At 37.2% G+C, this 44,806-nt stretch carries 40 protein-coding genes and 1 tRNA gene (1 of these 41 running past the window's edge); 26 read left to right on the forward strand and 15 right to left on the reverse strand.

Translation table 11 applies throughout. The features are described 5' to 3' along the window. From ruvA to ACTF48_RS02200, 7 genes are all read left to right on the forward strand, one after another. Positions 1 to 355, forward strand: partial view of a Holliday junction branch migration protein RuvA gene (gene ruvA, locus ACTF48_RS02170; protein WP_438961495.1) — the 3' portion only. Its footprint begins 227 nt before the window's first position; 355 of the gene's 582 nt are visible here — the last part of the coding sequence; the start codon falls outside the window, past its left edge; the stop codon is at positions 353 to 355. 63 nt (positions 356 to 418) lie between these two features. Beyond that, the gene (gene sprA / locus ACTF48_RS02175) at positions 419 to 7,579 is read left to right on the forward strand and encodes a cell surface protein SprA (protein ID WP_438961533.1); all 7,161 of its coding nucleotides are present in this window, start codon (positions 419 to 421) and stop codon (positions 7,577 to 7,579) included. 62 nt (positions 7,580 to 7,641) lie between these two features. Then, positions 7,642 to 8,022 (forward strand): glycine cleavage system protein GcvH, encoded by a 381-nt coding sequence (gene gcvH, locus ACTF48_RS02180; RefSeq protein ID WP_438961496.1) that lies wholly within the window; start codon positions 7,642 to 7,644, stop codon positions 8,020 to 8,022. Further along, a complete protein-coding gene (locus ACTF48_RS02185) occupies positions 8,015 to 8,431 on the forward strand; it encodes a VanZ family protein (RefSeq protein ID WP_438961497.1) in 417 nt (138 codons plus the stop codon). The genes gcvH and ACTF48_RS02185 overlap by 8 nt, the downstream gene beginning before the upstream one ends. Positions 8,432 to 8,491: 60 nt before the next feature. After that, on the forward strand, positions 8,492 to 9,220 hold the full coding sequence (locus ACTF48_RS02190; RefSeq protein WP_438961498.1) for an energy transducer TonB: 729 nt from the start codon (positions 8,492 to 8,494) through the stop codon (positions 9,218 to 9,220). 106 nt (positions 9,221 to 9,326) lie between these two features. After that, complete coding sequence (locus ACTF48_RS02195) at positions 9,327 to 10,151, forward strand: energy transducer TonB (protein ID WP_438961499.1); 825 nt, start codon at positions 9,327 to 9,329, stop codon at positions 10,149 to 10,151. A 102-nt stretch (positions 10,152 to 10,253) separates the two neighbouring features. Then, entirely contained in the window at positions 10,254 to 12,368 is a 2,115-nt protein-coding gene (locus tag ACTF48_RS02200; RefSeq protein WP_438961500.1) for a gliding motility protein RemB, read from the forward strand. Here the strand turns inward: ACTF48_RS02200 and ACTF48_RS02205 are convergent. Further along, the gene (locus ACTF48_RS02205) at positions 12,365 to 12,763 is read right to left on the reverse strand and encodes a group III truncated hemoglobin (protein ID WP_438961501.1); all 399 of its coding nucleotides are present in this window, start codon (positions 12,761 to 12,763) and stop codon (positions 12,365 to 12,367) included. The genes ACTF48_RS02200 and ACTF48_RS02205 overlap by 4 nt on opposite strands. A 129-nt stretch (positions 12,764 to 12,892) precedes the next feature. Here ACTF48_RS02205 and ACTF48_RS02210 point away from each other — a divergent pair, with 129 nt between their 5' ends. Beyond that, entirely contained in the window at positions 12,893 to 13,582 is a 690-nt protein-coding gene (locus tag ACTF48_RS02210) for a zinc metallopeptidase (RefSeq protein WP_438961534.1), read from the forward strand. A 165-nt stretch (positions 13,583 to 13,747) separates the two neighbouring features. On the opposite strand, the gene ACTF48_RS02215 is transcribed toward ACTF48_RS02210, so the two are convergent. Continuing rightward, on the reverse strand, positions 13,748 to 15,112 hold the full coding sequence (locus ACTF48_RS02215) for a saccharopine dehydrogenase family protein (protein WP_438961502.1): 1,365 nt from the start codon (positions 15,110 to 15,112) through the stop codon (positions 13,748 to 13,750). 53 nt (positions 15,113 to 15,165) lie between these two features. On the opposite strand from ACTF48_RS02215, the gene ACTF48_RS02220 reads away from it, so the two are divergent. Together ACTF48_RS02220 and pckA are read left to right on the forward strand one after the other, a co-directional pair. Beyond that, positions 15,166 to 15,561 (forward strand): DUF423 domain-containing protein, encoded by a 396-nt coding sequence (locus tag ACTF48_RS02220; protein ID WP_438961503.1) that lies wholly within the window; start codon positions 15,166 to 15,168, stop codon positions 15,559 to 15,561. 62 nt (positions 15,562 to 15,623) lie between these two features. Next, entirely contained in the window at positions 15,624 to 17,234 is a 1,611-nt protein-coding gene (gene pckA / locus ACTF48_RS02225) for a phosphoenolpyruvate carboxykinase (ATP) (RefSeq protein WP_438961504.1), read from the forward strand. Positions 17,235 to 17,375: 141 nt separating this feature from the next. Here pckA and ACTF48_RS02230 read toward each other — a convergent pair whose 3' ends face one another. Both ACTF48_RS02230 and ACTF48_RS02235 read right to left on the reverse strand, forming a co-directional pair. Beyond that, positions 17,376 to 18,116, reverse strand: a complete 741-nt coding sequence (locus ACTF48_RS02230) for a uroporphyrinogen-III synthase (RefSeq protein ID WP_438961505.1) — start codon at positions 18,114 to 18,116, stop codon at positions 17,376 to 17,378. A 17-nt stretch (positions 18,117 to 18,133) separates the two neighbouring features. Continuing rightward, positions 18,134 to 18,793: a DUF4271 domain-containing protein gene (locus ACTF48_RS02235; RefSeq protein ID WP_438961506.1), complete on the reverse strand. Its 660-nt coding sequence runs from the start codon at positions 18,791 to 18,793 to the stop codon at positions 18,134 to 18,136. A gap of 73 nt (positions 18,794 to 18,866) precedes the next feature. Here ACTF48_RS02235 and ACTF48_RS02240 point away from each other — a divergent pair, with 73 nt between their 5' ends. From ACTF48_RS02240 to ACTF48_RS02250, 3 genes are read left to right on the forward strand one after another with little or no spacing between them, the layout of a single operon-like run. Next, positions 18,867 to 19,595: a polyprenol monophosphomannose synthase gene (locus ACTF48_RS02240; RefSeq protein ID WP_438961507.1), complete on the forward strand. Its 729-nt coding sequence runs from the start codon at positions 18,867 to 18,869 to the stop codon at positions 19,593 to 19,595. Continuing rightward, entirely contained in the window at positions 19,592 to 20,932 is a 1,341-nt protein-coding gene (locus ACTF48_RS02245) for a dihydroorotase (RefSeq protein WP_438961508.1), read from the forward strand. The genes ACTF48_RS02240 and ACTF48_RS02245 overlap by 4 nt, the downstream gene beginning before the upstream one ends. Next, positions 20,929 to 21,381 carry a DUF4296 domain-containing protein gene (locus ACTF48_RS02250; RefSeq protein WP_438961509.1) on the forward strand — a complete coding sequence of 151 codons (453 nt, stop codon included), beginning with the start codon at positions 20,929 to 20,931 and terminating at the stop codon, positions 21,379 to 21,381. The genes ACTF48_RS02245 and ACTF48_RS02250 overlap by 4 nt, the downstream gene beginning before the upstream one ends. On the opposite strand, the gene ACTF48_RS02255 is transcribed toward ACTF48_RS02250, so the two are convergent. Then, positions 21,360 to 22,361 (reverse strand): NAD-dependent epimerase/dehydratase family protein, encoded by a 1,002-nt coding sequence (locus ACTF48_RS02255; RefSeq protein WP_438961510.1) that lies wholly within the window; start codon positions 22,359 to 22,361, stop codon positions 21,360 to 21,362. The two genes, ACTF48_RS02250 and ACTF48_RS02255, sit on opposite strands and share 22 nt — an antisense overlap. Positions 22,362 to 22,443: 82 nt before the next feature. Between ACTF48_RS02255 and tyrS the strand changes: the two genes are divergently transcribed. Then, the gene (gene tyrS / locus ACTF48_RS02260) at positions 22,444 to 23,742 is read left to right on the forward strand and encodes a tyrosine--tRNA ligase (protein WP_438961511.1); all 1,299 of its coding nucleotides are present in this window, start codon (positions 22,444 to 22,446) and stop codon (positions 23,740 to 23,742) included. Position 23,743: 1 nt separating this feature from the next. Here tyrS and ACTF48_RS02265 read toward each other — a convergent pair whose 3' ends face one another. From ACTF48_RS02265 to ACTF48_RS02275, 3 genes are all read right to left on the reverse strand, one after another. After that, positions 23,744 to 24,715, reverse strand: coding sequence for a LuxE/PaaK family acyltransferase (locus ACTF48_RS02265; RefSeq protein WP_438961512.1), 972 nt, complete (start codon positions 24,713 to 24,715; stop codon positions 23,744 to 23,746). Positions 24,716 to 24,796: 81 nt separating this feature from the next. Beyond that, positions 24,797 to 26,713, reverse strand: a complete 1,917-nt coding sequence (locus ACTF48_RS02270; RefSeq protein WP_438961513.1) for a lamin tail domain-containing protein — start codon at positions 26,711 to 26,713, stop codon at positions 24,797 to 24,799. A gap of 124 nt (positions 26,714 to 26,837) precedes the next feature. Beyond that, positions 26,838 to 29,459, reverse strand: a complete 2,622-nt coding sequence (locus ACTF48_RS02275; protein WP_438961514.1) for a T9SS-dependent M36 family metallopeptidase — start codon at positions 29,457 to 29,459, stop codon at positions 26,838 to 26,840. Positions 29,460 to 29,656: 197 nt separating this feature from the next. Between ACTF48_RS02275 and ACTF48_RS02280 the strand changes: the two genes are divergently transcribed. Further along, a complete protein-coding gene (locus tag ACTF48_RS02280; protein WP_438961515.1) occupies positions 29,657 to 30,343 on the forward strand; it encodes a response regulator transcription factor in 687 nt (228 codons plus the stop codon). Further along, positions 30,333 to 31,427, forward strand: coding sequence for a sensor histidine kinase (locus ACTF48_RS02285; RefSeq protein WP_438961516.1), 1,095 nt, complete (start codon positions 30,333 to 30,335; stop codon positions 31,425 to 31,427). The genes ACTF48_RS02280 and ACTF48_RS02285 overlap by 11 nt, the downstream gene beginning before the upstream one ends. On the opposite strand, the gene ACTF48_RS02290 is transcribed toward ACTF48_RS02285, so the two are convergent. Beyond that, the gene (locus ACTF48_RS02290) at positions 31,328 to 32,494 is read right to left on the reverse strand and encodes a glycosyltransferase (protein ID WP_438961517.1); all 1,167 of its coding nucleotides are present in this window, start codon (positions 32,492 to 32,494) and stop codon (positions 31,328 to 31,330) included. The two genes, ACTF48_RS02285 and ACTF48_RS02290, sit on opposite strands and share 100 nt — an antisense overlap. Before the next feature lie 16 nt (positions 32,495 to 32,510). On the opposite strand from ACTF48_RS02290, the gene trmB reads away from it, so the two are divergent. The 5 genes from trmB (at position 32,511) to ACTF48_RS02315 (ending at position 35,691) form a co-directional block, all read left to right on the forward strand. Continuing rightward, positions 32,511 to 33,179 (forward strand): tRNA (guanosine(46)-N7)-methyltransferase TrmB, encoded by a 669-nt coding sequence (gene trmB / locus ACTF48_RS02295; protein ID WP_438961518.1) that lies wholly within the window; start codon positions 32,511 to 32,513, stop codon positions 33,177 to 33,179. After that, positions 33,180 to 33,809, forward strand: coding sequence for a LysE family translocator (locus ACTF48_RS02300; RefSeq protein WP_438961519.1), 630 nt, complete (start codon positions 33,180 to 33,182; stop codon positions 33,807 to 33,809). Continuing rightward, on the forward strand, positions 33,796 to 34,140 hold the full coding sequence (locus ACTF48_RS02305) for an MGMT family protein (RefSeq protein ID WP_438961520.1): 345 nt from the start codon (positions 33,796 to 33,798) through the stop codon (positions 34,138 to 34,140). Before ACTF48_RS02300 ends, ACTF48_RS02305 begins: the two co-directional genes overlap by 14 nt. 124 nt (positions 34,141 to 34,264) lie before the next feature. After that, a complete protein-coding gene (locus ACTF48_RS02310; protein WP_438961521.1) occupies positions 34,265 to 35,410 on the forward strand; it encodes an Mrp/NBP35 family ATP-binding protein in 1,146 nt (381 codons plus the stop codon). Continuing rightward, positions 35,410 to 35,691, forward strand: coding sequence for a NifU family protein (locus tag ACTF48_RS02315; protein ID WP_438961522.1), 282 nt, complete (start codon positions 35,410 to 35,412; stop codon positions 35,689 to 35,691). The genes ACTF48_RS02310 and ACTF48_RS02315 overlap by 1 nt, the downstream gene beginning before the upstream one ends. 48 nt (positions 35,692 to 35,739) lie before the next feature. Here ACTF48_RS02315 and ACTF48_RS02320 read toward each other — a convergent pair whose 3' ends face one another. The 5 genes from ACTF48_RS02320 to ACTF48_RS02340 form a co-directional block, all read right to left on the reverse strand. After that, on the reverse strand, positions 35,740 to 36,525 hold the full coding sequence (locus ACTF48_RS02320) for a DUF3050 domain-containing protein (RefSeq protein WP_438961523.1): 786 nt from the start codon (positions 36,523 to 36,525) through the stop codon (positions 35,740 to 35,742). A 191-nt stretch (positions 36,526 to 36,716) separates the two neighbouring features. Beyond that, the gene (locus ACTF48_RS02325; protein ID WP_438961524.1) at positions 36,717 to 37,895 is read right to left on the reverse strand and encodes an acyl-CoA dehydrogenase family protein; all 1,179 of its coding nucleotides are present in this window, start codon (positions 37,893 to 37,895) and stop codon (positions 36,717 to 36,719) included. A 56-nt stretch (positions 37,896 to 37,951) separates the two neighbouring features. Next, on the reverse strand, positions 37,952 to 38,674 hold the full coding sequence (locus tag ACTF48_RS02330) for a tRNA1(Val) (adenine(37)-N6)-methyltransferase (protein WP_438961525.1): 723 nt from the start codon (positions 38,672 to 38,674) through the stop codon (positions 37,952 to 37,954). A 160-nt stretch (positions 38,675 to 38,834) separates the two neighbouring features. Further along, a complete protein-coding gene (gene rimM / locus ACTF48_RS02335) occupies positions 38,835 to 39,365 on the reverse strand; it encodes a ribosome maturation factor RimM (RefSeq protein WP_438961526.1) in 531 nt (176 codons plus the stop codon). 10 nt (positions 39,366 to 39,375) lie between these two features. Further along, positions 39,376 to 39,888, reverse strand: coding sequence for a 30S ribosomal protein S16 (locus ACTF48_RS02340; RefSeq protein ID WP_438961527.1), 513 nt, complete (start codon positions 39,886 to 39,888; stop codon positions 39,376 to 39,378). Positions 39,889 to 40,012: 124 nt separating this feature from the next. Between ACTF48_RS02340 and ACTF48_RS02345 the strand changes: the two genes are divergently transcribed. Beyond that, the gene (locus ACTF48_RS02345) at positions 40,013 to 40,840 is read left to right on the forward strand and encodes a DUF6252 family protein (RefSeq protein ID WP_438961528.1); all 828 of its coding nucleotides are present in this window, start codon (positions 40,013 to 40,015) and stop codon (positions 40,838 to 40,840) included. A 52-nt stretch (positions 40,841 to 40,892) separates the two neighbouring features. On the opposite strand, the gene ACTF48_RS02350 is transcribed toward ACTF48_RS02345, so the two are convergent. Beyond that, on the reverse strand, positions 40,893 to 41,426 hold the full coding sequence (locus ACTF48_RS02350; protein WP_438961529.1) for a retropepsin-like aspartic protease: 534 nt from the start codon (positions 41,424 to 41,426) through the stop codon (positions 40,893 to 40,895). Here ACTF48_RS02350 and ACTF48_RS02355 point away from each other — a divergent pair. The 4 genes from ACTF48_RS02355 to ACTF48_RS02370 all read left to right on the forward strand — a co-directional run bounded on the left by ACTF48_RS02355 (position 41,406) and on the right by ACTF48_RS02370 (position 44,538). Next, the gene (locus ACTF48_RS02355; RefSeq protein WP_438961530.1) at positions 41,406 to 42,173 is read left to right on the forward strand and encodes a TatD family hydrolase; all 768 of its coding nucleotides are present in this window, start codon (positions 41,406 to 41,408) and stop codon (positions 42,171 to 42,173) included. The two genes, ACTF48_RS02350 and ACTF48_RS02355, sit on opposite strands and share 21 nt — an antisense overlap. 46 nt (positions 42,174 to 42,219) lie before the next feature. Then, a complete protein-coding gene (locus tag ACTF48_RS02360) occupies positions 42,220 to 43,350 on the forward strand; it encodes a 1-acyl-sn-glycerol-3-phosphate acyltransferase (protein WP_438961531.1) in 1,131 nt (376 codons plus the stop codon). After that, the gene (locus ACTF48_RS02365; protein WP_438961532.1) at positions 43,340 to 44,407 is read left to right on the forward strand and encodes an asparaginase; all 1,068 of its coding nucleotides are present in this window, start codon (positions 43,340 to 43,342) and stop codon (positions 44,405 to 44,407) included. Before ACTF48_RS02360 ends, ACTF48_RS02365 begins: the two co-directional genes overlap by 11 nt. Positions 44,408 to 44,453: 46 nt before the next feature. After that, positions 44,454 to 44,538 (forward strand) — tRNA-Ser (locus ACTF48_RS02370). The last annotated feature ends 268 nt before the right edge of the window (positions 44,539 to 44,806 follow it).

Below are 44,806 nucleotides of genomic sequence, written 5' to 3' on the forward strand. Positions count from 1 at the left end.
AGTTTCTGGGATAGGAGCAAGCACAGCACGGACTATGTTATCGAGTTTAGAACCACGTCAGATCGCACAGGCTATCGCCTCTGGTGATGTACGTACTATACAGAGCGTTAAAGGAATAGGTGCAAAAGGTGCGCAGCGCGTGATCCTAGATTTAAAAGATAAAATACTGCAAGTGCTAGATGAACAAGATATTTCTGTTCATTCAAGCAATACGGGAAGAGATGAAGCGTTATCTGCACTAGAAACGCTAGGTTATTTACGTAAGCAGGCGCAAAAAGTGGTGGATAAAATTTTGGCAAGCGAGCCAGACGCTACTGTAGAAACATTAATAAAAGGCGCTTTAAAACAGCTGTAAGATTTGAAATATAGTTCTCATAAATTTATACATAGGTTCATAGCATTTTTGGGATGTTTTTTTATGTTCGCTTTCGCGAAAGCGCAACAAGAACCACCTACTACTCCACAAGACAGCACTAAGACTGGTGTTATTATAGGAGAATTAAAATTACCAGATCCACCAAGTGTTGTTTCTGTGTATGAGTATGATCCAGACCTAGATCGATACATTTATAAAAGTACCTTTAATGGTTTCCAGATAGGATACCCATTTATGCTTACTCGTGAGGAATACCTAGATCGCTTAGTAAAAGAGCGCATGAAGGATTATTTTAAACAAAAAGCAGCCGCAATTGCCGGGAAGACTGATGCCGATAAGGATAAACAAAAAAACCTACTGCCTAATTTCTATGTAAACTCTGATCTCTTTGAAAGTATCTTCGGTGGTACTGAGATTTCTATCGTTCCTCAAGGATCTGTAGAAGTAGATCTAGGAATGCTTTTTAATAAATCTGATAATCCATCATTTTCTCCACGTAATAGATCTAACGCTACCTTTGATTTTAATCAACGCATCAACCTGAGTCTAGTAGGTAAAGTAGGGACGCGATTAAATGTAAACGCAAACTATGATACGCAAAGCACGTTTAATTTCCAGAATCAAATAAAACTAGATTATACACCTACTGAAGATGATATTCTACAAAGTATAGAGGTAGGTAATATAAGTATGCCTTTGAATTCTACGTTGATCCGTGGAGCTCAAAGTCTCTTCGGTGTAAAGGCTGATTTACAATTTGGTAAAACTAGAATTACTGGAGTTTTTTCTGAGCAACAATCTGAGTCTAGAACCGTGCAGGCTGAAGGTGGCGCGTCTATTAATGATTTTGACTTTTTCTCGCTGGATTATGATGAAAACAGGCACTTTTTCTTATCTCATTATTTCCGTGATACTTATGATAAGGCACTAGCAAATTATCCTTTTATAAATTCAAATATTCAAATTACTCGTGCCGAAGTTTGGATCACAAACCGTGGTAACAGAACCCAAGATGTAAGAAACCTTGTGGCTATACAGGATATAGGAGAGTCAGATGGAGAGAATATAGGGTTAGACGTCACTCCTAGTGGTTTTATAAATGTTCCAGCGGGTAGTTTCCCGGCAAATGAGAATAACGATTTTAATCCTCGTGGGATCAATGGTGGTGCTCCATCTATGCTTACCGGAGCGATAAGAGATATAGGAACGGTTCAACAAGGTTTTGGTGGTGCGCAGGTTAATGAAGGTTTTGACTATGTGACACTAGAAAACGCTAGAAAACTTACTGAAAATGAATATACTTTAAATACGCAATTGGGTTATATATCCTTGCGCCAGCGATTAAATAATGATGAAGTCCTTGCCGTAGCATTTCAGTACACTGCAGGAGGAAAAGTATTTCAAGTAGGGGAATTTGCAAATGATGGTGTAATTGCAACTGACGTGATTACTAATCCTAACCCATCACAGCCACCAGTAAATAACCAAAGTTTAGTAGTGAAGTTACTGAAAAGTAACTTAACAAACGTTAGTGAACCTATCTGGGATTTAATGATGAAGAACATCTACAACCTAGGTGGTTCTCAATTATCTCAAGAAGATTTTAGGTTGAATATTTTCTATCAGTTTCCACCAGAGCTTAATTACATCACCGCTGCCGAAGGGACCATGACTAATCCAGCGATCCCTTTACCAGAAGATGTAGATCAAACTACTTTAATAAAGGTATTCAACCTCGATAGATTGAACCAGCAAGGCGATCCACAACCTGATGGTGATGGATTTTTTGACTTTATACCAGGTCTCACCATTGATCAACAAAATGGGCGGATCATATTTACTACGGTTGAACCCTTTGGTAGTCACTTGTTTAATAAATTAGAAAATACAGGAACTGAAGATTATACTCAGCCTACCACTTATAATGCTAACCAAGCTAAGTATGTTTATCGTGACATGTATGTGACCACTAAGGCACAAGCATTACAAGCGGCCGATAAGAATAAGTATCTTATAAAAGGACAGTATAAAGCAACGGGTAGGGAAGGAATTCCTATAGGTGCTTTTAACGTGCCTCGTGGTTCTGTAACCGTTACTGCTGGTGGTAGAACATTGCAAGAAGGAATAGACTATTCTGTAGATTATCTAGCAGGTCGCGTGATTATTCTAGATCAAGCGCTGCTTAATTCTAATACGCCTATTCAGGTTTCTACAGAGAATAACTCTGTTTTTAACCAGCAAACTAAGCGCTTTACCGGGATTAACGTAGAGCATACGTTTAATGAAGATTTTATTTTAGGAGGAACCTTCTTAAACTTGAAAGAACGTCCTATTACTCAAAAATCTACTTATGGCTTTGAGCCTATTAATAATACGATCATAGGGGCTAATTTTATTTATAATACAGAGGTGCCTTTCTTAACTAGAATGGTAAATAAATTACCTAATATAGATACTGACGTTGCCTCTAATATTTCTTTACGTGGTGAAGTGGCTTACTTATTTCCTGGATCTCCTCAAGGAGATAACTTCGGTGGTGAAGCCGCTGCTTATGTAGATGATTTTGAAGGTTCCCAGACTTCTATAGACATTTTATCACCATTTGCGTGGTCGCTTGCCAGTGTACCTAATGGTTTTGGAGCTCCTAATAATGATCCAGGACTTATCAACGGGTTTAAAAGAGCACAATTATCTTGGTATTCTATAGATCCTATCTTTTATGGGAATCAACGTCCAGCAGGTATTACAGATAATGATGTGTCTGACCCTAGAACCAGACGTGTTTTTATAGATGAACTTTTCCCTAATGTAGATTTACAGCAAGGCCAGCAACAAGTGGTGAATACACTAGATTTGAATTACCGTCCTAATGAACGTGGACCTTATAATTATAATCCTCTGGCAGCGGGAAGTAATATATTACCTAATCCAGAAGATAATTGGGGTGGAATCATGCGTCAGTTTTCAAGTACTGATTTTGAACAAACTAATGTAGAATATATCCAGTTCTGGGTGATGGATCCTTTTCAATACGATCCTACAAATGCAGGAGGAACGATCTCTATAAACCTGGGAAGTATTAGTGAAGATATCTTAAAGGATAATCGCAAGCAATTTGAAAATGGGTTGCCTGATGACGGTAGCTCTGGAATAGGTGTTACCACAATTGCGACAGATTATGGAAAAGTACCTACTAATCAATCATTAGTTTATGCCTTTGATACAAATGGTGCGCAACGCAATAATCAAGATATAGGTCTGGATGGACTTAATGATATCGAGGAAAATGGACAGTTCCCAGCCTTTGGTCCAGATGATCCAGCGCGTGATAACTATGAATATTTTCTAGCGACTGGCGGTGATATAGTTACTCGTTATAGGAGATATAATAATACCCAAGGAAACTCACCTACTGAGCTGACTCAAGATGATCGTGGTGCTACGACATTACCAGATGTTGAGGATATCAACAGAGATAACACTATGAATACCATAGATAGTTACTTTGAATATGATATAGATATTTATCCAGGAATGGATGTGACTAATAGCGATTATATTTTTGATACTAAAGAAGTGCAAACCACTTTACCTAATGGTAGCACTATTGATACTCGATGGATACAGTTTAGGGTTCCTTTAAACGATCCTAATCGAGAAGTTATAGGAGGTATCAATGACTTTAGAGCGATACGTTTCATGAGAATGTATCTCACAGACTTTACTCAAGAAACCTTATTACGTTTTGGATCCATGGATTTGGTACGTGGTGATTACCGTCGTTTTACGGCAACTTTAGAAGAAGATCTAGATGACCCAAGTGATGATGTAACCGTGTTTGAAGTAGAAGGAGTGAACATTGAAAACAATGAATCTCGAGAGCCTATCCCTTATCGCTTGCCACCAGGAGTAGAACGTGAAGAGTTAAGAACACAAAACCAAAACATAAGACAGAACGAGCAATCGCTTGCGCTTAGAGTTTGTGGTCTGGAACCAGAAGATGGTCGTTCTGTATTTAAGAATATTAGAATAGACATGCGACAGTATGAAAACCTTAAAATGTTTGTTCATGCAGAGTCGTTATTAAATGAAGTTGCTATTGCAGATGATGAGCTTCAAGCCTTCATAAGAATAGGTGTGGATTATACAGATAATTACTATGAAATCCGTATTCCATTAAAACCTACTCCGTTTGGAACCACTGTTAGAGAGGAAATCTGGCCTGCGGCAAATGAACTCAATGTAGATCTCTCTGTATTACAAGCTGTAAAGAACGAGGTGTTAGGAAGTGGAACTTTAAGCATATCTGAAACAAATTTCTTCACAGAAAACTTAACACCTATTCCATCCACAGGTATTGCTACAGAGCAAATTTATGGGATTAAAGGGAATCCTAACTTTGGTGATATACGCGCTATGATGATAGGTGTGCGCAACGCGACTACAAATAATATTTGTGGAGAAGTATGGTTTAATGAAATGCGATTATCGGGCTTAAAAAATCAAGGTGGATATGCTGCGGTAATGAATATGGATGCAAACCTAGCAGATTTTGCCACCGTTAGTGCCACAGGTAGAAGAAGTACCATAGGTTTTGGAGCCATAGAGCAAGGTCCTAATGAACGGTCTAGAGAAAATGTGACTCAGTATGATGTTACCACTAATATGAATTTAGGTCAGTTATTACCTGAAAAATGGGGTGTAAAATTACCCTTTTCATATAGTATAGGAGAAGAAACCATTACCCCACAATTTGATCCTCAATTTGCAGACATTGAACTACAAACACGATTAGATAACGCTGCAGATGCTGATGAACGTGATGCTATAAGAGAACAATCAGAAGATTTTACGAGAAGGCAAAGTGTTAATCTTATAGGTGTGCGTAAAGAACGAACCGGAGACGCTAAACCTATGCCTTATGATATAGAAAACTTCACATTTTCTGGATCCTATAATCAGACCGACCAGCGCAATTTTGAAATAGAAAAATTCCAAGATCAATCAGTTAATGCTGGAGCTACTTATAACTATGCTTTCCCTAAGGCAGAGGTAGAACCCTTTAAAAAACTCATAGGAGATAATAAATATTTAAAGTTTTTAAAAGACGCAAATGTGAACCTGTTGCCTAACAGCTTTGCAGTAAGCGGTAATATATTAAGACAGTATAACACTCAAAAATTTAGAGATCTTCAACTGGATACTAATCCTGTAGATATAGATATGGATGGTGAGCCAGATGCGCAAAACATTACTTTAGATCCTTTAACTAATCGCAACTTTACTATGAACCATCAGTATGCGATTAACTGGGATATTACTAAGTCGTTACAGGTTAACTTGTCTGCAAACAGTGATCGCGTGATCCGTAGTTATATAAATGAAGATGATTCTATAGATGAAACTTATGGAATATGGACAGATTTTCTAGATGAAGGTGTGCCTAACTCACACTCGCAGCAGTTGCAAATGACTTATAAATTACCGCTCGATAAGTTTCCTTTTTTAGCTTTCGCGAAAGCGAACTACACCTACACAGCAGATTTTAACTGGCAGCGTAACTCACAACAGTTTGCCCAGCTAGATGATATTCCTAATATAGGGAATACCATACAGAACTCAAATACACATAGACTTAACACTACTCTAGATTTAGATAAGCTTTACAAATATGTTGGGTTAGAGAAAGTAAAATTTGGTAGAACAGCAAACAAAGCAAGAAGCCGCAATAATACAAGGTCTCGTAATAATAAGTCAGCTACTCCTAGTAAAGGTGGTAAAGAAGAAAAAGATAAAACACCTAAAGAAAACTTTGGGAATAAGGCTTATAACACATTAATAGGTATAGCGACTTCTATAAAAAGAGCACAAATTAATTATCAAGAGAACCAGGGAACCTTCTTGCCAGGTTATACTCCAGCGATAGGTTTTATAGGAACATTAAAACCTACCACAGGATTCACATTTGGGTCACAAGCAGAAATTAGAGATCTAGCAGCGAGACGTGGCTGGTTAACATTATTCCAAGACTTTAATCAACAGTATAGTGAGGTAGAAAGCACACAGCTGGATATAAATGTAAACGTAGATCTTTTAAAAGATTTAAAAATAGATCTAGTAGCAAACCGTGCTTATCAAGAAACTTATACAGAGAATTATCGAGTAGATCCTGAAAACTTAACCTATCAGTCTTTAACGCCTAATACTTTTGGTAACTTTAGTATTACCACTAATATGATAGGGACAGCTTTTAATAAGAGCACCATAAATGAGTCTAAAAACTTTGAAAACTTTAGAGCTAATCGCCTAGTCATTGCTGAGCGACTAGCAAGAGAGTTTTATGGAACAGATAATTATGCCCGTGACCCTATAGATAACTTTCCACTAGGTTTTAGTAAAAATAGTCAAGATGTACTCTTGCCAGCATTCCTTGCGGCTTATGAAGGTAGAGATGTGAAAAAGCAAAAAACGGGTGCTTTTAAGGATTTTGCACTTCCTAACTGGACTATTAAGTACACCGGATTAATGAATTTGAAATGGTTTAAAAAGACCTTCCGCAGGTTTTCTATTAATCATGGATATAGATCGAGTTATACCATTAATCAGTTCCAGACTAATTTAGATTACACCGCAGGAAATAGAAGCCTTGCTTATGCTGACCAAAGCCCTAGCGCCTTAAACCAAACAGGTGATTTTAAATCTAGAAACTTGCTCTTTAATATTAACCTTTCAGAACAGTTCAGTCCATTAGTAAAGTTAGATTTTGAAATGAAAAACAGTGTTTCTATCGCTGCAGAGTGGAGAAAAGATCGTGTCGTTTCACTAAGTTTTGATAACAACTTGCTTACTGAGATTAATGGAAATGAGTTGATACTAGGACTAGGTTACCGTATTAAAGATTTAAAGTTTAAAACTAATGTTGGTGGACGCAGTAAAATCATTAAAAGTGATTTAAACATGCGCTTAGACGGTTCCATTAGAGATAATGTTACTATCGTTAGATATTTAGACCTGGATAATAGTCAGGCTACCGCAGGTCAAACGATTTATGGTCTTAAATTCACTGCAGACTATAACTTGAGTCAGGCATTTACGGCTATTTTCTATTATGATCACACCTTCTCAGAGTTTGCTATTTCTACGGCATTTCCACAAACTACTATACGTAGTGGAGTTACGTTGAGATATACCTTTGGTAATTAGTAGAAAATGATGCTGTATGTAATGGAGAGAAATCTTAAATTTACAGCACTTAAATTAATATTATGAATATCCCAGCACAATTAAAATATACAAAAGATCATGAGTGGATCCTTATAGAAGGAGACACGGCAACAGTAGGGATTACTGATTATGCGCAAAGTGAACTAGGTGATATCGTTTATGTAGAAGTAGAAACGGTAGATGAGACACTAGACATGGAAGAGGTTTTCGGTACCGTAGAAGCCGTTAAAACAGTCTCAGATTTATTCTTGCCACTTACTGGTGAGATTACTGCTTTTAATGAAAAGTTAGAAGAAGAGCCAGAACTGGTGAATTCTGATCCTTATGGAGATGGCTGGATGATAAAAATGACGTTTACAGATGCGGCACAACTAGAACAACTCCTTAGTGCTGATGCTTATAAAGAACTTATAGGTGGCTAAATTTTTTTACTGGTTAGCACCATTGTACACCAGCTTGATTATTTATTTTTCAATAGGTGACAGTCCTGCTCCACCGGTAGATATAGACCATATAGATAAAATATACCATGCTGGCGCCTATTTTATAATGGCGTTATTGTGGTATTTTTTCTTTTACAGTCGTTTTTTAACACAGCAAAGTCATTTTAAATTTACCTGGAGCGATATAGCTGCTTCATGGTCTAGAACTATAGCAGTTGCAGCAGCTGTTTTAAGTTTTACAGTCGGTGTTTTGATAGAGTTTGCTCAAGAATTTATTTCAGTAAATAGAACTATGGATTTTATGGACGCTGTTGCAAACACTAGTGGCATTATTCTTGCTATTTTATTATTGTGGTTCATCTCAACAAGATTTAACACACATTCATAGAAAAACCTGTACATAGGTATAAGTTTTTTATTTATTTTTAGCCTTCAAATTGATTACATCATGGAAATTAAGAAATCAGAGTCAGCAGACTTAAGAAAGAACATCCGCCTTTACGTCCTTATGGGGCTCGCGTTTATGTTATTATTATCGTGGCAAGGTATTGAATATGAGACTAAAGAAGTTACTGAAATAGAAGAGTATATAGAACCTGTAGCCTTTGTGGATGAAGAAGAGGTGCCTATTACCATGATGATGAGTACGCCACCGCCACCACCGCCACCGCCACCAGCACCAGAGGTAATAGAAGTTGTGGAAGATGAAAAGGAAATAGAAGAGGTGATTATAGAAAGCACTGAAACCACTGAAGAAGAAGAAATCGTAGAAGTGGAAGAAGTAGCAGAAGAAGTAGGTGTGGTAGAAACTATCGCTGAGGTACCATTTGCTATCATTGAATCTGTACCGGTTTATCCTGGTTGTGAAAGAATGAAAACTAATGACGACCGTAAGAAATGTATGAACGAGAAGATCAAAAGATTTGTAGATAAAAACTTTGATACAGGTCTTGCCAATGAATTAGGTCTAGAAGGTCGCCAGAAAATTACCGTTCAATTTAAAATTAATTCAAAAGGTAATGTAGTAGGTGTACAATCCAGAGCACCTCACCCTAGATTAAAAGAAGAAGCTGCCGATGTTATCAATAAGCTTCCTAAAATGACTCCAGGTATGCAACGTGGTAAAGCGGTAACTGTAGTTTATGCCTTACCTATCATTTTCCAAGTACAAGATTAAATCGTTAGATTTATTATAACTATTTGAAAATCCGAGTATTTAATGCTCGGATTTTTTTGTGGTATGTTTCTTGAAGTGTTTCCATAATAACATAAAACCATTTATTATGAAAACTAATTCATCACATGAAGCTGCTGCAACATCTTCTAAGAAAAATCGTTTTGACAAAAAAAATGTCAACGTAAGAGTAAATCCATTTATCAATTTTCAAATTGGGTTAGTAGCTGCTCTACTACTCGCTTATGTAGTCATAGAGGTTACTACAACACAGGTAGAACCAGAGCGCATAGTTTATGCTGCATCTCCAGATCAGAATCCAGATTGGAACAATCCCGTTTTTAAACAAGTGCCTAATGAAGAGGTGAAAGAGGTAGAAAAATCTAAACCTGTTAAAGACACTCCACCAGATGTCGTTCCAGATCATACTCCAGAGCCAGACCCTACACCAGATCCAGAGCCTGAAAAACCAGTAGAACAACCAGTAAAAGGAACAGCTCCAGTAGGTAAAGACCCAGCTCCATCAACTACTACAGTAAAAGGGAATCCAGCGCCTAAAGCACCTGTTACAACAAGCATGGATGGAGTAGATTCCATGCCTTTGTTTCCAGGATGTGAATCTTTAGATAATAATACAGAGCGCAAAAAATGCTTTAACGAGCAAATGCATAGGTTTGTACAGCGCAAATTTAATACTGGTATTGCAAATGATATAGGGTTAGAAAGTGGTTCTAAAGTAAAAATCACGGTACTTTTTACCATAGATGAAAATGGAAGACCTACAGATATTAAGGTTAGAGCACCACACAAGGAACTAGAAAAAGAATCTTATAGAGTGATAAGAAAGCTGCCTAGAATTACGCCAGGTAAAATTAAAGGTGAGGCCGTGAGCGTTTATTTTGCGCTACCTATAGTTTTTAAGGTGAACAATTAAAAAGCGATTATTTTTCTAAAAAGGCTGCAGCTTGCTGTGGTCTTTTTCTGTTTATAGACTCTTATAAAAAAAGTATCTTAGCGGCTTAATTAAGCAGTAGAAATGAAGAATTTAGTTCTTATAATTAGTCTATTTAGTATGGGGTTTTTAATGGGGCAGAGTCCAGTAGAGAAATTCCCATATTTTGATGAATGTAAATCCCTGCCAGTTAACGAGCTAGAAGATTGTTTCTATAAGAGTTTATATGCGACGCTGTATAAGAATTACGAGCATCCGCAGGACTTGCCGTTAAATAGTGCAGAAAAAGTTACCCTGCGTTTTGAAGTAGATCGTGATGGTAAATTTGTTCCCATAAGATTTGATGCGGTATATGCAGAGCTTACTCAGGCTGTTAAAAAATCGTTTCACCAGTTGCCAGTAATAGGTGCGCCCACTTATAATGGAACACCTACCTACATGCAGTTTGTGCTTAGAGTACCGGTTCCTATGACACCAGACGGCTCTTTCCAGGTTTTTAATGGAAAAAATCAGGAAAATAAAAAAGCTCTTGCCAGTAGCAGTGCTTTGGATAGTATCGCTTTCGCGAAAGCGAATCAAGAATATCCAGAAATCAAATCAAATCAGTACAATGGTCAGCAGCTTAAATCAGATGGATTAATAGCCTTATCTAACCAAAGATATTATAGGTATGAAGCTGCAATGAATAGAATAGGGAATAATGCTCACACAGCGGTAAAACCTTATACTTTCTCTTATGTAGATCAATATTATGACCTAGAAGCAGAGCGAGAATCATTACTTAAGGAGCAGTCTACATGGTTAGGAAAAAAGTGGTGGAATGAGCATTTCTTTGAACTAGCAGGAGATGATTACTGGTTTGTGGTAGATCCAGGTGTAGATTTACAAATAGGAAGAGATCGTGGAGATCAATTAAATACTTTTAATAATACACGACTCGTTAACGTGAGCGGTGGAATAGGAAAGCAAATTACCTTTGGAGCTAGTATTCAAGAAAGTCAAGGTCGATTTGCCGGGTACTTCAATAGAGAAATAGAACGCCGCGCACCCGATGGTGGGAATCCAGGAATAGTGCCAGGTCGCGGTATTGCTGAGGATGGAGGAGATACTATTTATGACTATCCAGTAGCTACAGGTTATATTAATTATAAGCCTAGTAAATATTTTGACCTTCAACTAGGTCACGGACAGCACTTTATAGGTGATGGGTATCGCTCATTAGTGCTCAGTGATAACTCACAACCATTTCCCTATGCAAAGGTAAATTCTAAATTCTGGAAACTAGATTATACGGTACTCTACACATCTTTAAGAGATGTGAGATCTGCAGTTACCGGTGATGATTCTTTCCGTACTAAGTTCATGGTGCATCATTATTTAAGCTGGAATGCTACTAAAAAATTAAACATAGGACTATTTGAAAGCGTATTGTGGCAAGATGATAATCAGCGTGGTTTTGATTTTAATTATCTAAATCCTATCATTTTTTATCAAGCAGTAGAATTGCAAACTGGCTCTAGAGGTGGAAATGCCCTCATAGGAGCTACTGCAAAATATAAATTCACTGATCGTATTACTGGTTATGCGCAACTAGTACTGGATGAATTTTCTGGAGCTTCAGTGGTAAATGGTAATGGTAGTTACCAAAATAAAAGTGCCTACCAGCTAGGAGTGAAATGGCAAAATGCGTTTCAAGTTAAAAACTTAATGATGCAGGCTGAGTATAATAGAGTGCGTCCTTATACGTACAGTCATAATACAGTAGTCCTTAACTATGGAAATAGTAATCAAGCACTGGCGCACCCATGGGGCGCAAACTTTTATGAGGCTACCTTAATAGGTAGATATACTAAAGATAGATGGTATGGAAATGCTCAGTTCACTTTAGGAGAACGTGGGCTAGATATTAATGATGGTGTAGATACTGCGTTTTATGGTGGTGACATTTATGGTAGTGAAGATAACCGTATAGCTGATCTAGGTAATGAACTAGGTCAGGGAAATAGAGTTTCTTTTATGTATGCTCAGTTAGAGGCTGGATACTTAATTAATCCTGCAAGTCAGTTGAGAATTTATGGGCAGGTTATTTTTAGAGACTTTAATCCGCATTTTGAGATAGGTGGTGTTCAAGAAGAAAGTACTACCTGGTTAAATCTAGGATTGCGTACAGACATTATGAACTGGTCCTTTGACCGCTAGGCTTTTTTGTTTCTAGCTTCATATATTTTTAAGAATATAAAAGTGGACATATTCCGTGCACGGTTTTTAGCCAGTTGTGCCGTTTCTCCATGGAAATATTGATCTATGGTTTCAAACCACAGTTGTAGCCAGATCCCAAAGTGTTCCATCTCTATAGAATGGTGAACACTAGCATCTACTTCTTGATGTTTTTCTATGGGATTGCCGTAGTAGCTTTTTGCTCTGAGTAAGCTCGTCTCCCAGAAATTTGTCAAATGATCTAAGTGTTGTGGCCAGTCTAGGATCACCTCATTAAAAATAGGACCTAGTTGTGGATGGAGCCGCACTTTTTTATAAAAACTCTCTACTAGAAAACGGATTTGTTCTTTCGAATTAAGAAGGGTTGTTGAATCCATATAATTCTGGTCGATGATTAAAGTAAGTCATCATCCTTCAAAGATAACTTTTATAAAACACCTCATTTTTTTAATCAGAATCATTTTTATGAGCTATTTTTATTTTAAAATAAATAAATCATGAGCGGAATGATGGGTTACTATATCATAGGTGGAGCAGTTTTCTTGCTCAGTATGTATGTAAGTAATAAACTGAAGAGTAAATTTAAATTATATTCAAAGATTCATTTAAGAAATGGCATGAGTGGTGCAGAGATCGCTCAAAAAATGCTTGATGATAATGGTATTAATGATGTTAAGGTGATCTCAGTAAAAGGTCAGCTTACAGACCATTATAACCCTTCAAATAGAACGGTAAATTTAAGTGAGGTAGTTTATTCTGAGCGCAATGCCGCCGCAGCTGCGGTTGCTGCGCATGAAGTAGGACACGCTATACAGCACGCTACTGCTTATAGCTGGATAGGAATGCGATCTAAGTTAGTGCCTGTAGTTAAAATCGCTTCTCAATATTCTCAATATGTAATTATGGGAGGCATAGCCCTTGCAGCGGCAGCGTCTACATTAGGAAATACGGTATTGCTTATAGGTATTATCATGTATGGAATGGGAACTTTGTTTGCTTTTGTAACCTTACCAGTAGAATATGATGCGAGTAATCGAGCACTTGCCTGGTTAGAAAATGAAAACATGCTCACGCAAGAAGAGCATGCTGGTGCAAAAGATGCTCTTAAATGGGCAGCACGTACTTATCTAGTAGCTGCAATAGGTTCTCTAGCTACATTAATATATTTTATTTCGATCTTTTTGAGGAGAAGATAAAAACAGTATTTAGCAGTCATTACAAAAGAGGATGATTTATTAAAATCATCCTCTTTTTTGTTTTTCATCAAGGCGTTCTTATGATGTATTATACCTATTTGTTTTATAATGTCGTTAAAAAGAAACTATTTATTAAGCCTTTATAAATTCAATTTGGTATTAGTTCTATAAACTCAGTGGATTGTAACCTAGGTAATTTATTTCGCTTTCGCGAAAGCGAATTCCGTAATCTTTTAACTCCTCTAGAATAGGTTCATAAATTTCGGCCGTGATAGGTATTTGAACTCCAGGTTTAGTAATCACTCCATTTAGTATTTTAAGAGCTGCAATGGCTACAGGTAAGCCCACCGTTTTTGCCATAGCAGTTTGCAGGTGTCCATCTCCTAGACAAACCATAGTGCTGTCTATTTGTTTTTTCTCACCGTTAAGTTCATACCCAAATTTGTGATACATCACAATCATATCTTTTTCCCCAGCTTTTAAGGTCCAAGAGTCTTCAAGGATTTTTTGTAAAATTTGCGCAGGCGTTGCTTCTTTAAGCTTCACCTTTTTAGTGGTACTAAATAAGTCTAGTTCTAGGAGCTTATCCCACATGATGTCATCTTGATCTACCTTAAGCACATGGCGCATTTTAAGCTCTACAGAGTCTGTAGGTGAGTAAGGTAAAAAACTGTTTACAAAGTCGCGGTAGCTCATGTTTTCAGAGTCTTCTATGATATAGGTGTCATCAGTCATACCTAGTTGAACAAACATATTCCAGGCTTTACTGAATCCTACTCGACGCATGGTTCCTCTGTAAAGAGTAAGGATGTCATCTAGCCCATATACTGATCGGTATTTAAGGCTATTACGGTTTGCAAGAGCTTCAAAACGGCCATAACCTTCTACATCCAGAAACTCGGTTCTTCTAAAAAGTTTATGATATGGAATGTATTTGTACTTTCCTTCTTGTATGAACTTTGCTGCTCCACCTTGTCCAGCAGTTACCACGTTGCGAGGATTCCAAGTAAATTTATAGTTCCATAAATTATCATCACTCTCTGGTGCCACAAGACCACCAGTAAAAGATTCAAAAAGTAACATTTTACCACCTTGATTTCTTATACGGTCTATCACTTGCATAGCACTCATGTGATCTATTCCTGGATCTACACCTATTTCATTCATGAAAACTAGGTTTTTTTCAATGGCTTGATCATTTAAATCTTCCATCTCAGGACTTACATAGCTTGCAGTAACCATGGATTTTTCAAAAGCGATGCAATCTCGAGCTACCTCTATATGGAATCGAGCGGGCAGCATGGAGATCACTATATCAGCTTTTTGAATATAAAGCTGTCTCTGATCTGCATTAAAAATATCGAGTTCGACGGCTTGAGCACACTTATGATTTTGACTCAGGAACTTTGCTTGTTCTAAGTTTTTATCGGCTATGAGAAGTTGTAATTTTTCTTGTTCTGATTTTTTTAAAAGGTAGTCTACTAAAACTCCAGTAGATTTACCAGCTCCTATAATCAGTATTTGACGCATATCTGTTGTAATTTTGAAGCAATTTAATGGACTTCTCAGAAATAGATAAGTAAATGGATAAAAAGTTATTGATAACAGGATGCATATTTGCGCTTATGGCGGTAGTTTTAGGAGCCTTAGGTGCTCATGCTTTAGAAAAAGTTATTACAGTAGATCAATTAAAGAGTTTTGAAACCGGTGTACGTTATCAAATGTATCATGCTCTTGCACTTTTAATAGTTGCCGCCTTACCTATGATTAGTTCTACTGTTAAAAAAGTGTTGTTTTATCTATTTACCACAGGAGTGATTTTATTTTCAGTGAGTATTTATTTGCTTTCTACAGCGAGTGTGTGGGATATGGATTTTAGCTTTTTAGGTCCAGTTACACCTGTAGGTGGTTTACTCCTTATCAGTGGTTGGGCATTTCTATTGTGGAAAATAATTTCAAATAAATCTAGTAATAGATAGTCAGTGCCAGATAGGATTTCTATTTTTGCAATCTAAACCTTAGCTAAAATAAAAGGATAATTATGGGTTCAAACACCTTAGTTACGAAATCGATTTCGTTAGAACAATGGGGAATTAAAAATTCCAAAATTCATTATCAACTACCTGCAGCAGAGTTGCAGCATATTACGGTAACAAGTTATGGCGGTAAAGAAACCGCAAATGGAACGCTTGCGGTAAACACTGGAGAATTTACAGGACGCTCACCTATGGATCGTTTTATAGTAAAGGATGAGGTGACCCAAGATAAAGTATGGTGGGGAGATATTAATATTCCCTTTGAACCAGCAAAATTTGATGCTTTACTTACTAAAGTTACGTCTTACTTAGATGGTAAGGATGTTTATGTAAGAGATGCTTATGCTTGTGCACATCAAGACTATAGACTTAATATAAGAGTGATTAATGAGTACCCATGGTCTAACATGTTTGCCCATAACATGTTCTTAAGACCAGAAGAAAGTGAGTTAAAAGACTTTAAACCAGAGTGGACTGTGATTAATGCACCAGGTTTTATGGCTGTTGCTGCAGAGGATGGAACAAGACAGCACAACTTTGCTATATTAAATTTCTCAAAAAAAATAGCCTTAATAGGTGGAACCGGTTACACAGGTGAGATTAAAAAAGGAATATTTAGTGCACTTAATTTTATTTTACCAGTCTATAAAGACACATTGCCTATGCACTGTAGCGCAAATGTGGGAAAAGATGGTAGTACAGCCATCTTTTTTGGTTTAAGTGGTACAGGTAAAACTACGTTATCTACAGATCCAGAACGCGCTCTGATAGGAGATGACGAGCATGGATGGACTTCAAATAATGATGTCTTTAACTTTGAAGGTGGTTGTTATGCAAAAGTGATTAATCTAGATGCAGACGGTGAACCAGAGATCTTTAACGCAATTAAGCCTGGAGCTATCCTAGAAAATGTGATTTTAAATCCCGATAAAACCGTAGATTTTAAAGATACCAGCATCACTCAAAATACAAGAGTAAGCTATCCTATACACCATATTGAAAATATTAAGGAGCCATCAGTAGGGAATAACCCTAAAAACATTTTCTTCCTCACTGCCGATGCCTTTGGGGTATTGCCTCCTATTTCTAAATTAACGCCAGGTCAGGCAGCATATCACTTCATAAGTGGATATACTGCAAAAGTAGCAGGAACTGAAGCTGGAATTACTGAGCCTGTTCCTAGCTTTTCAGCATGTTTTGGAGCGCCATTCATGCCGTTGCACCCTACTAAATATGCAGAGATGTTAAGTGCAAAAATGAAAGAAACAGGTGTAAATGTATGGTTAGTAAATACGGGCTGGACTGGTGGACCATATGGAGTAGGAACACGTATGAAATTGAAATACACTAGAGCCATGATTACCGCTGCTATGGATGGTAGTTTAGAGGCGGCAAATAAAGATAACTATCACGTTCACTCTGTTTTTGGTGTTGCTCAACCGCGCACTTGCCCTAACGTACCTACTGATGTATTGAGCCCACGTACCACATGGAATAATGATGAAGGTTATTATAAAACAGCTTCTAAGTTAACAAATGCTTTCAAGAATAACTTTAAGAAGTTTGAAGAAAATGCCTCGCCAGAAATCATGGCTGGCGCACCACTTAAGTACTAGTTATACCTATTTGTGTTTGGTGTAAATAGGCATTTAATGACCTGAAATTAATACACAAATTTGAGCAATAAAAAAGTCCCTGTTAAAAGGGACTTTTTTATGTTTTAGGATTACGCTTTCGCGAAAGCGTAATTCAACAAACTATTTTAAATCTTTAATATAATTTTCAATAGCCATAGTCATAGAAGGAGACTCTGGAGTAGGTGCTTGAATATCAATCCTTAATCCCATTTCTTCTGCGGTCTTCATGGTAGTATTACCGAAAACGGCAATACGTGTCTTATCTTGAGTAAATCCAGGGAAATTCTTAAACAAAGACTCTATTCCACTAGGACTGAAAAACACTAAAATGTCATACTTTACATCTGCAAGGTCAGATAAGTCGCTGATCACTGTGCGGAAGAATGTACCTGTAGTCCACTTAACACTTAGAGCGTCCAGCTGTTCTGGAACTTCGTCTTGAAGTTTATCAGAACTAGGAATAAGGAACGTCTCGTTTTTATGTTTTTTAATAAGTGGGATAAGCTCTTTAAAGGTGCGTTTCCCTACATAAATTTTACGCTTACGATAGACTACATACTTTTGAAGATAGTAAGCCACGGCTTCACTTTGACAAAAATATTTTAAAGAATCTGGGATTTTATATCTCATTTCTTCAGCAACTCTGAAAAAGTGATCTACACTATTACGACTCGTTAAAACGATCGCACTGAACTTACTGATATCTATTTTTTGCTCGCGAACTTCTTTTGCAGGAACTCCTTCTACATGAATGAACGAACGGAAGTCTATCTTTACCTTAGTACGGTCTACTAAAGTTTGATAGGGTGAATTTTCCATTTTAGGTTCAGGTTGAGAAACTAAAATTGTCTTCACTTTCATAGGCATACTTTTCTTTATTAGTAGGTTCTTAACAGCATAAAATACTTATATAAAAGTAGATAGGGTGCTGTTTCGAGCGTGCAAAGATACAAAATAAAATAAAAAGCATGGTTCATTAAGCTCTTAGAATAAGTGTAGAGGATAATAAAGTTATATGCAGCAAAAATGACTAGGCTTATCAAGCTCGCTATCCATATTAATGCTGTTGTTTCTGGGAAGACATAGAAAATAAAAACGTTGAGAAGTACTAAAAAAATACCTAATACGGCTCGATAAGTGTTGCGGTGATATTCTATGAGTTCTAGGATCTGGTTAAAACCCATAAGTGATGCGATTATCATAGATAAATAGCGTTTTACCAAGAGAAAAATAGAAACACCAGTTAGAATTAAACTAAAGTTTTTAAAATTTAGAACTTTAATATCATAGACTTGAAGTAGTTTAAGAACCCATAGGGATAGACCTATAATGTACACTATGACTGCTACTATTCTTAAAAAATCATTGGGATTCTCATTACGCGATACTTTAATGTATCTATCGCTAACAGCGGCACTTAGTAAATGATGGAATTCATTTCCATATATCCATTTTACTATGGCTAGCAGTAGAAGGCAGCTTGCTAGAACTATAGTAATCCAGTCATTTGAATAAAGAGATCTTTCTATTAACTCCATGAGATTGTAAAAATAAGTTCTTTTGTTTTGCGTTAGTACAGCTAGGCTATTAAATTCATTATTTTTGTCGTTTATGGAAAATTCATTAGTAATCATACCTACTTATAACGAGAAGGAGAATATAGCTCTTATGATAGATGCTGTGCTTTCCCGTTATAACAGTGCGCATCTCGTGATTATAGATGATAATTCACCAGATGGTACTGCTGCTATTGTTGAGGAATATCAGTCTCAGTTTCAAGGAAGATTATTTTTAGAAAAACGAAATAGTAAACAAGGCTTAGGCACCGCATATATTCATGGGTTTAAATGGGCTCTTCAAAAGGGTTATGAGTATGTATTTGAAATGGACGCAGACTTCTCTCATAATCCAGCAGATTTGATAAAGCTTTTTAATGCTTGTAAGAATGGAGCAGATATGGCTATAGGAAGTAGGTATGTAAAAGGAGTAAATGTAGTGAACTGGCCCATGTCACGAGTGCTGCTTTCTTATGGAGCTTCTAAATATGTAAGATGGATTACTAGAATGCAAATTCATGATACTACGGCTGGTTTTGTTTGTTATAAAAGCAGCTTGTTAAGTAAATTTAACTTGAATAAGATTAAATTTGTGGGCTACGCATTTCAAATAGAAATGAAATTTAAAGCGTGGCTTCTTAAAGCTCATATCACAGAGATCCCAGTGATTTTTACAGATCGTTCAAGGGGAAAGTCTAAAATGAGTGGCGGTATTATTAATGAGGCCGTTTTTGGGGTGTTAAAAATGAAAGTGAGCAGTTTATTAGGGAAACTAGATATATGAGAAAGACATTAATAAAGAACGCTAAAATTGTAACAGATGGTGTTACTCGAGTAGGAGATGTTCTTATAGAAGGTGAAATCATTAAAGAGATTGATGATAGTATAAGCGCAAAAGATGCTAACACTATGATCATAGATGCCGAAGGAAACTATCTCTTACCTGGTGTGATAGATGATCAAGTACATTTCAGAGAACCTGGATTAACTCATAAAGGTAATATAGAGTCAGAAAGCGCTGCTGCTGTTGCCGGTGGAATAACTACATTCATGGAACAGCCTAATACAATTCCACAGGCTACTACCATTGAAGAGTGGGAAAATAAAATGACTATTGCTTCAAAGACGAGTTATGCAAACTATGCGTTCTTTTTTGGCGGGACTAATGACAATCTGGAAGAAATCCTAAAAGTAGATAGTGCTCGTGTTCCTGGAATAAAATTATTTTTAGGTTCTTCTACAGGTAATATGCTCGTAGATGATCAAGAAGTTCTTAAAAAAATATTCTCTAATGTAAAGTTGAGAATAGCATTACACTGTGAAGATGAAGCTACGATAAAAGCAAACTTACAGACTGCAATAGATACTTATGGCGAAGATATTCCTATGGATCAGCATCCCGTTATACGTAGTGAAGAAGCGTGTTATTTAAGTAGCTCAAAAGCCGTAAAACTTGCCAAAGAAACTGGTGGAAGAATTCATGTTTTTCACCTTTCTACTGGAAAAGAAACCTCACTTTTTGATAATAAAAAACCGATAATAGAAAAACAAATCACCGCTGAGGTGTGTATCCACCATCTATGGTTCAGTGATGAAGATTATGCAACTAAAGGTTCATTAATCAAATGGAATCCTGCTGTAAAAACAGCAAAAGATCGAGAAGAAATCTGGAAAGCCCTACTAGATGACCGTATAGATGTTATTGCTACAGACCATGCGCCACATACTGCAAGTGAGAAATCTAATTCTTATCTCAACTGTCCTAGCGGTGGACCATTAGTGCAGCATGCTCTACCAGCTATGATGCAGTTTGTGTCTCAAGAAAAAATTTCCATAGAAAAAGTAGTAGAAAAAATGTGCCATAATCCAGCATTACTGTTTGATATTCCAGATCGTGGTTATATACGAGAAGGTTATAAAGCAGATCTGGTTATCGTAGATCCTAATAATCCATGGACAGTTACTAAAGAGAATGTTATAGCAAAATGTGGCTGGTCACCATTTGAAGGTGTTACATTTAATAGCCGTATTACACATACATTTATAAACGGTCACTTAGCTTATAAAAACTTTAAAGTAAGTGAAACTAGAAATGCTCAAGCTCTTAGATTCCAGCGATGAGAATAGCAGCAGTCATTTTACTCATAGTCGTTTTAGGAGCATGCTCTGGTGTTCAAAGAACTCCTCAACCAGATCCGTTTTTTGATAAGGAAAAAATGGCCTCTGTCATGACCGATGTTTATTTAGTAGAAGGCGCCATGACTGCAAACAGAAGCTCTTTTATAAACCTAGGCCTGGTGCCTAATGCTTATATCTATAATAAGCATGGTATAGATAGTATTTCTTTTAAGAATAATTTTAATTACTACTCAGACCGTCTGGAAGAGTTTATAGAAGTACTAGACATCGTAGATGAAAATCTTATGATAGTAAGAGATAGCATTAATAACAGGCAGGATCATTTAAAGCCTAAAGAGGTTCAATTAGACTCAGCAGCAACAGCTCGTAAAGTACGCCAGCTAGACACCACTAGGTTAAGAAGGTTGAACTACTCTATAGAGCCTAAGTAATAGTTACTTACTCGTTTAATAGTTTCAGGAATAGAGGAATACTTGAAATTTACAGCACTAGTGATTTTACTACCGTCATAAATACTATGTGTGGTTAAAGACTTTACAGTGGCTCTTTCTAGACCTCTATTAAATCCTAGCCAGTGACCTATTTTTCTAGCTCCAGAGATGATATATAAAACCCATTTTGCTATTTTAATTTTAGGAGGATTCTTGCCCAGGTTTTTACTGATCTCACTAAGAATCTTTTTATACTTATAAGAAGATTGAACTAAGATAAAGCGCTCATTTTTAATATCAGACTTCATTAACTCGATCATAGCTGTAGTGACATCTCGCACATCTATAAAACCACTAGAACCATCTGTATAAAAGGGTTGTTTTTTTAAGGTTTGAGAAAATAATTTACCAGAACCACTATTCCAGTTTCCTTCACCTAGAATCACACCTGGGTTCACTATAATTACTTTTAAACCTTCTTGAGTGGCACGCCACGCCTCCATTTCTCCACCATATTTAGAGATTGCATAATTACTGTTTTTAGCATCTAGATTAAAAAAATCTTCCTCATTGATAGCCTTGTTACCTATGGGATCACCTAAGGTAGCAATACTACTTACATAACATAGTTTTTCAACATTGTAAAAGTGCGCTACATTAATGACGTTAGAGGTACCGGTAACATTTACGTTCTTCATGTTCCAGAATGGTGCGCCGTCTATAATAGCCGCACAGTGATATACTTGAGTAATACCTTGCATGGCTTCTTCTAGACTAGGAATTTCTAGAATATCTCCTTGAACCCATTCTATTTCATCCACGAGCGCATCTTTTCCAGCACCATAAGAATTAAAAATAGCACGTGTTTTATCGATACTATTAAGATCTCGATATAAGGCTCTTGTAGGTATTCCGCTTTCGCGAAAGCGATATAACAAATGTCCTCCTACTAGACCAGTGCCGCCAGTTACTAAAATCATAATGTAAAAGTACGTAAACCACAGTTGAATTTCTCTTAAAAGTGCCGTAAAGCCTATATATTTGCAGCTTAAATATTATAAAATGGCTTACAACTTTGCAGAAGAACTGAGATGGAGAGGAATGATACATGATATCATGCCTGGAACTGAAGAATTGCTTCAAGATGAGGTAGTGACGGGTTACATAGGTTTTGACCCTACCGCAGATTCTTTGCACATAGGCAGCATGGTGCAAATCATTTTATTAATGCACTTGCAACGTGCTGGACACAGACCAGTAGCTCTAGTAGGTGGCGCAACAGGAATGATAGGCGATCCATCAGGTAAAAGTGCTGAGCGTAATTTACTAACCCAAGACATTTTAGATAAAAATATCGCTGGTGTAAAATCAGTACTTTCTAGATTTATAGACTTTGAAAAAGGAGAAGACGCTACTCGTGCAGTTTTAGTAAATAACTATGACTGGATGAAAGATTTCAGCTTGATTGATTTTGCTAGAGATATCGGTAAACACCTTACCGTAAATTATATGATGGCTAAGGAATCTGTGAAGAAAAGAGTTTCTGGAGAAGGCGACGGAATGAGTTTTACAGAGTTTACCTATCAGTTATTTCAAGGGTATGATTACTTACACCTTTATGAAAATATGGGTTGTAAATTACAAATAGGTGGTAGCGACCAGTGGGGAAATATCACCACTGGAACAGAATTAATACGCCGTAAAGCTGGCGGAAAAGCTTATGCATTAACAACTCCTTTAGTTACTAAAGCTGATGGAACAAAATTTGGTAAAACAGAATCAGGAAACATCTGGCTGGATGCAGATAAAACCAGTGTGTATAAATTTTACCAGTTCTGGATTACCGCTACTGATGAAGATGCGGTGAACTGGATTAAGATTTTCACCTTTCTAGATCAAGAAACTTGTGATGCCTTAATAGAAGAACATGCCAAAGATCCAGGTTATAGAAGTCTACAAAAACGCCTCGCCGAAGAAGTGACCGTTATGGTTCATGGTCGTGATGCCTATGAAACAGCTGTTGAAGCTTCTAAGATTTTATTTAGTAAAAAGGTAAGTCCAGAGCAGTGGAATAAAATGGATAGCGCCACGTTGCTAGAAGTTTTTGACGGTGTACCACAAACTACCATTTCAAAAGAAGCGATTGCTACTCCTGTAGACATGGTGACTTTTTGTGCAGATGTAACAAAATTCTTGCCTTCTAATAGTGAAGTACGTCGCGCGCTTAAGGAAAACAGCCTGTCTGTAAATAAGAATAAAGTAGCTGATGATAAAATGATCTCTACAGCTGATATCATCGCTGGTAATATGATTCTATTGCAACGTGGTAAGAAGAATTATTTTCTAGTGATTGTGGAGTAAATCACTCCACCGCCATAAGATTACAACCTCTTATATCAGACTGGTCAAAACGTCCTAGGACTTGAAAAGTGCCGTCTAGCATGACTTTTCCTAAATCTTGTGTGGCTATAAAGGAGCAAGAATTATAGTTGGCGAGATCTATAATATTGAGTCCGCCAGTTTTTGAGGAATCGAGTAGGCTTAGTGGGTCGTTTGTATCTCTTGTTAGAACTTTCATCCATTGAGGCGTGTTGAAATGGATCCCGTCACGAGCATAAGCTTGCGATAGGAGTTCTGTCATACCGTACTCGCTTTGTATAGACGCTTTCGCGAAAGCGTTATTTAAAATACCGTGTAATTCTTCTTTAATGATTTCCTTGCGCATGCCTTTCATGCCACCAGTTTCAATGATAATAGTTTGTGGCAGTTCTTGAGGAAATTGCTCAGCCAGTTGCAGTAGGGCAAAGGTGACGCCTATGAGAAGTACTTTTTGGTTATTCTTTTTCAGTTCTTTCAGTACGGTAGCAAGTTCTTCTATGTTATTTAAATAAAAGCCGCTCGATGGGTGATTACTTTTCTCAATCCAGCGCTGTGCCATATAGACTAGAGAAGAACCGCTGCGTTCTAGGTAATGTGGTAGTAATGCAAGAACGGCATAGTCTTTATGGTTTCCATAAGTCCATTCAAAACTCTGGTCTAAACTCTGGTTATAAACACTTAAATCATGCACATGATGTTGAGAGGTAGTCATGCCTGTAGTACCGCTACTGGTAAAGGTGACTTGTGGTTCAAGATTATGGATAAGGACTCGATGACTTTTAAAGAAAGAAATAGGTAAGAAAGGAATCTCGTTAATGGATTGTGGATCTGTTTTCCCTAACAGTTTACAGTATCTTCCATAAACTTCATTATGTTCCAGTTGATAATGAAAAATGGCGAGTGCTTTTTCTTCAAATTCAGTGGTGTTTTTTATGTCAAATATGGAATTAAACAAGGATCAGATTTTAAATCAAAAGTAAATAAAAAAGCGCCGCAGTAGAACTGCAGCGCTTGATTTATAAAAGATTTATAGTTCTTATTGAACTACTAACTTTCTAGTTTGTGAATTTCCTTCTTGTGAGATTTTTACAATGTAAAGACCAGCATCTAGTGAAGAAACGTTTAGTGTGTTAGTTACACCACTCTTGTTGATAACCTGTTGTCCTAAAGCTGAGTAAATGATTACATCTATTGCATTTCCATTTTCAACAGAAAAGTTTAATGTAGTTCCGTTTAATGGATTAGGGAACATTTTTACACTATTCATAGTGAACTGGTTGTTAGATAATGTGAAGTCATTTGCAGCTCCAGGAGTTCCTAAGTCACCAGCACCATAAGTACTTGTTGCTGGTCCCCAATTTGCTCCTAGATCATTATCTGTTGCATTATATTTAGATAGTGCTAGCTCCATGCTTACTCCATTACCGTCAGGGAATGTAGCACCGTTATCCCATGATACTTCATCGATCACTGTTCCACTACACTGAATAGATATTTCATCTGATCCATTTCCTAAGAAAGTAGAAGTTCCATCATATACATAAGCTGGTGTGATTCCTCCATTTAGATTTGTATCTGCATTTGCTACAAAAACGGCATATCCATTAGCAGGAACGATTACTGAAGTAATGATTGTAAAGTTTTCTGCTGAATTGGTTAAATCTACAATCTCATAGCCTAGCATATCTATAGCTGTGTTTGTAGTGTTATAAACTTCAAAGTATTCTCCTTCATTATCTGCGGCTGCACTTGGGTTTTGCATGATCTCAGTTAGTATAATGTCTCCTGGGTTTGCACAGGTTACATTTGCTAGACATGCTGGACTTGAAATATTACGGTTTATGCTACAAGAGCTGTTTGCAGGATCACCCGTTACAGTAACTGTAAAGTCTACACCTTCAGTTACACCTGTGATAGTGATTTGACCAGCGGCAACTGTAGAAGGATCGTCTCCACCTACGGTTCCATTTCCTGCTGTATCGATAGTGTAAGTGGAAGTTCCACCTGCCGTATAGTCTATAGTAACGTCATATAAGTCAACTCCAGAAGTTGATGTCTGACATGTTTCAGTGATAGTTCCTAACTGCAAGTCACATGGGAAAGAAACATCAAAGCTTGTGCTGTCAGTAGCAACTACTGTTGTTCCATCTAGCATATCTACGGTTACTGCATAAGTTACTCCATCACTTACGCTCACAGCAAATGGTGAAGTAGCGTTGCTTGTAGCTGTTCCATTTACAGTAACTGTAAAGGTTCCTCCTGCAGGTAAGTTTAAAGATGTCCATGTTACGTCTACACTAGTCGTTCCACTAGGTAGTGTGCTTCCATTATTAGGTGAGGTAAGAGTAATAGTAGGGTTAGTGTTTGCTGTAGCAGAATAAGAACCTGTTCCTACGATCGTTTCAAATGTTGTTGTACCACACTGATTGTCTAGAGAGTTAGGAGCTGTAGTGGTCCAGTTTGCTTGATTAAAAGTAGCGTCAGGACCTGTTCCATCTACTCTTTTTGCATAAGAGTCTAAATATTCCCAAGTTTCTCCTGTTCCATCTACCTGTGTTCCATAAGTGTCAATAACCGTCATAGAAGTGGTTTCTATAATGCGAATAGCATCATCACCATTATTATTTGCTGTATTAGCTACTTGATAATCGGCAGCTGCAATTCCTGGGAATTCAGCATTAAGAGTAGCTTCTGGTCCTGAATAAACATAAACAAATGAGTCTGTTCTAGTCCCAAAAGGGCTTAAGTCAAAACCAGATCCAAACGTACCACCATTAGCAGATTTTTCCAGAGTAAATTGAGTGAAATCTACAGTTCCATCGGCATAGATTTCAATTAGCTTAGGTGTTCCACCACTACAAGTACCATCTACTATAGAGGTAATTATAGGTTGTTGAGCAAAAGAAATTGTTGCAATAAATAGCATTGCAATTGAAAAATAAATTTGTTTCATCTTTGATTGTTTTTTGCAAATATACGGTATTTAAAACAGCTGTTACGTTGATATTAAGCTATTTAATGTTAACATAACATAAGTGTTTGCGCTCAGAAATCTGAACGACCTAATGAACTAAAAATTAATCGATAACAATCTTAGAGATGTAATTTGTGCCTTCTCCTTTTATGTTGAGAACATAAATACCTGAATTTAGAGCACTTAAGTTTATTTTTTCTATGGTATCAAAGTTAGATTTGTGCGTAAAAACTAACCTACCATTGAGATCGTGAACGGTTAATGAAGCACTTTTAACGCCTTGTTCAGAAACTATAGAAATGATACCTGATGTAGGATTAGGGTAAATAGTAAACCTTGAGGAGTTTAGCGATGTTATATTTAATGGTGGTGGCGTATCAAAAGCCTCTATTTGATCAAAACGACTGTCCACGCTACCAGAACTTGCGCTATATCCTAAACCTCTATTTGCAAAAACTTCCCAAATTCGATCTTGATTCAATCCGCCATTTGCAATCATGTCAGCTTGTAAAATAGCATCTCTTCCATCTACAAAACCTGGATTGCAGGGTTGTAATTTTAAACCATCCATTACTAATTGCATGACTATATTATTACCACCAGTTCCATTATAAAGGTCAGGATCAAATCCATAGTCATCTATAAAACGCCAGGATAAATCCCATAATATACTTGCCCAAATAGATCCTACGCCATGAGGTACTGTGAAGTTAGTGTTATTTGTGTCACCGAAACTCACAGGATTTACAGACAGATTTGTGCTGTAAGGAAAATTTCTAATCCCGCCACCAGCAGTAGATTGATTAATGGCATAAGTTCCTATTCCTCTTACATCAGTTCCTTGATCTCCAGGTTCTATAGTGAGCATCAGCGCGACCCAATCACTCCAGCCTTCGCCCATTTGTTCCTCATTTATGAGACATGCAGGATTTGCTGGTCCACCTGTTAAACGTGTTGAGATACCATGGCCATATTCATGAGCAACAATACCGTTATCAAGACTACCATCTTTACGGAATAGTCCGGAATTATTAAGGTCTGCATTAATGATCGCACCAGCTTGTAGTTGACTAATTAAAGCATTCCCATCTGCCTGACTGATCATTATAGCTGGTATGGTTACAAAACCTCCATCATTTCCAGGACCCATAGTAATAATAGGTGTGTTCACATTGTTTATTACGATTACGGCTATAGCTCCTTGGTTTTCCATGGCAAGTACTTTAGTCCCAAATTGACAGTTGCCTCGACGTACTACGGCTATTTTTCCATTGATAACAGCGCCATTAGTAATAACATCGCAAGCATCAGTACTGTCGTTTGAGGAACCACCAGAGTTGTCATCTACGACTAGCTCTAGGTCACCATTTAGTGGTGTGCTAGGGTTAGGTAATGATGGTCCGAATCCAGCTGGGATTCCATTATAACTTCCAGCTAGAGGTCCATTATTAATAGTCACTGGATCTGCGCCGCCACTAGTAGGTGCGCTCCATAAAAACATGTTCATTCTAGGGTTTCCACCATCTCCAGGCGTGCCAAAGGTGGCATTGTTAAAACCACTACCATCTTGGGCATCTGCGACTACAAAATCTCCTTCTAGGCCACCGTTTGCATAATTGTTTGCTTGAAAATTTCCACTAGCTTCATCAAAACCATAATGGTACCATACATCATGCATGATATTATTCATGTAAAATAAATTTACTGTAGCTCCATCGACATTATCTTGTGCAGGGATATTTAATTGTTGTGGAAAAGAGAAATCTAGCGTTGCTCCACCGTCTGGAGCGGTTCCTAAAGTACCATCATTACCATCAAAATCTTCTTGGGCATAAACATTATTGCCTCGAGTAATCGAAAATTCAAAACCTGTAGCGCCGTCTGTATCATGCCAGCCATAAGGAGACGCAACTGGATCTGAAGGATTCATGACTATAGTCTCGTTTCCATGATTAGGACTTTCTATAGGGATTTTATAAACATTATATTGAGGATTGCTCATTAAAGTGGTGGCGTTTTGAGCAGCTGCTTTTTGGAAAGAAAACCTGTTGTCTTTATGATCGTGAACTGTTGCAAAACGTTCTTCTTCTGAAAAATTACAGGTTAAGACCAGATCTTTTACCTGCAATAATTCACCCGTTAATGCATCTACATAGAATAAATACATGTGATGATGATCTATAGTTTCAAGATAGACTTCCCAGCTTAATGTTAATGATTCTTCGGTTTCAAAGTAAATAGGTGTTACAGTAATCGCTTTACGGGATAAAGATTCGTTTGTAAACTGTAACGCATTATCTACTGAAGAGGTAATGGGCTCTAAACTTCCTGAATAGTTTAAGTTATGGGCACTTGCAGCTTGTTCTATAGCTTGTAAAGCGTTAATACCAGCGGTAGTGCTGTTTATTCTAGAGCTTATATTTTTTTGAAAAGAAAGACTGGTATGCAGTACCTGATTATTATTAATCACAAAAACAGATGAACTATTATGAACCTCAATTCCTTCATAATACTGGGTCATATAAACGGTGTGTGCTTTTAAGCTTTGTGAATAAGAGCTAGAGCTCACCTTTAATTCTGCAATATCTTGTATGTTAAAGTTGTATTTCTCCTGGTGGTCATTTAAATAACCTGTAGCAATAGTGCTGAAATCTTGAGCAATTAAAAGCAAACTATGGAACAACAAGGTTAGAGTAATAGCATTTTTAGTGTTCAGTCTTTTCATAAGGTTCACAAGATAAGGAAGGAATTTCATAATAATATCACAAACAAGCGTTTAAGTATTAATAGGTTTTAAGGTCTCGCTTTCGCGAAAGCGTTATCTAAAAAATCAATATTAAACAGGACTTAACTTTAAGCTAACAATCAACTTACTTATATTTTAGAGAATCTTGCTAACTTAGCGACTTACTTTATACTAAGATGAAAGACGCCAAAGCAAAAATATTATTAGTAGATGATGAGCCAGATATTCTAGAAATAGTAAGTTATAATTTAAAGAATGAAGGCTATCAAGTTTACACCGCAGAGAACGGTAAGGAAGGTGTTCAAAAGGCTAAAAAGAAAAAGCCAGACCTTATCATACTAGATGTAATGATGCCTATAATGGATGGGATTGAAGCTTGTGAGCAAATCAGAAAAATACCAGAGCTAGACGGCACGATCATCACTTTTTTAACAGCACGTAGTGAGGATTATTCTATGATTGCCGGTTTTGACGCTGGAGCAGATGACTACATAGCTAAACCCATAAAACCTCGAGTTCTCGTCTCTAAAGTAAAGTCTCTTTTAAGGCGTAACGTCTCACCTAAATCAGAAGATGGTAATGTGTTAAAAATAGGAGATTTAGTGATAGATAAGGACCAGTATAAAATTACCTTTAAAAAAGAAGAAATAGTTTTGCCTCGCAAGGAGTTTGAATTACTATCCCTATTAACTTCTAAGCCTGGTAAGGTGTTTAAAAGAGAGGAAATCCTAGATGTAGTATGGGGAAATGATGTTATAGTAGGCGGTAGAACTATAGATGTGCACATTAGAAAGCTCAGGGAAAAACTAGGAGATGACAGCTTTAAAACTGTGAAAGGTGTAGGCTACAAGTATGTCAAGTAATATTTCAAAATCTAAACGTAGTTATCGGTTTGCGCTCAGGTCATCTTTTTACATTTCTGTAGTTTTTGGAGCTCTTTTAATTGTATTTCACCTTGTTTTTAACTTAAAGTTCCAGCAATGGTGGCATGAACTTCTTATGATTTCACTGTTATGCGTGAGTTCCTTTCTTATTATACAGCATAGAGTACAAAAGTTCATTTATAAACGCATTAAAAAAATCTATGAAGATGTAAGTCTTTTAGAATCAAGCCATTTTACAGATCGTGAAATTGCTACAGATATGCGCAGCCTTACCCAGCAAGTAGAACGATTTGCAAAAAATAAAAAGATAGAAATTGAAACGCTTAAAGTGCGAGAGGCATATCGCAAGGAATTTTTAGGTAACATTTCTCATGAACTTAAAACGCCTTTGTTTACTGTTCAGGGCTATATAGATACTTTAATAGACGGTGCTCACAAGGATAAAGAGATACGTAAGAAGTATTTACAGCGTGCTCAAAAAGGTGTAGAGCGATTAACCTATATCGTAAAAGATATGGACATGATCACTAAACTAGAGGTAGGAGATATGTCTCTAGATGTTTCTGAGTTTGATATGGTAGAATTAATTCAGCAAGTTTTTGAACAGTTTGAAATGAAAGCTGCCAAAAAAAATATCTCTCTAACCTTTGACATGGATTATGATGAGCCTATTTATGTTCTTGCAGATCAAGATCGCATACAGCAAGTTGTTACAAATTTAGTAGTAAATTCCATAAAGTATGGTAAGCAAAACGGTACTACTGAGATCTCTATAGAGGATCTAATAATCAATAAAGTGATTGTTAGAGTCACAGATAATGGCGAGGGAATTAAGAAAGAATATATACCACGTTTATTTGAGCGTTTCTTTAGAGTGGATCAAAGTGGATCTAGGCGTGAAGGTGGTTCAGGTCTAGGACTTGCCATTGTAAAACACATTGTTGAAGCACATAATGAAAGTATTTATGTGGACAGTGAACCTGGTATAGGATCTGAATTTTCATTTACTCTAGAAAAAGTGTCTTCTAATATTGAAAATATAGAAGTAGATGTTGAAGAGTAAATACTTTTAAGCCCTTGAAAGCTATTAACACGATCTAATTCTTCTATTTTAAATTCATCTTGAAAAGCAAAAGGAACTATACCTTGATCCTGTAGTGATTGTGCTAAATACTCTTGTTCAAACTGCCCAGGAGTAGGAATGAAAAACGCTTTCTTTCCTAATTTATGCAAATCCATAATAGTGGTGTAGCCACTGCGACACAACACCATCTCACTGCGGTCTAGGGCTTTTTGCAGTCCTTGAGTAGAGAGGTAGTTATAATAAGTAATGTTACCTTTTTTTTCCATCACTTGCTGGTTTTCAACTTTGCCTGCTATAAAAAGTACCTCACCTTTAAATCTTTTAACTTCTCGCAATAGTTTGTGCTCTAGAATACCACGCTGTGGTTCAGGTCCAGAGAGTAAAACCATTAAATTATATTTCTTTTGAGGAGTGCTGTTTGCTTTAAACCTACTCAACGGGCCTAAATAAACTTTTAAAATATCAGCATCAGTATTATGAGATAGAAGTCCAGATAAATTATGAGTGCCTTCTACATCTGGAATCCAGCACTGATTAAATTTTTTAATAAAATGTAAATGTAGATGTGTACTTAACCATGTAGTTGCTCCAGAGAGTACCCTTAATTGATGCGTGATGATAACACAGGGAATTATTCTATTGTAAAGCCCTAAGCGATTATCTGAGATCACACCATGTAAGTTGTGTTCTTTAATTAAGGATTTAAGTATGCTGTGTTCCTTTCTTATGGCATTCCATATTTTAGGAGAATCTTTGAGCATTTTAAGCTTAAATGAGGAACCATTTTCTGGATAACTAATCCCATAACCAGGTAATTCTAAAAAATGTTGCTCTGGAAATTCTTTTTTTAATAATTCAAGAGCCATCCCATCGCTTGCTATGATAGGCTTGTCGCCATTTGCAAGGATTGCATTAATGATAGGAATGCAACGAGTCGCATGACCTAATCCCCAATTTAATGGTGCAACCAGAATGTTTTTAGATATTTGCATGGCGCAAAGATAGGTATCGATGTTACTTATAGGCTTTACGCTTAAATTATCCATCTATTAAATAATTGTATTGGGATCAAAGAATAAACTAAAAAGATTTAACGAAAACGAAACATTCGGTAACGTTATACAGCCTACTCGTGAAGAGATGACTACTAACTTTAAGTGGAAAGGAAAGTGGTCTTCCTTTTTTAAAAATGAGAACCCTATAACACTCGAGTTGGGTTGTGGTAAAGGAGAGTACACCATAGATCTCGCTCGCAAGTATCCAGATCGCAATTTTATAGGTATCGATATAAAAGGTGCACGATTCTGGCGTGGTGCAAAAACAGCGCTAGAAGAAGGATTAAACAATGTAGCTTTTTTGAGAACTCAAATTGAGCTTGTAGAATATGCCTTTGCTGCTCAGGAAATAGATGAAATATGGATTACCTTTCCAGATCCACAAATTAAATATAAACGTACCAAGCACCGCATGACTAATCCAGACTTTCTAGCGAGTTATAAAAATATACTGGTAGAAGGTGGTTGTGTAAATTTAAAAACAGATTCTGAGTTCATGCATGGTTATACCTTAGGACTTCTTCAAGGTAGAGGAGAAGAGATATTATATGCTCATCACGACGTTTATAAAAACACAGAAGCTCCAGAGGAAGTCATAGGAACTCAAACTTTTTATGAAAAACAGTACCTTGAGAAAAATAAGGCGATTACTTATATTAAATTTAGACTGCGTTAAATGTTTACACTTCTACACTTTGTTTTTGGCTTTGGAGTCGGTTTTATAGGGGTAATTCCACCAGGATTACTCAATTTAACTGCAGCAAAAATAAGTGTGAAACAAAGCCGCCGTGCAGCCTTAGTATTTGCGATAGGAGCAAGCCTTATCGTTATTGCTCAAGTTTATGTGGGCGTTTTTTTCTCTAAAATACTTAATGATAATCCAGAGGTTTTAGTGACCGTAGAAAAATTTGCAATAGCTGTTTTTATAGCCTTATCCATTTTCTTTTTTATAAAAGCGAGATTAGATAACGCACCAGAAATAGAACCCGTAGATAAGTCAGATGTAAAGCTGTTCAGTCAGGGAATTATCCTGTCTGCTCTTAATATTTTCCCCATTCCGTTTTACATAGGGTTTAGTTCTTTTCTGGCAGCACGTGGGCTTTTTACTTTTGAATATCCCATGGCTCACTTGTTTATCATAGGAGCTTCCTCGGGAACTTTTATGATGCTGTTTGCTTATATTAAATATGTGAAAAAATTTGGTTTTGACAGTCACACTTTTGCACGTAAGATTAATTACATCTTATCTGCATTAACACTCGCCATTGCTTTATTCACACTAGTACGTATTTATGAAGTCTTCTAGTGATTTTTTTGAGCGTGTTTTTACCGTAGCAAAGCAAATTCCTCATGGCCGAGTGACCAGTTATGGTGCAATAGCTAGATATTTAGGAACGCCACGCAGTAGTAGAACTGTAGGTTATGCCATGAACGCGAGTCATAATGATCCAGACATTCCTGCACAACGAGTCGTGAACCGCAATGGCTTGCTCACAGGTAAACATCATTTTCAAGGGACTAACTTAATGCAACAGCTACTAGAAAGTGAAGGTTTGACCATAATAGATGATCAAGTTCAAGATTTTAAAACTGTTTACTGGGATCCTAATATAGAGTTACCGCCGTTCAGTGAATAGAAGATGTCTTTTTTATTTCGCTTTCGCGAAAGCGGAATTCTTAACAACACATTATCAGTTTCCTATTTAGATCGCTTTTAAGTAAGCCAGTTGCTGCTTATCTTTGTAGGATTCTAAAGAAGTTATGAAAATAGAAAAACAACAAGTTCTTAAAGCGCTAGAAACGATATCAGTTCCAGGACAAGGACAGAATATGGTAGAAAGCGGTGCGATTAAAAATGTACTCGTTTTTGGTGATGAGGTGGTGGTAGATGTCGTTATCGATAATCACAGTTTACAAGCCAAAAAGAAGACTGAAGTTTCCATTTTACAAGCCATACATAAAGAAGTGTATCAAAAGGCTCAAGTAAAAGTAAACCTTAAGGTAGAAGCACCAGTTACTCAAAACAAAGCTCCAGAAATTAAGGGAAAACCCATTCCTGGAATCGATAACATTATAGCAGTAGCCTCTGGAAAAGGTGGAGTAGGGAAATCTACAGTGACCTCAAACCTTGCCGTTTCGCTTGCAAAAATGGGCTTTAAAGTAGGTCTTCTGGATGCTGATATTTATGGACCTAGTGCTACCATCATGTTTGATGTGGTAAATGAGAAACCACTTTCTGTAAATGTAGATGGTAAGTCTAAGATGAAACCCGTAGAAAGCTATGGAGTAAAGATCTTATCTATAGGGTTTTTTACTCAACCAGATCAAGCGGTGGTATGGCGTGGCCCTATGGCTGCTAAGGCGCTTAACCAAATGATATTTGACGCCGCATGGGGAGATCTGGATTTTCTAGTAGTGGATTTACCACCAGGTACTGGAGATATTCACTTATCCATCATGCAGTCCTTACCATTAACAGGAGCGGTTGTGGTAAGTACTCCACAAAATGTCGCCCTAGCTGATGCTCGTAAAGGTGTAGCTATGTTCCAGCAAGAAAGTATTAATGTACCTGTTCTAGGTATCATAGAAAATATGGCTTATTTCACGCCACCTGAATTACCAGAAAATAAATATCATATTTTCGGTAAAGACGGAGCAAGACATCTTGCCGAAGATTTAGAAATTCCATTCTTAGGTGAACTACCTTTACTACAATCTGTAAGAGAAGCTGGAGATGTGGGAAGACCTGCCGCTATGCAAGAAGGAACTGAAATAGAGACTGCTTTTAATGATATTACTAAAAATGTAGTGGAGCAAACGGTACGTCGCAACAAGGCATTACCACCTACTAGAGCTATAGAAATAACTACCATGGCAGGTTGTAGTGCTGTTAATAAGAAGAAATAATGACTGGATTAGAACTTAAAACAGCTGTAGAGGCTGGACTTGAGGAAATACGACCGTTTTTACAACGTGACGCAGGTGATATAGAACTCGTGGAAATAAGAGATGATAAGCATGTAACTGTACGACTACTAGGAACCTGTGTGGGATGTCATGTAAACCAAATGACACTCAAATCTGGCGTGGAACTTACTATTAAGAAACACGCCCCACAAATAGAAACCGTAGTAGATATTTCTGGTCAGGATTTAACAGAAGAATATCGAGATAGTATTGAGTTGTAGTTTTTGCGCTACACTATAAAAAAACCGATTCTCATGAATCGGTTTTTTTTATGCTGGAACTTGACTTGAGTTTTTAATTTCACTTAAAATCCCATTAAATAGTTGTGTTCTAGATTCTAAGGATTTTTGAGCAATTTGTGCAGCTTCTTCCCATTTTTTTTCATCTTCACCACACAACAGCGCCACCATGTGATGAGCCATAGGTCCGTGCTCATCTCCATCTAGTTCTATGTGGCGTTCAAAGTAATAGGTGATAGGTTTTAAGTCGCATTCTAGACCTGAGCCAGATAACCCTTGTATAATTTCAGTAAACATTTCTGGAATTAAATCTTCTCTTCCATAAGTAAATGCAGCTGCTATTTCATGCTCTTTTCCATTTTTAATAATAGTAAACGTTAAGTCTAAAAACTGCTTTACGTGAGCTGGTAAATCACTCAAATTTATAGACTCAAGAATATTTTGAGCATCAATAAATGTTTCAATTTGCTTTATTGTTTTGCTAGTGTTAAGACCCATGGCTTCCATAGCATTTAAGTACATTTCAAAGTGACTTAACCTCTTTCCATGTTGATCTAGATCTGTTTCCTCAGCAAGAACTATTTCATTAATAAGATATCGCAAATCTGGATTTCCTACTGGTTTCCATGGAGTTGAGGTACAGGTAAGGCTGCTTTGGAGCTGTTTGAGCAAGGACATGAAATCCCATACTGCATAAATATGAGAACTCATAAATGTTCTTAAATCATCACTGGTCTTTATGTTTGAATAAAGTGAATGGTGCAGCAATTCATGTCGTGCAGGCGCAATAATTTCTAATAACTTTTCGGTATTCATTCTAGTTCTTTTCTTGGCTATAAAAATAATTTAAGGCTTTCATTTAGACTAAATTATGTTCAAGATTAACCTCAGATTAACGTAAGTCGCTTTATAAAAGAGTTTTTTTCTCTTAAATGTGGACGCATAAAAAAAGGTTTGATAATAACTTATTATCAAACCTTGAATGTAATTTTGTTAACTTCTATTTTCTAGCTGAACGCATTCTCACCAGTAATATCCAGTCCGGTAATCAGTAAATGAATATCATGTGTTCCTTCATAAGTAATCACACTTTCTAGGTTCATAGAATGGCGCATGATACTGTACTCACCTGTAATTCCCATTCCACCTAAGATTTGTCTGGCTTCACGAGCTATATTAATGGCTATTTCTACATTATTACGTTTAGCCATAGAGATTTGGGCGCTTGTTGCTCTACCTTCTTCACGTAGTACACCTAGTCGCCATGCCAGTAACTGAGCCTTTGTGATTTCAGTAATCATCTCAGCGAGTTTCTTTTGTTGTAGCTGGAATCCAGCGATAGGTTTCCCAAACTGGATACGTTCCTTAGAATATCTAAGTGCGGTATCATAACAGTCCATGGCTGCACCTATGGCGCCCCAAGCGATCCCAAAACGGGCACTGTCTAAACAGCTTAACGGAGCACCTAAACCACTGCGGCCCGGTAAAATATTTGATTTAGGAACTTTTACATCTTGGAAAATTAATTCTCCAGTAGCACTAGCTCTTAATGACCATTTATTATGGGTCTCTGGTGTAGAAAAACCTTCCATACCACGTTCCACGAGAACACCATGGATGCGGTCATTTTCATCTTTAGCCCATACTACAGCAACATCACAAAACGGACTGTTTGAGATCCATAGTTTAGCACCATTTAAAATAACATGATCACCAGCGTCTTTAAAACGAGTAACCATACCGCCAGGATTAGATCCGTGATCTGGTTCTGTTAACCCAAAGGAACCCATAAACTCACCAGTAGCGAGTTTAGGTAAGAACTTTTTCTTTTGTTCCTCAGTTCCATACTTCCATATAGGGTACATTACTAGAGATGATTGAACAGATGCGGTAGAGCGCACTCCACTATCGCCTCTTTCTATTTCTTGCATGATCAGTCCATAAGAGATTTGATCCAGTCCGGCACCACCATATTCCTCAGGAATATAAGGCCCAAAAGCACCTATGGACGCAAGTCCAGGAATAATACTTTTAGGGAATTTTGCATCTTGTGCGGCTTGTTCTATAATAGGAGAGACGTCGCGCTTTACCCAAGAGCGAGCGGCATCACGTATCATTTTGTGTTCTTCAGTTAAAAGATCGTCTAGGTTATAATAATCTGGAGCTTCAAATAAGTCTGGTTTCATCGTTTCAAACGTTTGCGTAAATATACTTTGCTTAAGTCAGTTGCTCAAAACTATACTTACATTTTTAAATAAAAATCTTTAACAAGTGCTGTGTATTCAGCTGTGTAATTATGACGGGATATTTCTATGGTTAGAGCACTTGTTTTGATCTCGCTTTCGCGAAAGCGTAATTCTATTAAACTTCTTTTTACAGCACTGTTCTCTGTTCCTTTTACATGAGTTATGCGCGCAGGAGACAATTTATAGTGAGCGGCGATTTTTAAAAAATGAGCTTCTCGATCATAAGGGATTACACAAGCAAAAACGCCATCATCGTCCAGCAGCTGATAGACGCCAAAGAGCAATTCTTCAAAAGGTAGCGCGTCATCAAAACGGGCTTGTTCTCTAGTGTTCTCCATAGCATTATCGTTTTGAATACTACTAGAATCAAAAAATGGTGGGTTGCTAATGATCAAGTCAAAAGTTTCGTCAATTTCTTCAAAATACTCTTGAAAAGTAGCATGAAAACAAAACATTCTGTCAGACCATGGGGCGTTTTCAAAATTTTCAGCAGCCTGTTCAAAAGCGTCTTCATCCAGTTCTACAGCTTCTATCTGAGCACTTGGGAATCGTTGAGCGAGCATTAAGGAGATCACGCCAGTTCCCGCACCTATGTCTAGAATGTTATAAGGAGTTTTATCCTGGCAAGCCCATGCGCCTAGTAAGACGCCATCTGTCCCTATTTTTTGCGCACAGCGGTCTTGAGCTACCTCAAATTCCTTGAACTTAAAAATACTCATAATATGGTTGTTTAAAGTTTAAAATGATTTTTGCGCTGTTTGATAATGTCAGGATTGCAAGTGGATCATTTGATCTATAATAGTTCTTGATTTTGTATACTTCTTTAAAATCAATTGATGATCGTACAACTATATTTTTAGAATTTCTAACTACTAACTACTAACTACCGAGATACATTTCTATAAGGCCGTCTGGAGTTTCTACGGTAATGGTTTTGGTAGTACGATTAACTTCTTTTATAAAATCATCGTTCATGGGAATTAAAATTTCAATACCATCCTGATCCACCTCAAATAGGGCTTGAGAGGTTGTGTCATTAACACCAGTAATCGTTCCTATGGCGCCATAGTTTACATCTACCATTTTAAAATCTATGATTTCATGAAAGTAGAATTTATTACCTTCTAGCTTTGGCAGTGCTGTAAGCGGTAGATAAAGGTCATGTTTCATCATCGCATCGGCAGCTGGCTCGTCGTCTATATCTTCAAATTTTACTCTTAATAGTAAGGATTTGTGCAGTTGACTAGATTCAATAAAAAATGGAACCAAATTTTTACCGATCTCGATAAAAACTGATTCCATTTCTGTAAAAAGCTCAGGTTCGTCTGTGTCTAGTTTAACCAGCAACTCACCTTTAAAGCTAAATTTATTTACTATCGTTCCTACGTAAAAACAATCTTTCTTACGCATGAGGATATTTTTATTCTTCTTCGCTAGAAGCATCAGCAGCATCTGTAGCTTCTTCCTCTGCAGGAGTTTCTACAACTGGTGCATTTGCAGCAATACGAGCTTCATTAACTGCTTTTTCAGCCTCAAGTGCTTTTGCAGCAGCGGCTTCAGCATCTTTTTGAAGGCCACCTGCTTTTGCAGCGATTTTAGCTTCTTTATCAGCTACCCAAGCGTTAAATTTTTCTTCCATTTGCTCTTCAGTAAATGCTCCTTTTTTAACACCACCTTTAAGGTGTTTTTTAAGCATTACTCCTTTGTATCCTAAGATAGCACGAGCGGTGTCTGTAGGTTGTGCTCCATTCTCTAACCACTGAACAGCACCATCTACATCTAGGTTTATGGTTGCTGGGTTAGTGTTAGGGTTGTAAGTACCTATTTTATCTAGGTATTTACCATCTCTTTTTGAACGTGCATCTGCGGCAACGATCCAGTAGAAAGGTTTTCCTTTCTTACCGTGTCTCTGTAATCTAATTTTTACTGGCATATCATTAAAATTTGTGGGTGCCCGACCCGAGTTATTAATTTAGGGATGCAAAAATAGGATTATTTTAATAATGAGCAGCATATCTTTTATTTTTATTTACATTTGCTCAAAGACTTTTTTTAAAATGAGATTGATCAAGCAATTTTTACTTTTGTCATTTGCGCTATTTGCTTTTACCGCATGTGAAGATAATTTAGAGGATGATAATATCCCAGCACTGCAAGCCGTGCGTAACGGTGATTTTTTTAAGTCTACTCAAATGACTGCAGTCGCAAACGCTGATGGTTCTGTAACGATCACCGGTCTTAATAGATTAGAGAGACTAGAGTTTAAGCTTGAATCTGGCACAGCGGGAACTTATCCGCTAGGATCGGGTGCGCCTAATGAAGCGATTTACTCCTTTAATGAAGTAGATGTGTTTTCTACAAATACGGGTGCAGGCTCTGGACAGGTCGTTCTTTCTTCAGGAACGCCTCCAGGAACTTTAACTGGAACATTCTCATTTGTGAGCTACTTGCCTATGAATGCTGACTCACTTTATATGCGTAAAGGAGTTATTTTTCAAGTGCCTTATGGTAGTCCTATAGGAACTGGTGGTGTGTCTAGTCCTAGTACTCTTACTGCAAGTGTAGATGGCGTTGCATTTACTCCTATTGCCGTTCTTCCAGTTAATGCTGGTGGTAGTGTATTAGTAAACGCTTCAAACGGAGCTACTTCTATTATTTTAAATTTTCCAGACTCTATTGCTGTAGGTTCTTATGCGCTTGCAGGATCTGGAATGTATACTGCGAGCTATGTTTCTGGTGGAATGTCTGTGCCGGCAGTGTCAGGGACATTAGAGGTAACAGCAGTAGATGCTGCTGCAAATTCAGTTACAGGAACTTTTTCCTTTATGACTGGTCCGCCTGACGATTTTGATATTACTGATGGGGAATTTACTATTTTCTATTAATAAAAGATACATAGATTATTTATAACCGCTTTTTTAAAGCGGTTTTTTTATTTTAAAGCTTGAGATAAATTTTCTTGCCAGAATAGTCTATAATAGCTTTAGATTTTAACAGGAAATCTGCACCCAGTAATCCTTGTATAGACCGCATCCCTTCTGCTTTTAACGCTTGGTTTATAAAGCTCATATCCATGGTTAACAGACTGCAGTTGTGATCGCTCCACATGCCCAGTTGTATGCTGTTGTTGTGAGCTATTTGTGGTGTAAGAGATCCGCTAGCTGTGCCTATTTGCTGGTTCATTTCTATAGATTCTAATTGAAATTTTTGAGCAAGTTCTCTATTAATACACGTGGCACTAGCGCCCGTATCTATGATAAATCTACCTGGTTGCCCGTTTATAAGAGCTTTGGTAATAATGTGACCACTTTTATCAGATAATCTTATGTTATGAGATATGTAACCGCGACTTTCTAAGCTTTTTCTTAACGAAAACATGTGTTGAATTTGTGGTAAATATAAATCTGCTTTCGCGAAAGCGTACCGCTTACAATCTATTATTTTTGCAGCATGATTTTTACAGACACTCATACACATCTCTACAGCGAGGCTTTTCAAGAAGATCAAGACGACATGATGCAACGAGCTATTAATGCTGGTGTGCGCCGTTTTTTTGTTCCTGCAATAGATTCTTCTTATACACCTGCTATGCTCGATTTAAAGAAGAGCTATCCTGATCAAGTGCACTTAATGATGGGGCTGCATCCTACTCACGTTAAAGAAAATTACTTAGAGGAACTGGACCATGTACAAGAAATGCTGGATGAAGAACCCTTTGTAGCGATAGGTGAAATAGGGATAGATTTATACTGGAGTGATGAGTTTAGAGAGCAACAAATGGAAGCTTTTCATACTCAAATTCAGTGGTCTATAGAACGTGGTTTGCCCATTGCTATACATTGCAGAGAGGCCTTTGATGAGGTTTTTGAAGTACTTGAAACTTATCGTGGTAGTTCTTTAAATGGGGTTTTCCACTGTTTTACGGGTAACCTAGAGCAAGCTCGACGAGCTATAGATTTAAAAATGAGTTTAGGAATAGGTGGTGTAGCGACTTTTAAGAATGGAAAAATCGATCAGTTTTTAAATGAGATAGATTTAAAACACATCGTTCTAGAGACTGATGCTCCATATCTCGCACCTGATCCATATAGAGGAAAACGTAATGAAAGTGCTTATATACCGTTAATAGCAGAAAAACTAGCCGCTATTTATAACACCAGTGTAGAGCATATTGCAGAGGTGACTACTTTAAATTCTACAAAAATTTTCGGTCTGTAAGGACTGAGATAGTTACATTTACAATTCTTAATTAAAAAGATTCTAATTGGCTCAATTTGACGACATAAGATTTTTTAATGATGCAGAGGTGAACATAGCCCTACAAAGTGCAGTGCGTCACCCTATGATTAAAACTCTATTTCAATACACTTTTAAGGATATGCCTTATGAAAAAGTAAAAGAAATAGTGCTCAATTGTAACTCGATTAATGATTTCCAAAGAGATGTGATCAGGAAAAGTGTGTTCCGTATTCTGGAAGAGAGCTCTTCTGGTTTAACCACATCTGGTTTTGAAACCCTAGATAAAGAACAACCATACTTGTATATATCTAATCATAGAGATATTATACTGGATACTTGTTTACTTAATGTAAAACTTTTTGATCACGACCTGATTAGAACCGCAAGTGCTATAGGAGATAACCTGGTGCAACGCCCATTTGTAAACGCCTTGAGTAAGTTAACTCGCAACTTTATAGTTAAAAGAGGTGCTGGACCGCGCGAGACTTTGATGAGTAGTAAGAAATTAAGTGAATATATAAAACAGCTGCTTTTAAAAGATAACCGTAGTGTGTGGATTGCACAACGTCAGGGACGTACTAAGGATGGTAATGATGTTACGGAGCAAGGTGTTCTTAAAATGATAGGACTAGCTGCTGGTGATCAAGCGGTTCATGAATACTTAAATGATCTTAAGATTGTGCCGGTGAGTATTTCTTATGAATACGATCCTACAGATATTTTAAAGGTACCAGAATTACTAGCCAAAGCTGCCGAAGAAGAGTATATTAAATCTGAAAATGAAGATTTTAATAGTATTCTTAAAGGTGCTCTAGGACAGAAAAAGCACATTCACATAGCTGCTGGGAAACCGCTCTCTTTTTCAAATGATAAAGGAGCTGGAACTAATCAGGTTCTAAAACAAATAGTAAGTGTGCTAGATGACACCATTCAGGCAAATTATAAGTTGTGGCCTACTAATTATGTAGCTTATGACCTTATTCATAATTCTAAGAAATATAAGCAGTTCTATTCTGATAAGGATCTAGCATATTTTGAGCGCCGTTTGCGTTTAAGAGTTAATGTAGAAGATGAAAAAGCCGTAGAAAGTTTTTTAATGATGTATGCAAGACCAGTCATGAATAAAGAAAAACTAGCGGTGGTAAATGAGGCCTAAGATTCTACTTATATACACGGGTGGAACCATAGGGATGATTAAAGATCCAGAAACGGGTGCTTTGCGATCCTTTGATTTCAGTAAATTACTGTATCACATACCTGAGTTAAAACACCTGGACTGCCATATAGAGACCACTTCGTTTGATAGCCCTATTGATTCATCAGACATGGACTTGAAACACTGGCGTGTGCTAGGAGATATGATCAACTCGAGTTATGATGATTATCACGGTTTTGTAGTGTTGCATGGTAGCGATACTATGTCTCATACCGGTAGTGCGCTTAGTTTTATGTTTGAAAACCTTACTAAACCTATCATTTTAACTGGTTCGCAACTTCCTATAGGTGATTTGCGCACAGACGCAAAGGAGAATCTTATCACCAGCATACAGCTCGCGGCAGAGTGGGAAAATGACGCTCCTATTATAAAAGAAGTGTGTGTTTATTTTGAATACCAATTATACAGAGCAAATCGCACGGCAAAAATGAATGCAGAGCATTTTGAAGCCTTTAGCTCTCCTAATTATCCACCACTGGCTGTTAGTGGAGTGCATTTGAATATAGATAAGCAGTTGTTATGGAAAGGTGGTCTTGATGATCACGCTTTTGCGAAAGCGAATCCACAACTAACATCATTTTCTAAGATGATTTACAGGCCCGAAATGGATTCTAGGGTTGTGGTCTTAAAGTTGTTTCCAGGGATTACAGAAGCGGTAGTGCGAGCCATATGTAGCATAGAAGATTTACAAGGAATAGTGCTAGAAACCTATGGCAGCGGTAACGCTCCTACGATAAGCTGGTTTATAGAGACATTGCGAGAAGCATTGCTGAAAGGAATCAAGGTTGTAAATGTTACACAATGTCGTGGTGGCGCTGTAGATATGGGTAAATATGAAACTAGTGTGCATTTAAAAAAGATAGGAATGGTGTCTGGAAATGATATCACTACAGAGGCTGCTCTTGCAAAAATGATGTACCTGTTGTGTTACATGCCGTCCACTGGTGATTTTAAAAAGTATTTTGAAACCTCCTTACGAGGCGAAATAAGTGTTTAAATTATCTTTGGGTTAAGATGTTTTTTTTGTAATCTTGCCCATAATTAGAGAGGTGGCCGAGTGGTCGAAGGCGCACGCCTGGAAAGCGTGTAAACGGCAACGTTTCGAGGGTTCGAATCCCTTCCTCTCTGCTGCAACCCTTTACATGTTTAAATGTGAAGGGTTTTGTTTTTTAACTGTTCTGACGGTTTAAATAGTGTTGCTTAATGTCTATTTAGTTCATTTAATCCGTTTCCTCTTTTTATTTCCATTTATTAGTGTCCGATTAAAGTTTTATCAATACTATAAAACCTACTGATAGCCTTGCTTCATAAGATTTTTCAAAAAGTACACCTTGCTATTGAAAAGCAAAAATGATACGTTATTTATGAAATTTTAAAACTTATAAAACACTGCAAT

This window comes from Nonlabens sp. (genome assembly GCF_965660805.1).
Taxonomy (GTDB): domain Bacteria; phylum Bacteroidota; class Bacteroidia; order Flavobacteriales; family Flavobacteriaceae; genus Nonlabens.

Coding starts and splice junctions, on each gene's coding strand:
- sprA (WP_438961533.1), top strand. CDS start 419: ATGTTCGCTTTCGCGAAAGCGCAACAAGAACCACCTACTACTCCACAA.
- gcvH (WP_438961496.1), top strand. CDS start 7,642: ATGAATATCCCAGCACAATTAAAATATACAAAAGATCATGAGTGGATC.
- ACTF48_RS02190 (WP_438961498.1), top strand. CDS start 8,492: ATGGAAATTAAGAAATCAGAGTCAGCAGACTTAAGAAAGAACATCCGC.
- ACTF48_RS02195 (WP_438961499.1), top strand. CDS start 9,327: ATGAAAACTAATTCATCACATGAAGCTGCTGCAACATCTTCTAAGAAA.
- ACTF48_RS02200 (WP_438961500.1), top strand. CDS start 10,254: ATGAAGAATTTAGTTCTTATAATTAGTCTATTTAGTATGGGGTTTTTA.
- ACTF48_RS02205 (WP_438961501.1), bottom strand. CDS start 12,763: ATGGATTCAACAACCCTTCTTAATTCGAAAGAACAAATCCGTTTTCTA.
- ACTF48_RS02210 (WP_438961534.1), top strand. CDS start 12,893: ATGATGGGTTACTATATCATAGGTGGAGCAGTTTTCTTGCTCAGTATG.
- ACTF48_RS02215 (WP_438961502.1), bottom strand. CDS start 15,112: ATGCGTCAAATACTGATTATAGGAGCTGGTAAATCTACTGGAGTTTTA.
- ACTF48_RS02220 (WP_438961503.1), top strand. CDS start 15,166: ATGGATAAAAAGTTATTGATAACAGGATGCATATTTGCGCTTATGGCG.
- pckA (WP_438961504.1), top strand. CDS start 15,624: ATGGGTTCAAACACCTTAGTTACGAAATCGATTTCGTTAGAACAATGG.
- ACTF48_RS02230 (WP_438961505.1), bottom strand. CDS start 18,116: ATGAAAGTGAAGACAATTTTAGTTTCTCAACCTGAACCTAAAATGGAA.
- ACTF48_RS02235 (WP_438961506.1), bottom strand. CDS start 18,793: ATGGAGTTAATAGAAAGATCTCTTTATTCAAATGACTGGATTACTATA.
- ACTF48_RS02240 (WP_438961507.1), top strand. CDS start 18,867: ATGGAAAATTCATTAGTAATCATACCTACTTATAACGAGAAGGAGAAT.
- ACTF48_RS02245 (WP_438961508.1), top strand. CDS start 19,592: ATGAGAAAGACATTAATAAAGAACGCTAAAATTGTAACAGATGGTGTT.
- ACTF48_RS02250 (WP_438961509.1), top strand. CDS start 20,929: ATGAGAATAGCAGCAGTCATTTTACTCATAGTCGTTTTAGGAGCATGC.
- ACTF48_RS02255 (WP_438961510.1), bottom strand. CDS start 22,361: ATGATTTTAGTAACTGGCGGCACTGGTCTAGTAGGAGGACATTTGTTA.
- tyrS (WP_438961511.1), top strand. CDS start 22,444: ATGGCTTACAACTTTGCAGAAGAACTGAGATGGAGAGGAATGATACAT.
- ACTF48_RS02270 (WP_438961513.1), bottom strand. CDS start 26,713: ATGAAACAAATTTATTTTTCAATTGCAATGCTATTTATTGCAACAATT.
- ACTF48_RS02275 (WP_438961514.1), bottom strand. CDS start 29,459: ATGAAAAGACTGAACACTAAAAATGCTATTACTCTAACCTTGTTGTTC.
- ACTF48_RS02280 (WP_438961515.1), top strand. CDS start 29,657: ATGAAAGACGCCAAAGCAAAAATATTATTAGTAGATGATGAGCCAGAT.
- ACTF48_RS02285 (WP_438961516.1), top strand. CDS start 30,333: ATGTCAAGTAATATTTCAAAATCTAAACGTAGTTATCGGTTTGCGCTC.
- ACTF48_RS02290 (WP_438961517.1), bottom strand. CDS start 32,494: ATGGATAATTTAAGCGTAAAGCCTATAAGTAACATCGATACCTATCTT.
- ACTF48_RS02300 (WP_438961519.1), top strand. CDS start 33,180: ATGTTTACACTTCTACACTTTGTTTTTGGCTTTGGAGTCGGTTTTATA.
- ACTF48_RS02305 (WP_438961520.1), top strand. CDS start 33,796: ATGAAGTCTTCTAGTGATTTTTTTGAGCGTGTTTTTACCGTAGCAAAG.
- ACTF48_RS02310 (WP_438961521.1), top strand. CDS start 34,265: ATGAAAATAGAAAAACAACAAGTTCTTAAAGCGCTAGAAACGATATCA.
- ACTF48_RS02315 (WP_438961522.1), top strand. CDS start 35,410: ATGACTGGATTAGAACTTAAAACAGCTGTAGAGGCTGGACTTGAGGAA.
- ACTF48_RS02320 (WP_438961523.1), bottom strand. CDS start 36,525: ATGAATACCGAAAAGTTATTAGAAATTATTGCGCCTGCACGACATGAA.
- ACTF48_RS02325 (WP_438961524.1), bottom strand. CDS start 37,895: ATGAAACCAGACTTATTTGAAGCTCCAGATTATTATAACCTAGACGAT.
- ACTF48_RS02330 (WP_438961525.1), bottom strand. CDS start 38,674: ATGAGTATTTTTAAGTTCAAGGAATTTGAGGTAGCTCAAGACCGCTGT.
- rimM (WP_438961526.1), bottom strand. CDS start 39,365: ATGCGTAAGAAAGATTGTTTTTACGTAGGAACGATAGTAAATAAATTT.
- ACTF48_RS02340 (WP_438961527.1), bottom strand. CDS start 39,888: ATGCCAGTAAAAATTAGATTACAGAGACACGGTAAGAAAGGAAAACCT.
- ACTF48_RS02345 (WP_438961528.1), top strand. CDS start 40,013: ATGAGATTGATCAAGCAATTTTTACTTTTGTCATTTGCGCTATTTGCT.
- ACTF48_RS02355 (WP_438961530.1), top strand. CDS start 41,406: ATGATTTTTACAGACACTCATACACATCTCTACAGCGAGGCTTTTCAA.
- ACTF48_RS02350 (WP_438961529.1), bottom strand. CDS start 41,426: ATGAGTGTCTGTAAAAATCATGCTGCAAAAATAATAGATTGTAAGCGG.
- ACTF48_RS02365 (WP_438961532.1), top strand. CDS start 43,340: ATGAGGCCTAAGATTCTACTTATATACACGGGTGGAACCATAGGGATG.